Origin of the sequence: Helicobacter pylori (assembly GCF_014498195.1) — a bacterium.
GTDB classification, from domain to species: domain Bacteria; phylum Campylobacterota; class Campylobacteria; order Campylobacterales; family Helicobacteraceae; genus Helicobacter; species Helicobacter pylori_DO.
On record NZ_JACTGH010000013.1, the window covers coordinates 1 to 41,628 of the forward strand.

The window sequence follows — 41,628 nt, forward strand, 5'->3', positions numbered from 1 at the left end:
AACTTTGATTTTTAATAGAATGCACTAAAAAGCGAATGGATCTAGGTGAAACGATATTCAAATACCTAACAGATATGCACTTACATCTCCGCCCTAAAGGACGGAGTTTTTCGTGCTAGTGGGATAACACAAGCCTTGACCAATCATTCCTTCCACAACTAACATGTCATTGATAGGTAATTCCTATTTTTCTTTTATTTTGATTTTGTTCTTATTTTTACTAATAAAAGAAATTAAAAACTTTCCTTAAACTAAACCTAGCCACAACTAACCTTATGGCTCTTTCAGTCAGTTTGTCTCTTTTAATCAAAAGTTCTTTTTTTTGATTTTTCTTTTTTTCCTTTAGCAAGTTCCTAGTTGTCTAATTTAATCAAGTTTTTTAAAAAAAAGAAATCTCCCTCATGACATGATATTTACTAATAACATGTTTACTCAATAGGTTAGGAAAGAAAGGTAAACCTTTCTTTCCCTTAATATTTTTATAACTATACGGAACTTAAGTTCCGCTTTCATATCTAATACCCATAAACACGCACTTCTTAACCTTAAAAAGCGCTTAAATCTTACTTTCAAAAACTATTTAATCGTTGATAAATTCAATTTTTGTATTTAGTGAGTAATGCAAATAACTATGTATTTGATTATTTACTTTTAAGGGGGCGAAATTTTGCTTTTATGCCTTAGTTAAAAGCGGAACTTTTTAGAGATTTAGATTTAAAGGCGGAATTTCAAATCTCTAAGGAGCAATGCGGAATTGTTAAAAATACCGCTTTTAAAACCAAGCAAATTAAAAGACATAAAACTCTCATTCTTTAAGATTTATTTTTGAATTTTAAATAAGGGAGCAATATGCTAAATAACAAACTCACCAAATCTCAAAGAGAACTTTTTGATAATCTCAAAGCCTTTTTATACACTAAGGTTAAAAATTTCACACCTATTCAAGATGTGAATGATATGGCTTTGATATTAGATACGCAAAACAAAGTTTTAAAATGCCATAATGTTGAGCAATTAAAACAACTCTATCATATTCTTTATAATCAAGGCATTAAACACACTATAATGATGCAAGGCTTGTTTTTATTCTTTAACTATTTTAAAGATAATCTCAAATTAAGAAGTTTTAGAATGCTTAGCGAAGAGCAAGTCATTAACTTTCTTTTTGAACTCGCTCAAAATAGAAAACCAAGCTCTATGGCTAAGTATGTGATGTATTTAAGGCAATTCTTTGATTACTTGGATAGAAAAAAGCATTATAACTTTGACTTTGCCCTTAAAAACCTAGCCTTTGCTAAGACCAAAGAAAGCTTACCCAGACATTTAAACTACAAGGATTTAAAGAGTTTTTTAAAAACACTTTTAGAATATAAGCCAGCTACAAGCTTTGAAAAACGCAATAAGTGTATTCTACTTATTGTAATACTTGGGGGACTTAGAAAATGCGAAGTGTTAAACATAGAGTTAAAACACATTCAAGTAGAAGAACAAAACTACTCTATTTTAATTCAAGGTAAAGGTAGGAAAGAAAGAAAAGCTTATATCAAAAAGAGTTTGTTAGAACCAAGCTTGAATGCTTGGCTTAGTGATGATTACAGACTAAAATATTTCAATGGAGCATATCTCTTTAAAAAGGATAAGCAAAAATCACAAAATTCTTTAACGCTTTATAATTTTATCCCCTTAATCTTTAAATTAGCCCAAATCAAACATTACAAACAATATGGCACAGGCTTACATCTATTTAGGCATAGTTTTGCTACGCTTATCTATCAAGAGACCCAAGACTTAGTTTTAACTTCAAGAGCTTTAGGGCATAGCTCATTACTCTCTACTAAGATTTATATTCATACCACACAAGAGCATAACAAGAAAGTGGCTCTTGTGTTTGATAGTTTGATAGAGAACAAGAAGTAAGGTGGTTAAAATTGATTAGGTAGTTTAGTGTAATTAGTTTAAATAATCTTATTAAGATAAATAATCTAGCATTAGATAATTTTAATTAACTATTTAATGTTTTATTGCTAATTAAAAATGATTAGTTTTATAAGGGTTGTTAAAATCATTGAGATTTTATAGAGTTAGCTTAAATTACAAAATATTATAAAAACAATGTAATTATAGATTATTGTTACTCATTAAGAATATATTTGATTAACAATACAAATAACTAAATTCTATTCAATACTGATAAAATGACTAAACACTATCAAATACTTGTTTAATGATATTATTTATCGCCTACGCTTAGGTGTAACGGTGTATTCGTTAGTATTTTCTAAGTAGTCATTATTACCTAAATCATCGGTGTTGTCATTTTCTTGCTTATTCTTATTTAACACCATTTGCCCTTGTATGCGAGTGAGTTCAAATTCTTGGGATATTTTAGCGAGTTGATACAAGTTCTCTATATTGTGCGTGTCCAACGCTTTGATGTAAGCCTCTTTTTGCTCTTTGGTAATCACAAAAGGCACTAAATTTTGCTCTAAAACGCTATAAAGGATTAGCACTCTACCTACTCTGCCATTGCCATCGCTAAAAGGGTGTATTCTTTCAAATAGAATATGCTGTTCTAAAATGGCTTTTAGTTTTTCTTCTTTATCTTGTAAGGTATTCATTTTATAATTGAGATTGTCGCACCACTCTTTCATAGCCATAGGCACTTGAAATGATGGGGTCGTTTCAAAACTAGCCCCTAAAATCATGTTATCAGTGGTTTTAAAAGTCCCCTTGTTAGGGAGTAAAAAATTCATTAAAATTCCATGCAATTCTCTCACAAAAAAGCTATCAATCTTTTGTTCTTTCTTTAAATTTTCTAATAAAAAGGGGAGCATATTTTGATAGTTTTTCACTTCAAAGAATGCCCTTTGGGGCATTTCTCTAGGAATGTATTCAGTGGTTAAAATACTTATGGTTTCAGCAAGACTTAAAGGGTTGTTTTCAATAGCGGTGCTATGATGCGCCATTCTAATGGTTAAATCCATAGCGTAATCATTAAATTCTAGTAGTTCTTTGTAATTCATAGGTTCTCTTTGATGTTTGATTTGTTCTAGTTTAGCAAATTTTGTGTTGGTTTTGGTTTGACTTATAGCGATCGTTTGGCTATAATACGCCTACATTCAATGGGCTTCGGTTAGCCCACTTCTTTATAAGTTACTCAACTCTTCTAAATCTTTATTCCCAATGCTTTTGATTAAATCATCTAAAAATAGAGTGATTTTACTAGACTCAACGCTTATATTCATGGGTTTTTTAGGTTTATTATCATCTCTTAAACCATTAAAATAAGTCGTAATGCGTGGGCGGTTGTTTGGCTTGATTTTTAGTAGGTTTTCCCAATGATACGCACGATTTCTAATTGTCCATAGCAAATTTAGAGCAATATGAGCCTTAATATAATCATAAAGACTTTGTTTTCTGTCATTAACAAGCAAAGTGTTTTTGTTATCTTGGTAGTATTTTTTAAAATTAAAATGCCTTAGATTTAAAACCGAGCTTTCTAATTTATAAAAAAAGATAAGCTTAATCACTGCTCCCAAAGACGTTTTAGACAAGATTAAAGAATGCGAGATTTCTTTTTTCTTGTCTTTTAATTCTTCTATTAAGGGGATTAAAGAATTTTCATCAAACACCCATTCACTCCCCTTATTTTGAGTGAGACAGTAATCTAGTGCGTTGCGTAAGTAAATCTCTAAATTAGAGATTTTAGGCGTGATTGAACTAATTAGTTTTAGGTTTTCTTTATATTGCTCTAGGTTGTCATAAGTGTCTAATCTATCTTTGGATAGAATGAGCGTAATATCGTTTTTAAAATCTTGTAAATCTTGCATAGTGTCTCTTAAATGGTTTGTTAAATCGATTATAACACAAATAAAATTAGCTATAAGACATTGTTATTACTTGTTAAGAACATATTTAATCAGTAATTCAAATAATCAAAACTAACTAAATACTTATAAAATAACTAAAACTATCAAATACCTACTTAATAATATTGTTTATCGCCTACGCTTAGGCGCATGGGCATATTCATTAGCATTGTCTAAGTCATCGGTATTGTCATCATAGGAATTTGAGTGAGCTTGTTTGTGTTGTAAAGATAGCTCAATAGCTCTAGCGTGTGCTACATCTATAATCTTTGATTTTCTTTCATCAAGCATTGTATGTAAAAATTCTTTGTGTATTTCGCTCATAAAGGGCGTATTATCAATAATTGAATGGATTTTATCCATATCTATGCGTGGGTATATCCTAAGTAGCGCATCAAGGCAATCTTTATTATTTGTTTGAGTTAAGAAATCATAGTAGTTGATTTTTTTATCATTATCATCTTTTAAGATAGATTGGGGGAAATTATAAATTCTTGCATTTAGCTCATCAATATTATTTAAAACTTTTTGACATACTTCATCATCAGCTTGTGGGTATAGACAAGAGCCACAATCAAAAATGGGAGCTATTTTATATTCTTTTGAATTTGAGGCTCTTAAAAAACCCCAATTACCATTATGCCTATCAAAATTACCTAGCAAGGTATCTGCTATAAACATATCCCAAAAGAAACGCTTTAAAACTTGTGGTTCAATAAAATGCTGGTTATCTATGGCATAAAGGACATCATTCAAATTAGTGTCTTTGCCTGATTTTTCTAATTCAATCATGGTGTTTTTTAGGCTTAGAAAATCTACAAGCTCGTATTGATGAGTGGTAAAATCTTTACAAGCAACTACGATTTTATTTTTATAAGTGCCTAGCAATGTTTCTTGAACCTTTAAGCCTAAGCTATTAACTATATGGCATGCCACATATTCACTAAAGCAACCATTGGTATAGGACATTTCTTTATGTGTAGAAGGCTTAGGGGGAAATTTGACCATGTAGAGTTCATTGTTATAAACTAGGCTAATCTTATTTCCATTTGCTCCCCCAAAACCTTTTTTAGGATTAATCTCACAAGAGGTAAAATCAATGGTTGGCATGGTTATCCTTTTGCTACTCTTAAATGGATTGTTAAGCCAATTATAACACAAATAAAATTATCTATAAGACATCGTTATTACTTGTTAAGAACATATTTAATCAGTAATTTAAATAATCAAAACTAACTCAATACTTATAAAATAACTAAATACTTGATTGTTATTGATATATTTTTAAAACTTTATATTATAATGATTAAAATTGTAATTTTAGGTTAAAAGGAATAAAAAATGATTGTTTTAAAAAGATTAGATAAAATTTTAAGGACAGGGTTATTAGCTGGAGCGTTGGTGGTGTGCTCCCCGCTTAATGTAATGGCGAAACCTTTATTTACAGATGCTAACTTAATTGACTATCTCAGCAAATCTAAAAGCAATATTAAGAAAGAATACGCCATTGATTGTAATTCTCAAATTGATGGTTCTAAATATTTGAATGATGGTTGGAATTTATCAAAAAATCTTCCACAAGAATGGAAAACCGCTTTTCTTTCTTGTGTTAATAAAAAACAGCTATCTAAAAAAGAACAAGAATTACAGAAAATAGTAGATGAAAGAAATGAGCAAATTAAAAAAGATGAAGAGTGGCTAGTTGCTTGTAGAAACTATGTTAGAGAAAGCCGTAAAAAAGCGGAAAGTAACTTTCTTAAAAAAAATCGTTGTAGCAAAAGTGAAGATGGTAAAATATCGTGTTATAGCAATGCTTTTTATAGTGCCTATGGAGACACAAAACCCAAATGGTGGACTTATAGTGGCTCACACTTTGAAGAAAAATTTGAAAACGAACAAAATCAAGCTGACCATGAATGCCTTTCAAAAGCTACAAGTCTAGCCATAATGCACCCAAAATTAGAAATAAAAAGAGCTGTTAGACAGCCTTGATTTTCAATCGGGAGCAATTTCTGGAAAGCCAAATTGGTTTGTTTTTACCTTACCTAAGATTTGCTCCCTTGTTTGGTATTGGGTTGATTTTGTGCCCTTTAAATTTGTGTTAAACCCATAGTCTGTTTTGTATATGTCTGCTATAATCTCACTTTGCATTGCCATAGTTTGATTTAAAAAGAGCATTTGATTGGTGATCTCTTTTAAATACTTTATCGTGAGTAACCTAATCCTTTGATTAAAATTCGCATAGGCTTGGCTCTGAGCATCTTTATTAGGAGCGTTAGATAAATCAAGTGTGAGAGTTTGGATTTCTTGCTCTAGCTCGTTGTCTAGGCGAGTTTTTTCTAGGGCTAATGGCGTGCAAGTGCCATTTTCTTTGTTTTCTTTGCAATAATGTATCCCTTGTTTATTATGGTTGGCTGTGGGGTCTGTTACGCCTAATTGTTGTTGAATATCAGCTAGTCTGTGTTTTAGATAATCTGCTTTTGCATTAATTTCTTTTTGTTTTTTAATCCTTTCTGTTAATTTCATCGCATCTTGTTGAAATATTTTCATTTTATATGCTTGATAGTTACCATTGAGAATATTCAAACTAGCTTCTGCTGATAGTTGGTTATACCTTGCTTGATTTTCATCTTTGATTAGCTCTTCGCATAAAATCAATCCCATATCTCTACCGCTTAATTGCCCAGTAAGAGACTGTAAGTTTTCATAGCCATTATTACTTAGAGCTTGGATTAAATTTTGCATATCTTTCACTTGTGCGGTTTGCTTGCCTGTTTTTGTAATAGCATTGTTAAGATTGCTTAAATTGACAATCTTATTGTTAGTCAATTTGTTAAAATCAAAAAAAGGGCATTGTTGCGATAAATACTTGTTTCTTAGCAAATTTTGTGTGTTCCAATTTTCTATGCTTTGCTTTAAATTCTCATAGTTATATTTAATACTCTCTATTTGATACTGAGCGTTTTGTATCACTTGCATAGGGTTTGCTAAAGTGATAGCACTGCTACTAATCAAAGAGTTAGTCGTATTTATCATGTTATTGACTTTTTGCAACTGATTGATTTGAGCTTGAGCTTTAGAGATAATCTCTTCATATTTTTTAATGCTATCTACCATTTTACCTATCACAGTGGCTTGACCAGCATGAAGCTCTGGGTCATTGACAATCAAAGGAGTTTCCCCCTCTGCAAACACGCTATTGCAATATAAAAGCACACTAAAACCTATATTAAAAACTAATTTTTTCATTATAAAACCTTTCATTTGTTGTTTCTATCATTATCAAGTCCAAAGCCACTTTTCACACTCGCTACAAAGTGTCTCACACCAGCTTTTGCTCCTTTTGCATTTGCCATAGTGGTAATCCCTCCGCTTAGTCCAGCCCCAAACATCGCTCTTGCTCCAGCTTGAAGTCCTGCTAATCCGCCCCCAGCACTCTGATAAGCTTGTTTAGCTTGATTAGCTACCATAACCATAGAGCCTCCTACGACTGCTCCGCCTATTGTCATACCAATTTTTTGCATCATTTCTGTTACTGCCCCAACGCCTCCACTTGTGCCAAAGATATTGTTGATAAAATCAGGCACTCGTTTGATTAGAAAGAAACAAATTACAGAGCCTAAAATTAAGATAATAAAAAATCCTAATACGCTAGTATAAGCTTCCATAGCATTTTGAAAATTATTGATTGCTTGATTTGAACCATTTTCTATCATTTGGTCAACTATGTGTCCTTTGTTATAGAACCCATTGATTATTTCTGCTTGGGTAGGAATTTTTAAAGTAATACTTTCTATCATTGAAAAATTTAAAAAAGATACTACCATAATGCAAGGCTGATAAAAAGTAAGGGAAATGAGTTTTTTAAGGTAGCTAAAGAGCATACCCTTAGTCTGTGGGAATAGTGCTAATGGTAAAACTGCAAAGCCCAATGATAGCCATGTAAGAGTTTCAACAAGAGTGATTAGAACAATGATTAAAATTAGTCCAATTAAAAGAATTTGAGCTAGGACTAACAAAAGAAAAATGATTAACATAGGAAACATAGTAAAAAATGTCTTCCAGCCTAAATCACTAAATACTTCTCTGTATAATTGTGTTATGGAATAGTAGGACTTATCTATCAATGAGCCTAAGGTTAAATCATTTTTTCCTGTCAATGTTTGCAATGAGGTCATGCTGTTTGTGATAATCTCAGTAAGCTTATTAGAAGGGTAGAAAATGGTGTCTTTAAGCATATTCATGTAAGTTATTGGATTATCCATTGCCCAATTTAAAACTCCCATAAACACTATGAATACAACCACGCCCATAGCGGTTTTAAACTGAAATATATCGCCCTCTTTCACTCGCTTATAAGCCCATATCATAAATAAAATTACCAAAACAGCATTAATTATCATTTGAGCTTTTAAAACTTCTGCTGTTTGAGTTGCTATGTTGTAAAATATTTTTTTTGTTGGGTCGCTAAATAGCGATAAAATCGTTTCATAAATACTTAGACTATTACCCTGCATTATCTCCCCCTCCCTTTAACATAACTCTGTGTCTGTAAATTTTCTTTAATATTTTCTAAAATGTCCTTAAATTCTTTACTAAAAGGTTTAAGGCTATCAATTTGTTCTAATTTATCCATAATACTTTCCTTTTCTTGTATAGGTGTGTCGTTGTTATTTAATTTCTCTAAAGAACTTTCTAAAAACTCCGCCATAATGTCAATGCTAATCGCCTTATTTTCTATAATGTGAGCTAGTTTCAAATCATTGTTACAATCCTTTGAAAAAGGCGTATAGATAGTGGGGAATTGCTGTAAGAGAGCATATAAAATACCCTCGCATTTTTCTCTATAACCTTTGCCTTTAACATCATTATCAAAGGCTAACACCACATTAAAGCTCTCTTGTGGTTGATTGACAGGTTGTGGCTTTCTAAACTCTCTAGTTTTTTTCACTCTTTTATTATAAATGGGAGTGTTCTTTTCTCTTTGATAGTTTTTAATAATGTCAGTGTAGGTCTCTACGACCACACTCTTAAAATCATCATTAGCCTTGCCTTGTCTCACTAGCTCTTGCCATTGTTCTTCTTGTCTTAGATAATTGTTATACGCTCCTTGTTGTCTGTTTTTTAATTGCTTAAAAAAGCTTTGAAAAAAGAGTTCTAATTTTTGTGCGTTAAATTGCCCTGCAGTGCTAATTAAAACGCTTTCTTTGGGGTCTAAATCTTGTAATTCTAAATAAGCGAGACTATCAAAGATATTTTCAGTAATAATGACATTTTTAACTAAGTTTAAGTCATTAGGGTATAAGACTTCTATGCCTTTATTTCCTTGTGCGATAGATTTTAAAGGTTTGTCTCTTATGTTGTCCTCTTTATCTGTAGTTAAGGGCATATTTAAGCGTTTGTTAATGCCATATTGATAAATGGGTATGACATTAAGTCTTTTATCTTCAAAAGCTAAGTAAGTCGCTAAGATTAGATTGTTAAAGCTATCGGTCTTTAAATGCTCTTTGTAAGGTTCTAATAGCCTTACATCAATCTCACGCTTTTTAATGAGTGTAGCGTTTTCTAAATCATAGGGTTTAAGGTTGTTAAACTCCTCTCTTATTTTTTGAACTTCTTCGTTATTCTCTTGTGTGTTATTCCTTGCTTTGAGATTGTCTTGCTTGTTAAGATAATCTTCTAACTTTCCAGCGATTAAATCTTCTACACTAATGTTTCTATCATTACAAAAAGTGATGATATTACCGACTTTATCTGTGTGGGTTTCTTTGTAGGTGTAACTAATGGAGCCATCTTTATTTTGATTTTTAAAGATAACTAAACTTCCCTCTTCATTTTCATGTTTTAAGCAAGGGTTATTCTTGCTTGTCTTGTTTTTATTATAAGTGTAGCCATTGTCTAGCAAAATCTCATGTAAGGGCAAGGCAGTGAGATTAGGAATGTAAGCCACAATGATTTCCTAGCGCCTTCTGCTCTTAGCTGGCGTATTTTGTGTATAGCCATAGTCTATGGTTGGAACTTCTTTGTTTTGGTTCTCTATGGTGTTTTGGGTATTTTGTTGATTTTGCTTGGCTCGCTCTTTTTCTAAATAAGCTTGATAATGGGCTTTGGCTTTAGCTTGCATTTGTTTGCCATATTCAATCCAAGGCTCATCATTCCCCTTACTTGGTGTTTTTTCTTGGTTCTCTTGTCGTTCCTTTAATCCCGCATGATTTTTAGGGTCATAATCTAGCCATGGTTCATCAGGGTGTGAGACTTTCTTAGGTTCTTCTTTAGCGTGTGGCTCTTTTTGATCTTGAATAGTGCTATTTTGCTGTGTAACTTGGCTTTCTTTTGTGTTTTCTTGTTGTGTAGCTGTGTTATTAGTTTGTGGCTTAATACTCTCATTAGCTTGAGTAGTATCTTGTGTGTTTGCTTGAGACACGCTTTCATAAGCTTGTGAGCTAGTAGTCTCTTGTGCTTGTGAGTTTTTTGTTTCTTGTTGAGCGTTTTCATTAGCATTATTTTGCTCTTTAATAGCATTCACTATCACACTTTGAGTGGTGCTATCTAAATTTTTGAGCGCTTTTTCTTGTTGCTTGTCTAAGTGTTTTTGCATCACTTCATACACTCTGTTATCCATAGGTTCTAAGCTGTCTTTACTTTTTTGCATATAATCTTTTAACACTTCGTGGTGTTCTTTTTCTAATTCGTGTCCCAAGATTGATTTAACGCTTAATTGTAAGCCCTTATCTTGCATATGTTTATTGCCATGTGCTTGTTCTAAGCAATCTTTAATCAAATTGATATGCTCTTTAGTGAGCTTGGTGGGTTCTTTTTGGCTCACCACTAATAAGACTTTCAATTCATCTTCATTCATGTGGTTTTTAGCGTAATTCAAAAAGCTCTCTTTAAAATCAAGCTTAGTCTTAATACGCTTTTGTTTAATATCAAGCTCGGTTTGTTTGAAAAAGCTATGTAAATTAGCGTATTTGTCTTTAAAGTCTATGTCATTACCAATCTTAGGTTTTTCTTGCTCTTTTTCTGTATTTTGTTCTTGTGTGTTAGTTTCTTTTTCATTAAGCTTGTTGTTTTCTTCTAAGGCAAGAGAGGTAATTTTGCTGGTAGTATTCTCACCTGTAGGTCTTAGCAATTCAATGGTCTCATTAGCTCTTAGAGAGTTGGCAACTTCGTTTGTTTCATCTCTTATGGTCTGTAAGCTCTCTAAAAGCTCTAAATTTTCATCATCTAAGCCTTGCTTGGTATTGTCATCCCTTAATGTTTCTAATTCTAAGTCTTGATTGTTTAAAAGCCTTTCTTCTTTATCTTCAACTTGCTCTTGTGCGACTTGTTGCTCATAGAGAGTATCAGGGTTTTGGCTTTCATCATATTGTTCTAATGCTTTATTTTCGCCCTCTATGGCGTATTTTTCTAGCTCTTGTTTGGCTAACTCATTTTTATTTTCTTGTATCTCAGTAATGGCTTGGGCTAAACTTTCTACAAACTCATTTGGATTATCATTAGAGTTGTTTTGTCCTTGTGAGATTTCATTTTGCAAGACATTCATAAAATCGCTCACATTTTCGTTGTCTTTTGAATTAGAGATTTCATTTTTCATGCTCTCAATCACTTCTAGCATAGAAGACATGTCATCTTGTAAGCCCTCTTGGCTTAAAGATTTGATTTCTTGTTCTAAAATGCCTAAGAAGTTAGAGGGGTCATTTTGAGAGCTTTTAACTTCATCTAAAAAACTCTCTAAAAAAGCGTCCTTACCATCATCACTCCACGCTTTCCAAGCTTTAAGAAATCCATTGATAAAATCTTGCATTATCTGCCCCTACCCTTAGATTGAGTGGGTGCTGCTTCATCATTAGCAAAATAGTTGTCATGCTTTTGTTGCTCTGCTCCCTTATTAAGAGTTTGTTGTAACATAGCTAACATTTGCGGATTATTCTGAGCCATTTCAAGCATTTTGTTAAACTGCTCCATATTCATTTCATTGTTATTTGGTTCTTTGGCGTTGTTTTCTTTGACATTATTTTCTGTGCTAGGAGCGATTTCAACCTTAGGTTCTTGTTGGTAGCTTTGAGAAATGTTGTATTGCTTTCTTTTTTCAGAATGGGTTGCGCCATATTGCTCCACATAATCTAGCACTTTCTTATATTCTTTTTCATTTAAATGCTTGGATAAATCATAAATCACTAAGTTTTGATTATCCATAGAGAAAGTATGGCTAATGTATTGCGTCCTTAAAGTTTTAGGGTCTAATTCTTTAAGCTTAGTTTTGTCTAGCGTTTGAAAAATATTGACATTGTAGAGATTTTTAATTTCTAAAGTCGGCTCTATATCTATTTTTTCTTTTTTAAACTCATAAAAGGGTGTAACGCCATCTTGCATATACTTGATGTTGCCAAGTTTGTCTCTTTGGGGGACTTTTTCATATTCATAGATAATTTCGCCCTTAGCATTACGCCTAGCATTGCCCTCTTTGTCTTTAAGGGGGATTAAATTGCCTTCTTTGTCTCTTGCTTTAACATAGCGCATTTCATAATCTCTAATATAAGCGATACTTGCCTTATCATAAATGCCCTCCTTATTATTTTTGCTCTTAGTGTTGTTTTTAATAAACTCCACTTCTTTAGGGTTTGCCCCAAGTTTTAAGGCATCATCTAAATTTACCCACACATTACTCTCATAGCCATTTTCATGTTGCTTGGCATCTAAAATAAGAGCGTTTAAGCCATTATAAGCATTACCCACATTGCCATTATAAGCTCTATTATTGGCTTTAAACTCTAGTCCTGCATTAAGACTTTGTGCAATTTCACTCGCTAAAAATTGAGCAAAAATTTCTTTTTGCTCTTTAATATCCATTTCATTCCACGCTTTCATTTTGAATCTTCCTCTCTACTATTATTGGTATTTTCTGATGAATTTTCTAGTTCCATTTTCACTTCTTGTTCGCTTTTAGGTTCTACTCCCATTTGCATAAACTCTAACATTTGCTCCTCACTCATAGGGTAATTTCCCTCTGTAAGTTCTAAAAAATCTTGTGCCATTTTGTCTGTCCTTGTTGTTAAAAAATCTTTTTAGAATGCCATTAAGATTGCAAAAAAATCAAGGTCTTGACTTATTTACTATTTCAAAATGTGTGCGTACACATATGCCACTTTTTAAGCTAAAATTAAGCAAAAAACCCAAATGTGTACGCACACATTTTTAAGGCTCAAACTCTACAACCCCCTAAAATGCGTAACTTAATCTAAAAGTAAATGAAAAGTAAATAAGCCTAAAAATTTAATGAAAAAAAGTTAAAATTTAAGCTAATCTTAAGCTAAAATGATAGTTTTTTACTATTTTAAAAAGTTTTTTAAGAAATTTTCTAACCACATCTATAAATTTCACATAAAAATCTTAGACAACCTAGATGCTCATTTGTATTTTACTGATTTTGCAATTTTTATTAGTCTATATTATTTTTTAATCATTTAGTTATTTAAATAAGTAAGATAAATAACTAATAACTTATAGATACAAAATAGTTGATTAAAAACATATAAAATTATGATATACTAATAAAATAATTAAATTAGTGAGCAAAAACAATGGAAAAAAATCCTAGTAATTTTTAAACATTGTAATGTAGAGCTAACCAAAGAACATTTTAAAAGCATAGAAGTAAGAGAAAAAGACAATAAGAAGTCTCTCTACATCGTTATTAAATACGATGAAAAGATTAGAAAAAATTTATGCAAAATGATAGAAAATAGAAGAGAGATAGAAAGAACCCTAAAAGAACTCATAGTCTTTGATGAGCTACAATTAAGGGTTATGGATAGTTTCTACAAGAGAGTATTTTATACTCTACAAAGAATTGTTTTACTCACAGCTTTTCCTTTCGCAATATTAGTGGGAGCTATTCTTGACTTCTGTATTGATATTTGTAAAAAAATCAAAACTAAAAATACAAAGATAAAATAAGGAGCAACTAAACATGTCAAGCATTTATAGCACTTTTTTAAGAGAGCAACTCTACAATACTATTAAGAGAGTATTTGCCAAGCACCACATTAACCCTAACTTTGCATTTAGCGATATTTTAGGCTATAAGTCAAAAAATAATCGCCTAGAAATCACCTTAAAACGCAAACACAGCCACACTTTAGAATGGTTTTATCAAATCCATAATGAGAGCGTTTTAGAAGACTTGAAAGAAGAATTAAATGACATAATGCCTAGTTATGTTTTTACTAAGCCTATTAAAATCACTCGCTTTTATTCTAAAAAGCCCTTATTTTCTCGCATTATCTCTAATGTAAGATTTATTTGGCGGTATAGAAGGTGCAAGTAAATAAAAAAGGGGTGCTAGTTATCACATAACAACACCAAACTAAAAAACCTACTTAAAATGCTTTAAATTTAATTAATAACTTAATTTCTTAATAGTTTTAATGATATGAGCTAAATAAGTATAAATTCTTTTAATATCATAATATTAAATTAAAGATTAAATACTAATCAAATAGAAATAATTTTATTATCCCTTACTAAATTTAATTAATAACTACATCTACTATAGAAAATCTTAATAATTAAAATCTTTAAAGTTAATTCAAAATCTATATAATTGTGATATACTTTTAAAACAACTAAAATAAGGAAAATAACATGACCATTTGCATTGCTAATGAAAAGGGTGGCAGTGGTAAAAGCACGCTTTGTTTAAACTTAGCCGTGCAATTACTCAAAGACAATAAAGAAGTGGTTGTTTTAGATACAGATAGCCAAAAGTCTATGGAAACTTTTGCTACAATTCGTGCTGAAAAAGAACGCCCCACTTTTAGCTTATTTAATCGTAGTAGTGGCTTTAGCGATACTTTAAAGCAAATGGTATCTAAGTATGAAAATATCCTTATTGATACTAAGGGGGAATACAGCAAAGAAACCCAAAAAGCTATGCTTTTAAGTGATATTGTGCTAGTGCCAACAACTCCTAGCCAATTAGACACTGAAGTCTTAGCTAATATGCTAGAAAGAATTGAGCAACTCCAAGAGCTTAATGAAAATCTAAGAGCCTTAATTGTCATTAATAGAATGCCTACTATTCCTACCCTTAAAGAAAGACAAGCCTTAATAGAGTTTATTAAAGAAAATAACCCTAGCGATAGGATTACACTTTTAGAAAGCTCTTTGAGTGAGCGCATTGTTTATAAGTGCAGTGTAAGCGAAGGCTTAGGGGTCATAGAATACAGCGATAAAAAGGCTATCAATGAGTGGGTTAATTTTTATAACGAATTAAAAAGCCATTTAGAAAAAGAGAAAATACATGCGGTTTAGAAGAGTTAAAAAGCACAAAAATAAACACAATAAGGAGCATACAAGTATGGATTTACAACAAATTGATGAGCTAGAAAAGAAGTTTGAAGAACAAGAAGAACAAGCCCAAGATACCCCCCTAAAACAAGAGCCTAGCACAAAGGAAGTAAAAATCCCTAAAAAAAGGGGGCGTAAAAAAAGCTTGTTAGATGAATATAAGAAAAAGAGCTTTAACATTGCCTTTAGTCCTTGTGTGATAAAAGAACTTGATGAATTTTTGCTAGAATTTGGCTCATTTAAAGAGACACGAAGCACTTTTATTGAAGAAGCGCTTATTAGGCATTTAAAACACAGAAAAAACACCCAAGAGCAAAAGCTTTTAAAGCAACTAGAAAGATTACAAAACAAAGAAAAGGGCAATAATGAAAACAATAAGCTTGAATAAATTTTTTACTAGCAAAGTCATTTACAAAGACACACCTCTAAAACTCCAAGACAAACTAGAACAAGAAATCAGCCAAGCTAGTTTAGTAGAGAAGTTAATCTTAGCTAATATCTTAGCCAATATGGTGTTTGCTAAGATAAGCAATGAGAATGCCCCTAAAATTCTTATTTCACGCTTGATGTGTAAGTTTAGTCCTATTGATTATGAAAGCACTATTCCTAGTGATTTTAAACCTATTGATGAAGAAGAATATGAAGACGACTTAGAATGGCTAAACGAAGAAAAAGAAGATAGACTCTTTGATTACTATCTATTTCTAAATGGTGTTAAAGAAAGTGATGTAGAAGAAGTGTTTAATGAAAGTGTAGAAATCTATGATGAGTGCTTAATAGAAATCGCTCAAAATGTCCTTAAAGATAAATTTTCTTATGACATTGACTTATTGCAAGTTTTAGTAAAAGGTTATGCTAAAGAGATTAGAGAATTTTTGAGTTATAAACCTACAAAAGAAATCAAAGATTTTAAAGACAAAGACACCGCACTTTATATCAGCTTAGGAAAAGACTATGACAAAGAAAAAGAGCCATTTTCTAAAAAATTGCAACAATGTTTTAAAGAGATTTTAGAGAGCAAGGGTATTTAAGTAGTTTTAAATAGAATTAAATTAACAAGACAAAACAACTAAAAACTATCAAATACCCACTCAATAAGGTTACTTATCGCCTACGCTTAGGTGTGTAGGTGTTTTCATTAGAATTGTCTAGGCTATTATCATTATTGCTATAGCCTTGTTGCTCTTGCAAGGCATTAAGGGAATGAGATTGTTTTTCAAGTTTTTTATGTATTAGTTGAGCCATTACCCCTAATTCTAGGGCTGTTTCTTCTAAGTCCATAATTTGATTTAATAAAGCATCTAGTTTTACATCTACTAAATAATCGCTCACTAATTTATCAGGGTCTTTGCTAAAATCTTTTAAGCGACTTGCTAAATCTAAGTTAAAATGTTCTTCATAATGCTTGGCTAAAAAATGCAAATCAAATAAATCTCTAGCTTTAGTTCTTGTATGCTCCCCATCAAAGCAAGCACAGAGTTTGTTATCAATAATACGCTCTATTTTAGCAATTCGCATTCCCTCAATCACATTGACTTCGCTCTCTTTTGGTGCGTCTCTATAAGATATTTCTAATTTTAAAGTTTGTTCTTCTTTATTGTCTTTGGTAGCATAACGCACCATATAACGCCCCACACTATCAGTGTCTTTTTTAATATGAATATCATTTAAGATAATGCCATTAGGAATAGCGCTCTTTACTCTGCCTAAGAGATTGATTTTTTTATGACAATCAAAGTCTAAATCTTCTGAAAAACGATTTAAGCCATAGCCTAGATACAAAGCTGTTCCGCCTTTTAATACCATAGGGGTGTCGGCTAGATTTTTAACAATGGCTCTCATCAGTTTTTCATGATTAAGAGCTTGTTCGCTTAAACTCACTCTATAATGGGGTTTCTTGCTATCCATTTATCCAAATTCTCTCTTTCTTGCTTGTTTAATTTGGGTTTCATCACTTCTATAAGAGCATAGACACTCTCTTTATCTTCAATACTAGGAAACCATTCATCTAGCATAACAACCCCTAGCTTTCCAGTTTGCAATACAGAAACATAGAGACAATCTACACAAGCTCTTGGATGCTCTGCAATATAAGTGGGAGTATGTTTAGGGTAATAGCCCATTTTATTGAGCCTTGCTGTGCCATCTATAATACCTAGATTGCCTAGTAGTTTATTAGTATTATGAGCTTGTTTTTCACCATAGATATAAACCCCTATATCATCAAACGCATTCTCCATTAAAGCATAGCTACTATGCCAATCTCCTGTGCCTTGTGGGCTATGGATATTTAAAGCCACAATAGAGCTAACATAGACTTCTTTTGAAGTGGGTGGAATATAAAGCATGCTAAACTCCCTCATTAGTTTTAATTAGGTTCTAGTTTAGCAAAATTTCACTTACTACTTCTTATGATACTCATTGATAAAATCCCCACACACTTTCATACTATATTTAAATCCTTTGGGGAGCTTGACATTATGCTTTTTAGCTAATATCTCAGCAAAGCTAATTTGTTTAGGCGTAGCGGGTCTATTTTCATCATTATTAGAGCTACTAGCCTTTTTGTTGTTTTTCTTAAAGAACTCATGCTCTTTAATATATCTATCCAAAAACGCTTTAGCTACCCTGTTGTCTTCTTTGTAGTTTTTAAACTCTTCGCTTAGTTCTAATTGTAAATCTCTTAAAATATTTTCTATATAAGTGATTTGCCCCTCACTACTAGGCTTTATCTCATCATCATTTCTTTCTAGCTTTTCAATCTTAGGGCATTTAGAATTTAAATTGCTGATAAAATCCACATAAGAGCTTTTATTTTCTACAATCTCATCTAGCACTTCTTCCATTTGTTTAGTATAGGTCAAATCAATAATGAATTGATAAGCATTTTCAAACACTTCTACCACTCTTTTACCCTTATGTGTAGGCGTAATAATGTGTTTTTTATCTTGGCTAATGCTGATATATTCTCTTTTTACAAGCGTAGGCAAATAGCTCGCATAAGTGCTAGGTCTGCCTATGCCTTTATTTTCTAAAAGCTTTACAAAGCCTGCCTCTTTATAAGGGCTTGGGGCATTTCTTTTAATGGTAGCTAAAACTAAGTCATTTAGACTTAACACATCATCAATTTTTAGATTAAATTGTGCGTTTTGGTCTTTTTCTTTATCATCTTTGCCATCATTACTTTCATCGCTCTCTAATTCTTTTTTAGAAAACATTGCTAAAAACCCAGCGCTTTTTAAACTCTTAACGCTACACTTAAAATACTCATTTTTGATTTTAAAGGACAAGTCTTGTTTGTCATAAATAGCATTCTTGCCTTGACTTTCAATAGTTCTTTCAAAAATAAGTTGATAGAGTTTTAAAGCGTCTTGATTAGTAATGCCAGCATTATAGACCACACTTTCTAAGTTTTCATAAGTATGGGGGTGTGTGATGCGAATTGCTTCATGGGCTTCTGCTTGGCTTTGCTTGCCAGCCTTGTATTCTCTTTTTAAATACAAGTCCTTATAAATAGGTGCATAAAAGCTCTCTGTCTCATCTAAAAACTCCACGCTCAAACTTTCCGCATCTGTCCTAATGTAAGTAATCAGTCCAGCCTCAAAGAGATTTTGAGCTAGTGATTGCACTTCGCTAATACTTAAACCAAGCATAGAACTTGCTTTTTCTAAAAGCGTAGAAGTGATAAAGGGCTTTTTAGGTTTAGTCTCTACAACAGAGTTTTTTAAATCCTTTAAAAGACAAGCTTTATTATCCTTTAAGCTCTCAAAGAGTTTTAAAGCCTCTTCTTTATCATTGAATTTAATCTCTTCGCCCTTTTCATCACAATGCTTGATAGTTACTTCTCTGTTAGCACTATCGTTAATCTTAGCTTGAATTTGATAGCTTACTTTCTCATTTTCAGGTAAAGCCTTAAATTTTTCAATCTCTCTGTCTCTATCTACAATAAGTTTTAAACAAGGGGTTTGCACTCGCCCAGCACTACTACCTTTCATTTGTCCTAAAGCCTTACCTAAATAAGGGGATAGCGTAAAACCTAAGAGCATATCTGCAACTCGTCTTGCTAAAGCGCTTTGATACATTTGCTTATTGGTGTTTTCAAATAAAAGGGCGTTTTGTAAGCCCTTGTTAATCCCACTTGGTGTGATTTCAAAAAACTCCGCCCTATAAATAGAACTAGCTACATTTTTGATTTTTTGATAAAACATATAGCCTATAGCATAGCCCTCTCTATCAGGGTCAGTGGCGATATAAACCTTTTTGTTTTTACACGCCTCTATCATCTCAAAAATATGTTTTTTCTTTTCTTGGTCATAATCAAAAGTCGGCTTAAAGCCATTACTTTCATCATAGCTTTTAAGTTGCATAAAATGCCCTATGGTAGCAAAGACCTTAGCTCCTGTGATTCTCTAATCTTAGCCACTTTATTAGGGCTTTCAATAATGATGACGCTATCTTTCATTTTTTACTCCTTAATTTGATTGTTTCTATAGCTCTTTGTAAGATGTGGTAATTCCCCCTTAATATCCATAACGATAGGTCTATTCACTACTTCAAGAATACTAGGAATTTTAATATTACAATTACAGCGTTGTAATTTCTCTTTTAATCTCTTATTCTCATCTTTTAATTTAAGATATTGCCTTAATCCATATCCATACCAAAGAATTAGCCCTATTAGTGCTAAAAACCCCATTAAAACATCGTAATTCATTATTTAACTCCTTTCTTTTGTAGATTTTGTTTCTGTAAGAGTTCTTTTAGCATTAAATCACGCCACTTAATGCCATTTAAAAAGCTGAAGAGCTTGTTAGATTTTTTGCTGGACTGGTTTTTCATCTTCTACCCCTTGATTTAATGATTTCTACTTCTTTGTTTTCGTAGTAATCAATATTGTTAGTGGTTATAAGCTCACTAGAAGAAATATTTTCAGTGCCTTTTTCTATTTTTTTCTCAATCACTTGCTCTATATGTTGTCTTACTTCATCATCGCTCTTTATATCCCTCTTAATCTCTTGCTCTTTATTGCTGTTTTTAATTTCAGTCATTTCTTTACTCTCATTCTCTAAACTCGCTCTTTTTTCAGCGTTCATTTTCTCTAAGACTTCTTGAGATTTAGGGTTGAACACAGGCTTATAATCTCTGTCTTTGCTCATTTTAGCTAAATCATCTATTAGAGTTTTATGATCCCCTTTTAAAGCTTGCAAGTATTCTAGTCGTGGGTAAGGAGGTTTTTGTTCCACTAATCTTGTGTATTTAGCGATATTTTCTTGAGTGGTTTTAATGGAGTTTTCTAATTCCTTGATTTTTTCAGGGAGTTTAGTGATAGCGTTATCCAATCTTTTTAAAAACCCATCAAATTTAATCTCGCCGCAGAAATTATAAGAGCTAAACAGTTGGCTAGTATCGTTTTTATAAACCATATTGCTAGGGCTATAGGCAATATTTGGATTGTCTTTAGGGTTTAAACTAAACTCCACTTGATACTTAGTTTTATAAGCATTCACCACAAAGCCCTTGTATTCTAAAAGCTTATAATCTTCTTCTTCATTCAAAAACAAGGTGTTCAAGTTGCTTGCAAATTGCTTTTTAATAGCGTCCAGTTTTTCTTTGTTTTGTTCGGCTATTTGCTTGTTTTGTTCTTTGAGTTTTTTGTGCGTTAATTCTTCACTCATAGAGGCGTTTTCTTTTAAAGGCTCTACTTCTTTAACTTTGATAAGCTCATAATCCTTACTCTCTTCATTTTTCAAATCATAGAGCTTGATCTCTGTATGAGTGGGGATCATTACAGAGCTTTGAAGCATTTCTAAATCTTTCAATTCCTGTTTAAGGTAACCCAATTTAGAAGAGTTGTTTTTCAAATTCTCTTCATTGAAGTAATTTTCTTTATTGAAAGCTTTGTATTTTGATTCTTCGTTTTTGATTTCAGCTCTCAATTTGACTTCTTCAATAATTAAGGGATTACCTGTTGCTTCTGCTTTCATCTCACTCGCATTAGAACTCCCCATATTAAAGTCTTCTAATTCATTCAAGCCTAATTTGTGCGCGTTTCTAAATTGCTCTATGCCTTTAGATTTAGTTTCTATGATTTGCCACATACGGCTATCATAAGTTTTTTCAGTGGCGTAGCGATAGATTTTCATTCTAAAATTTTCAGGATCGTTTTGGTGTAAAATATTGCCTTGCCTTATCCCACGCCCTTCCATTTGCAACAATTCATCAGGCCTCCATGGGCAATCTAATTCATGCATAGCGACTAATCTTTCTTGCACATTAGTGCCTACGCCCATTTTAGCAGGACTGCCTAATAAAACCCTGACTTCGCCACGATTGAGCTTTTTAAACAAATCCTGCTTTTGTTCTTCGGTTTTAGCGTCATGGATGAAAGCGATTTCATTTTGTGGGATACCCATTTGGACTAAATGCCTTAAAACATCGCTATAAACATCAAACTTACAGCCTTTAGCCAGCTCTTCATCTAAATTGACGCTTTTAGCCTCTTTCTCTTTGAGTTCGTTCTCTAATTCTTTCTTGCTAGGAGCGATAAGATTGCCATTTTCATCATAACTAGACAAGCTCTCTAAAAGTTCTTGAGCTTCATCTAGGGGATTTTTATTTTCTGTCTCATGAGCGTTATCTAGCGCTTCTAAACTCACTTTTTGGCTATGGGTTTTGGGTGTGGATAGACCTATGAAACCAAGTTGTGTGCCTTTAGTGGCATTAGTTTCTAAATAATTCTCATAGATATTTTTTGCCATAGCATAGCTTTTAGAAAATTCTTTTTCTACTTTAGCGTTAGGGTCAATCAAGCGGTAATCCAAAGCCACTTTTCTAGCGTCTGTGGTGCAAGAAAGGATATTGTCTTGCCCTTTTTTGCTTTTCTTACCCTCGCATTTTTGCATCCTATCAATGATAGAGCCTTCATTATATTTGCCATTTTCATCAGCCACGCCAATAAATTGAGCCACTTCTTCGCTTCTTTTCACCACCACATTGATAGGTTTATCCCCATACACTTTAGGCACAAAGTGGGGGTTATGTTTTAAAATATCATCATTGGAGACAATATCCGCAAAAGCTCTATACATGGTGCTTAAGCCTTGCACATCGCTAAATTTAGAAAAGCGATTAACCATTTTATAACTTTGAGCGGAAGTGTCTAATTCAAAATCATTCACCACTTCCCCATAAGTCTTAGCCCAATCATCAAAGAATTCTAACCCTCTTTCTTTCAACACATCAGGGGTCAGGTAGCGTTGCAAGTGATACATTTCACTCAAGGAATTAGCTATAGGCGTGCCGGTTAAAAACATGATTTTCTTATTGTTTTGATGCAAGTAGCGCGTTTTAATCAACAAATCTCTGGCGCGATTAGAGCCTTGCTGGTTACCAAGCCCTGCAATTTTTTCCATAGAAGTTTCAAAGGCTAGATTTTTGAATAAATGGGCTTCATCCACGATCAAATTGTCAATCCCCATTTGACTAATATCAATATGAGAGCCTTGTTTTTCTAAAATCGCATCGTATTGAGCGCGGATTTTATCCAGCTTGTTTTTAAAGGCTCTTTCATTGGGTTTTTTAGTTTCTCTAGGGTTATTTTTATAAGCCAGTTCTTGCCTTTCAAAGTTTTTTTCGGCATTCACTAGCTCTTCTTCTTTCAATTCTTCTATGATTCCTCTAGGGTTAGACAATAATTCCAAATGGGTGTGCGCGATAATCACAGCGTCATAATTGTTGTTAGCGATTTGATTGAATAAAAGTTCTCTTTCTTTTTCAGTGATGTCCTTGCTATCAACAACTAACACATTAGCGTTAGGGTAAGCCTTATAAAATTCATCGCCCCATTGCTTGGTTAAATGGTTAGGCACGGCAATGAGCGTTTTATTCACTAATCCCATGCGTTTTTGTTCCATGCAACTAGCTATAGCGCACAAAGTCTTGCCTGCTCCAACCTGATGGTCTAAACACACCGCCCTGTCTTGGATGGTTCTAAAAATAGCGTTCTTTTGGTGGGGGCGCAAGCTGATATGGTGGTTAAAGCCCTCTAGTTCTAATTGCGAGCCATCATAGGTTTTTAAAACAGAATTGTTGAAAGTGTCATTATAGATTTGCTCTAAATGGGTTCTTCTTGTATAATCCTTATAAATCCAGTCTTTAAAAGCTTCTTTCAATTCTTCTGCTTTTTGTCTAGCGAGATTGCTTTGCTCTTCATCAGTGATAAAGATTTCTTTTTTAGGGTCATTAGGATCAACTTGGGCGTATTTAACGCTCAAATCCTTGTTGTTTAAGACTTTATTTAAAAGGCTTTCAAAAGGCACTTTATAAGAATGCGCTTTGTCTTTATGCCTGATACCATAAAGCTCGTTCAATTCATTGTTTCTAACAAAAACTTCATAAGCACCGCTTAGGTGTTCTACTTTGATGTCTTCTTTGAGATTGCCTAGTTGGTAATCTGTCATTTTATCGCCGTATTGCTTTTCATAATGGTTAGCGCTCAATTCTATTAAAAACTCTTCTAAATACTGAGTGGGTATCCAAGGGCTGTTGATATTAGCCATGATTTCAGTGGCTTTCAAATCTTTAGGGATAATCAGCCCTAGATCTTTCACATTAGCCTCTAATCCCTCCACGCCTTGATTGATGGCTTCTTTAACTTCTTTGAGTTTTCTTTTTACATTGCCACTCAAATAATCGTTCGCTAAAACATAGTCGCCATTATCCTTATGGTCTTTATAAATAAGTTTTTGCTCTAAAAGTTCTTTAATCGTGGTTTCTAAGCTTTGGGTTGCGAAATGATTCCTAATGAAATGCAAATCCAAACCCCCTTTTTGATTGATGCTTGCAATTAATGCCTCTTTAGCGTTAGTGATAATAAGTTCTTTTTTAGGGTTTAAGGTCCTTTCAAAAAAGATTTGAGCTTTTTTAGCTTGAGCTTGCCTTGGCTCTATGTTTTGCATTTTGGCGCTTCTAGGGGTGATTTCTTTTTCAAAGTCTTTTTCTAATCCTAAGACTTTAGCGCCATACAAATCTTGTTTGATGTCCTTACGATTTTTATTCTCATTGAGATAGCCAAATTTCTTGACAAATTCATCATAAACAAGATTGAGCCTAATTCTTTTACTTTCTATCTCCAAATCAGAGCTTAAGGGGTTTAATTCCGCGCTCGTTAAATCATTCAAAGCGTCTTTAATTTTAAAATAGGCTTTTAGTCGTGAATCTTGGACTTTAGAGTTGATTTTAGTGGGTTTTAAAAAGATGCCCATTTCATTATTTCGTTCTAGTTGGAAATAAAGATTATCCCACTTGACTAATTCCCCCCTTTCTAAATTTTTGATAAGCTTTTGAACTTCTTGATAGCGTTCGTTATTTGTATCAATGATGAGAGCGTCTGTTTTAAGGGTAGTCTTATGGTATTGATAGACATCTTTAGGCAATTTTTTTATCGCTTGATTAAGAGCTTGGGATAAATCTAAGCTTTTATCCTCTAAAGCTTGCAACTCGTATTTGTAAATTTGTTCGCCATTTATTTCAAAGCTATAGCGGGTTTTTTCCAAACTCAAATGCCCCAGAATGTTTTCAGGGTGGTGGATAAAGTATTCATTTAAAGTTTGTTCGTTGAGATTGATATCATTCTCGCCAACTTTATCAATGAAGCCTTTGATGATCTTATAGTCTTGTTCTCTGTAGCCAAAGTTAGCGGTGTCTATTTTTTCATACCAGCGTTGCAATTTTTCTTGTTTGAAACCAAAATGGCTTGCAATCGCATTGACAATCTTAAGTTGATCGCTAGGAGTAAAACTATCAAAGCGGTTGTTTTGCAAGGCAAAAAGGGTGTCATTATCCAAGCTATCAATGATCTTGTCATAATAAGGCATAGCTTTAGTGAAGCTTTGATTGGCTGCTTCATCAACGCCTTTTTTAAAAAACACAATGTCGCTAGTTACTTCAGCGCCTGTTGCTTTAAACACGCTATTAGGCAATCTTATCGCTCCTAAAAAGGTGGCGCTTTGCGCGATGTGTTCCCTCATTTTAGGGTTTTTACTATCCATAAACCAAGAACTCACCACAAACGCTCCTATGCCATCATCTTTCAATTCTTTGATAGCTTTCCCTAAAAAGTAATTATGAACGCTCTCGTTACTCAATTCTTTGTCATTGGAGCTATAGATTTTATGACTGCCATAAGGAGGATTGCCCACAAACGCATCGTATTCTTGATAGAATGGGTGGTTTTCTAAAGCGGTGTTTTGGATGATTTGATTAGGGTAAAGGAATTTAGAAATATTAGCGCTAATAGGATCTAATTCTGTTCCCATAAAGCGGTAATTCTTATCGCTTGGTGCATGAGCGATGAATTTGCCTGTGCCTAAACTGGGTTCAAAGATTTCTTTTTGATGGTTGTCGTTATTAAACCCTAATTGATCTAATCCTTGATAAATGCTATCAATAACTAATTTAGGAGTGTAGTAAGCGTCTCTTGCGCTCGAATAAGCTCTTCTGAATTCATCTTTAGTGAGTAAGGCGTTTAATTCTTCAAATTCTTTAGGGTGTTGATCTTTTTTAAAGTAGCTTTCTAACCCACCCCATCCGCTAAATTGCGCTAGGATTTCTTGCTCTTTTAAAGTGGCGTAATAATCGCCTTTTAAGATCTCTTGTTTGGCTTGCAATTCTTTTAAAAGCTCAATGGCTTTTATGTTAGCCTTATAGCGGGTTTTAGCTCCCTTAATTAAAACTTCTTCGCTCGGTTTAAAATCTATTTTAGAATTAAAGGGGATGGCTGGTGCGGTTGGTGTTTCTTGTTTTATCGTGGTTTGCGCGTTTTCTTGTGTGTCTTGCTCTTGCGCGGTTTGTTCTTGAGCGTTATTTAACTCTACGCTATTGTCTGTTATTCCACTCTCTTGTGTGGGATTTAATCCTACACTATTAGAAATAGCGTTGCTATCAATGGCTTGACTATCCAGCGCATTGAATGCGTTTAGCGTTTCATTCGCTGTTTCAATGGATTTTTTAATGCGATTTTCTAAAATCTCTAATACTTTTTTAGGGCTGATTTTTAATTGGAATTTGTCATGAAAGATTTTAGTCGTAGGGTCTTTAAGGAGCTGCATCCCTACAATGCTATCTTTTAAAGGCTCGTTGTTTTGAATGGCTTCTAAGAGCCTAGATCTAAAGTCAGGCTCACTCGCTATGGTGTTGTTTCTAATAGCGTTAAGCAGGCTTTCTAAATGGTCTAAATTTGATAAAAGTCCTCTCTTTTGATCCCTGTCTTCTTCAAGGTTTCCAAGTCCATTTGGTGCGCTGAGTCCTGCATGATGTAATCGGCTTTGAGCAAGTGGTAATACTGATTGACTTGAGCTTCCTTGAGCAATTCCATATCGCTCACTCCTTGCGCTCTCTTGATTTGCGCTTCCATTCTGTCTAGGGCTTTTGTCTCCATTTTCGTTTGCTCTATCACTGCTGCTATCAAGCTCATTATCGCTCCTTTGTCTTTGGTTTTCATGGTCTGTGGGAAATAATGAGCCCATCTGTCCATGATCAAAAAGGCGTAAGCGTCCAGTCTGTCCTGGCTGTTCTCTAGAGAGAGAAAGCCCCAAATCTCTGGAGCTATTTTGTTGATGAGATGGGGATTGCGGTGTGGGTGATACTCCTCTCTCATCGCTGGGATAATCCCTCTTTTCTTCGCTTCTTGCTCCATTTTCCATTCGGCTTGCTTGACTTGATGCTCCATTGCTATCTGCTCTTGCTGATACTCCATCTCCTCTAGATACATGTTCATGTAGTCTATCTCTCTCTCTATGGGATTTTTCTGAAACTGCCTGTTGGTCGCTAGATCTATAAACTCCTCTTGTTCCTCCCTGCTCTCTAGACTCAATAAATAAACTAGAGTCTTGGTGTAAAAGTTCTTCATCACTCGATCGCTCCACTCCCTCTTGCCATCCTCCATGTTCGCTTCTGCGGTGAATTTCTTGCGGAATTCCTGCTCTAGTTCTATTCGGCTCATCTGCGCGATTTGTTCTTTCTTTTCCATTTTGTTCTCCTAAATTCTGTTGCTCTAATTCTAAATCAGCAATGCTTAAATTTAGATTATTATTATCATTATTTTGAATAATATTGTTACCAATAGAAGTATTAGCCTCTATTGTATTTTTAATAGTGTTATTGTTATTCAATTTGGTATTTTCATTGTTTATTGATTCAAAAGGCAGTTTGTTATAGAGCTTAAAATACTCAGCGCTAGAAATACTAGGGATTATTTCTCTTACCAATTCACCATCTTTTGTTCTTTCTACTTCGTGGTAAATATCCTTAAGATAGTCGTATTCTTTAGCGATTTCATTGCCATTTTCTAAGGTTTTCTTATGCGTTTCATGGTGGTGGGTCAATTGGATTTCTAAACCTTGCTCTTTCAATTCTTCTAAGCTGTTTGTGTAGGTTAAAATGTCAATTTCTTTTGAAAAAAATTCTTTATTTCTTATGGCATCAATCAGATCGTATCTTTTAGTTATGCGCCTTTCAAACCCTTCCTCATTCGCTTCATAAACACGAGAACTTTCTTTTATCTCACCATTAGCAAAGAAACTGACATCTTCTCTACTATTATCCTTATGCACTCGTCTTTCAAAGCTTAAATACCTTGCCCATTCAATAGGATTTCTAGAAATCATTCTTGCTGTATTGATTTGAGTTTTTACGACATAAGGGAGTGATTCTTGTGTTTCATTGACCTTGTCTGATTCTTCAGCAAGATTGTTTGTTGCAATATCGCCATTATCTAAGATGCTAAATAAATTCGGTTCTTCTCTTAAAGCTTGAAGTTTCTTTTTGCTTGGTTTATATGCCATTTGTTGCTCCTTTTAAAATTTAACTTTGGGTGTCTTGTAGAACTTCTTGTTCGCTTTGTTCATCGCCTTGTTGCATTTTCTTAAATAAGGCTCTTTTTTCTTCCATGCTGATTTCACTCAGTGGCTTTTTTAAAATCTCATCAATTTCATTGTGATCTTCTTGCTGCTCTGTGTTTTCATTCTTGTTTTTTCTTGTGAAGTAGTGGGGGTTTTCATTATCTTTCTCGCTTTCTGTTAGATTTGAATTTTCACTCTCTTTTTGTGGTGTAGTGGGGTTATTCTCGTTGTTCTTGCCCTCACTATCCTTGTTTTCTGTGTTTTCCCCCTTATTGCTTGGCTCTAAGTTAGCTTTGTTTTGATTAGGGGTTGTTGCAATTTCTGTAGTGGATTGCATAGACTCTTTAAATCTTTTTCTTTCTACTTCTAAATCAATAGGCAAGTTAGCTCTTTTTAAAAGCTCTTTATCTCTAAACCAATAATTAGCTTTAAGTTTTAAAGGGGTCGCTTTAGCTCCTGTAACAATGACAATAACTTCATCTGATTCTATATTCATAATGTCTTGGGCTGTGAGTAAGTTTCTACCCTCATGGCTATAAGAAGAACTACCTCCAAAGACTAGCTGACCCTTTTCAGTAGAATAATTTTTAGATTGTCTAGTGAATTCGCCCACTTCCTTAGAAACAATCTCAGCATCTTCAGCGCTATTCATCTTAAAAACAATGTTATAATGCACCACGCCTTTTAAGATTTTCAAATCATCATCGCTATAATTTTTTCTAATCATCGCATAATCTTGCGTGATGAATAAGGGAACGACATTATAAGAGCGACAAAGTGCAGGCATTTCTAACAAGAAAGGCAACTTACCAAATCTAACAAATTCATCTAAAATCATATAAATGCGTTCTTCTTTTTTAGAACTTTCATTAGTTAGTAAGTTTTTAGCAATACTTTCTAAAATCACTCTAACTAAGGGGGCAAGCGTGTTGATGTCTTTTTGAGCAATCACAATATAAAGACTGATATTGTCTGTTCTTAATTCTTCATAATCAAAGCTCATTTTAGAAGTAGCAATTCTTACTTGATTGCTTTTAAAAACAGACACAAAGCGATTGAAAGTAGAAATAATACTTGCAAATTCTTCTTCAGCACTATTAGCCCACGCTCTTGCATCATTTCTTACAATTTCATCTAACGCCCCTTCACTTCTAGGGGCTGGTTCAGGCTCATTTGGGTCAAAATTTCTAAGGTCTTTGGGGTCAGCGTATTTTTGCTCTGAAACTTGCAAATACCACAATTTTCTCGCATTCACATTAGGAATTAAAATAGGCTCATTAGTTTGTGGGTCTAGGATAATTTCGCCTGTCTTTTTGTCGTGATGATAGAGCTGTTTGTAATAGCGACTTCTTTTATCAATTAAATTGATATAGTCTCTATTTGGGCCCATAGCTATATCAAAAAAGTTTGTTTCATCTTTGGAACAAACATCATACAAGGCATAAAAGCTAAACAAATCTTTCGCTTTAGATACCCAATGGTCTTCGCCCTTTTCTTCGCTAATAAAGACATTATTAGCATTCTCTTGCACAAGTCTTAGGCGTTGGTCAAAGTTCATGGGTTTTACAATCCTTTTATCAAAAGGATTGAAATAACAAGTATTATCATCACCATAGGGATTAAAGATTAAAATCCTATTGTTTAAGAATTTTTGTCTATATCCAGCAGTCTTATCTCTTAGTTCGCCTTTAATATCAGTGATAATACAGCTATTAGGCAAAGTTAATAAATTGGGTAAAGCCACGCATGCGGTTTTACCAGCTCCAGGGGGTGCAACAATCATGGCTCCTAAGGGCTTGTCATAACACACATCTCTAAGTTTTGGAAAACCAAATTTACCTAGAATAAAGCCCTTGTCAAATTGCACCCCTAATCTATGCACTACCTTACAAAAGCCCTCTTTACTAAAGACTTTAAAGCACTCTATGTCTTTAACATTAGCCCATCTCGCATAGCCATGCGAAGTTTCTTTAGTCTTTTGAATACTCATATAAATCGTAGCTACTAAGGGCATTAAAGACATTATCATAGTGATATAGACTTCAAATTTTAAATCTAAGATACTCGCCCCCTTATAAAGTCCTATAAACACGCTTTGAGAAAAGAAATAAGCCTGTCTAAACGACTTTAGGGCATCAAAAACATAATAATTTGCAAAGATAAAAAATAAGGGGATAAGTAAAATGCTAAAAAGCACGCAAAAAGCTTTCACAAATTGCATTTTCATTCATTATCCTTTTTTGGCTCAGTAGTAGATTGTTTTTCATTAAGAGCATTGAGAATTTTTGAGATGGTGTTAAGCTCTGTTTCGCTTTTTTGCTCTTTATAGATTTGAAGCAACAATTCCAAAGAGATTTTTTTGCAATCTTCTATGTTTTTATTGAGCGTATCCATAGTCTTAAAAAGCTCTTCTAAGAATGCTAAATTCTGCAAATAAAAGGGCTTGTTATACTTAATGGCAATGTTGGTGTTCTTGGCTATTTGGTTAATGTTATTACCATTAGCCATAAGTTCTTTATAGACATGTTGGTTAAGACTGATGACTTTAAACAAGCTTTCATAAAAATCCCTTGCTCTTAGTGTTTCTTTGCTAGGGTCTAGGGCTAATAAAAGGCTTTCTATACACTCAGTAACGCTAATTTTTTTGACTTTTAAATAATTTTCTAAAATGTCCTTACATTCATTTGAAATAAAGCAATTGATACGCTTACCCAATTTTCGCTTGTTTTGATACTTTTTCATAAGCTACTTTCTAATTCTTTGGTGGGTAAGATTTCTTGAATATATCTAGTGTTAGTGGCTTTATCAAGCACAATTTGAACGACAATATCTACACTGCTTTCAAAGAATTTTCTTGCTACACTGACATCTAAACCACTTTTATTCATCTGTAGATTTAAAGCAATCGCCTCTATGACCCCATGTACACTATCTGCATGTAAAGTAGAAACCATTCCTTTATGTCCTGTGTTGCCAAACCTTAAAAAAAGCAAGGCATTTCGTGTGTCAATCTCACCTACCATAAGTCTATCAGGACTCATTCTCATTGCCATATTCAAGGCGTTTTCATAGGTAAATTTAGAGCTTTCAGTTTTATCCACTAACAAGGATTTATGATTTTCAAACGCTCTTAAATCTAATTCTTCGCTATCTTCTACACTCACTATTCGTGTGTGTTTAGGGATAAATTCAATCAGAGCGTTTAAAAAACTTGTTTTTCCACTGCCTGTTCCTCCACTAATGAGTAAGTTTTTACCCTCAATCATCAGCTTTTGTAAATACTCATAGTCGTATTGACACACACTAGAAAGCTTGAAAGCTTTTAAATCAAACTTTTTCTCGCTAGGCACTCTAATATTCAAACTCAATTCATTATCCGCACTAATAGCAAAGTGGTTCATGCTCACTCTGTATCTAGAAGTAGGAATGGAAGTATTAAGGGTGGGGTAATTAGCATTAAAGAACAAATCTCTAAAACTCGCTAATTGTTCCCCAAAACCAAGCATAAAGGCTTTATCTAAATTTTCATCAAAGACTTTTTCTCTAGTTCCATCAAGCTTATAGAGCCAAATTTCTTTTTCTTTATTCATAATCAGCTCTGTAATACCGCTATCTAAATAAGGCAAGAGCCTTAAAATAGCGTTTCTTAAAGCCCTATAATCTTTGAGTTTGTTTAAGTCCATCAAATTACTTTCTTTTTAATTCTTCAATCTTTTTACTAAGCGTTTCAATCTTGTTATCCAAGTGCTTAATGCGTCTTTCAAACTCTCTTTGCAAGCTTTCACGCTTATTGATAGCCTTGTCTAATTCATCAGTGCGTCGAACAATTAAATTGGCGTTGTTTTTTAATTCCTTAGCTTTTTGAATATTATTCAATGGCATTTTTTCTACTTCCTTTGGTTCTTGATTTTGCTTATTTGAGATAGGTTCTAACTCGTCTTTTTGTGTGATTTCATCTAACATCATTGGCTCCTTAAGAATTAAAATAAATAGGTGTAGTTAAACGCTATGTAGCTAGAATTAGTCGCTTTGGTAACAAAATTAGAAAATAAGACTTCGCCCTTAAAATTCCCGTTTTGAGCGACAATTTTGCTAGGAGTTAGGGATTGATAATTGATTGCCCCTCCAAAGCGATAATTCACTTCAAATTGATGATGATTTAAGTAATAATGAAGTCCAATGGTAGGATAAAAACCATGATTAAAAATATCTTTAGGCTTATTGGTGATAAACTCACTACGCATGGTTTTTATGGGGTCTATTTTTGCAAAATAATATTGCATACGCCAGCCAAAGCCCACACTTAATCCTAGTGTGTGGCGGTTCTTTTTAATGACATTTAAAAAATCAAACAAATACTTTATATCTAGTCCAAAGTTTAAGGGCGTGTAATTAGTGCTAACCTTAGAATTGTAAATGTCTATATTGGTGCTTACAGCACTAGGTGTGCCTCCATATAAATGCGTTGAAAACTTAATCCCATGTCTTTTTGTAGCTCCAAAGTAATGCTGATAACCCATTAAAACGCCCATATTAAAATTAGCATTACTAGAAGTGTGGCTATAAGTGATTAAATCATCTGTAGCATTAGAGATAAGGCTTAAACTTTGTTTTAAACTTGTGCCTGTAATGGCAATCTCTGAGCCTAAGAAAAAGCCATTTTTAGTTTGCATAGCTTTGAAATGTTTTTGAGATTTCTTTTTTTCTTTAAATTCTCTTTTAACCTGACTTTGCAACAATTCAGCACTCTTTTGTTCTAGCTTTTGTTCTATCTTTTGTTCTAGCTTTTGTTCTTGTGAAATGTCTTCTTCTTTCTCACTAGGCATAATGGCTAAAAAATCGCTATTATCCACAAAGCTTTCATTCGCATTCAAGCAACTAAGACTAGCTAAAAACAAGAATTTCTTTAAATGTAAATCCATTACTTTCCTTTCTTATTGGTTAGGGACAATCCAATTATTGTGTGAGGCACAAGAATAATTAGCATTAGGCGTTTGTGCCCATGAGCAATACCTGCCTTTATTGCTAGATTTCCAAGGACTGCCAGAGCTAAAGCTATAAGACATACACAAATTACCATTCCCATTAGGGCGGTAATAAGTGGTTTTCCAATTGGTAAAATCTTGCGTGTTAATGATTTGCTTAACGCCATTATTGAGATTAAGCTTTTGGCTTAAAGTAGTGAGTTCAAAATTTTTACGATATTCATCGCTCAAATTAAGACTATTGATATAGACAGTTAAAGGAATGCGTTTGAGCGTTTTTTGAGCTTGTGAGGCATAGTAATACTTATAGGTGTCATACACAGCATCACTATCGCCCTCATTTCTAGGGCGGATATATTCAATCGTAGTGCCTTGATTGATAGTCTGATATCGTGTAACCCACTTAGCTAGGGTGCGTAAATTACCTTGAGAATAACCTGTATAGCTGTGTGTTTTAGTCCAAGACCCCCATCCATCATTACAATAAGAAGTGGTTATCCATTGACTGCTATTTAAAGACATTTCTTGAATTTCAAAAGTGGTATATTGTGGCAAATCATAATTTGAGCCACTAATAGTGTCTAAATCGCCTACATCTTCGCCTTTAACGCTACTTTCTACATTGATTTTGGTATAAGGTTGGATAATTTTAGGCACTTTACCCATATCAGAAGTGTAATCACAGCCTGTTACATTGTAGTATTGGTTAGACACCGTATCAAAGATACGAATTTGAGTGGGGCGATAAGCCTCTAATTTAGCGTTATCAAACTGCCATTTACCGCACGCATAAGTTTGGTAGCTAAATTTTAAAGGACTAACCACATCATGACTGATAAAGACTTTTTCTTTAGTAATGGGGTTAATATAGTATTGATTAACCACTCTTTGAACAGTGCGAGTGCTTGGGTCATTATCGTATTTAACTAATTGTTCTTGCACATTTGCAAAATCAGTGCAAGGTTTAGCTACATGGATTAAGTTATCCATCCCACGAAATAAAATTTCTGTTTGAAAAAAACTTGCCATGCCACTTCCATAGCCTTTATTAGTGGTGGTATCTAGCTTGCATTTATTGGCATCTTCATACATAGGAAATTCAAATTGCTCCCCATATAAATCCACACAACCGCCAATATTCACGCTTTTATTTTCTCTGTTAATAAAGTAAAATTGCGTTTGTTTAATGGCTTTCATGTTTTCAAAGTCATAGCTGTATTGACAGACATTGTCGTTTCTAAAGGCTTGCATTTTAAAGCAAGAGCCATTTCTATCCACAATGTCTATATTCATCGTATTGCCATTTCTAATAGGAGCGGTGCAAAATTCATTGGTATAATGGCTATCTGCACTAGCAGTGCCTCCATTAGCACTATTACTCCCATTAGCTCCGCTTGTGCCATCAATTCCATTAGTGCCATTAATTCCATTAGCACCACTACCATTTTGAAGTCCGGGGGAATAAGGGAAAGGAATAAAGCCCCCTCCCATGCCTCCTATACCTCCGCCTCCACTCATAAAGGGGGTATAGCCACTATTAGAACTCCCACTAGAGCCATTTCCACTCCCAGCAATTGGGGGGAATGGGTTAGAGCCTACGCCTTGATAACCACTTGTGCCATTAGCTCCATTTGCTCCACTACTTCCATTTTCCCCTTTAGCCCCATTATTACCAGAAGTGCCATTTACTCCATTTGCACTTGTGCCATTAGAGCCAGCGTTATTGCTTGTGCCTCCATAACCACTTGCATATCCCATGCCACTTGCCCCACTCCCACTAAAACCTTTGCCATTTTTACTAGAAGTATAAGTGTTTTTATTTATACCTATGGCACTAGACATCTCGCTATCATTCTCGCCACCTAAGACAATCCTTGTGCCTTTTTTAAGAACCAGTTTGCTTTTAATTTCTTTAATGGCGTTTGGGGGGCTTTGTAAGGTCTTATAATCATTGCCCTTTTTAATATGAGTTACCATAATAGAGAGATTAGCCCTATTCTTAGAAACCTTGTAATGACCCATAGCAAGAGTGTTTTCTTGCACCTTATTACCCACAACTACCAAAGCTTTAAATTCGCTATTTTTTCTTAAATTCCAATCTTGCATAGTCTGAATGACAAGAGCATGGCTATTTGAAGGTGCTAAACATAAACTCATTAAAATTTTAAAAACATTAGATTTCTTCTTCATTGTTAATTTCCTCTTTTGTTTTGATTAGGGGTTTTTTCTCTTTAAAAAACTCCGCTAGAACCTCCCCATCTTTTGGTTTAGGGATAAAAATGTCTAAATTAGGGCTAATAAACACTCTGCTCCCCTCTCTAATGATGATAATGGGGTTTTGCGCTCCATATTGTTTTAGCATTTGATTGATGATTTGGTTAATCCCCATGCCTGTGTTTCTAGTAAGTTGCATAAGCAAATAATCCCCAAAAAAAGGGTTGCCATCACCCTTTCTATTTTGCCTATTAGCTAAGGCTGAAGTAATTCCTATTAAAAGCCCATTAGAAAGCGTGTTGGTGAGTAAGGGGATACCATAGCGTTGAAAATTTCGGCTAATGTATTTGCCTACTAAGCCATTATAGCCTTTCACATCAGCCCCTCTTGCATTAGTGAGCATGATATTTATGCCTTGAGGGGTGATAATTCTAGTCCAAGCAATGTTTAAGCGGTATTGTCCGATTTGATTATCGTTGTTGTAATAGCCTATAACCTTAGAGCCTTTAGGGATTAGCACCGCTCTACCCATAGAGGCAAAAATATCGCTCTCTACTTGGGCAGTTACTTTTCCAGCGATTTGAGAACTAATAGGCGTGATTAAAAAGGCTGGTATCATTCTATCAGCGGTTATGGTTCTTAAAAGCTTATGCTCATTAGTGCCGATGTCTTTATATTTTAAATTAGTAAAACTATCCACGCCGTATTCCGTCTCAGGCTTAGTGGCTGGTTTAGTTGGTTCTAAAGGTTTAAGGCGTGTGTTTAAAAATTCTAATTGCTCTTTAGTATGCTTTGGTTTAGGCTTTATTTTAGAGGGGCTTTGTAAAACTTGTTGTAAATGCGTGATAGTATTATTTTGCTGATTAAGATTGTTGTTAAGATGACTATAATCTTTAATGTTAGGATTAGCTGAAACACTAGGATTGGGGCTAGTTTGTGTTGTAGGCTCTTGGGTAGTTACTTCTGGTGTTTCTTTGGCTTTTTCTTTTGGCTCTTCTTTGACTTCTTCAAAGAAATAATCACTTAAAGGGAATTTACTCTCACTTACTTGAAAGATTTCTTCTTTATTGTTATTGTTTGAGCCTTTATTAGCAAGCAATCCTAATGCCATTAAAACAACAAAGCCCCCAACACCTAAGCCTATCTTTTTAAGCAAGGATTGTTTCATCTTGCCCTCTTTGCTATCTTTTCTATACAAAGATAGGCTTTACCAAGCTTTAAATTCCATTGATTTGAGACATCTTCAGCGATTAGATAATCGCCTACTACTCTGCTATTAACAGGATTATCATAGCCATCTATAACTTTATAAACTACAGGGAATTTACTTCTAGCATTAGAGCGGTTAAATTTAAAATAGGTAAATTGCTCATCATTAAAGATTTGAGTGGGTAAATCATCTTTGTATTTGGATTTGACAACCTTTTTACACATCCATAAGCAATACCATTTGCGTTTTTTCTTGTCTATAATGATATAGCCATATTCCATTTTTTTCTTGTTGATATAGATGTGATTGACATTGTCCCCAATTTTAATGAATTTGCCATCATCTTTGATTTTGGCGGAGTAATCCACATATTTCATTTCATCTTGGCTGTGTCTATGCTCTTTGAAAGTTTTAGTTTGATTGCTAATCACTTTAAAATTTTCTGAAGCCTTTCTAGAATTAGCTAAAGCGTTACTAGGTGGATAGCTAGGGGATTTGAAACGATTTAAAGAAATGGGAGCATTTGCTAACGCTATTTTAGTGGTAGTAGGGTTTTTAGATTTTGTAAGTGGGTTTTGCTCTTTAATATTTGGTGATTTTTTAGTTATCTTTTTAGGGACATTATGGCTTGTTTTAATGTCTTTGTTTTGGGTGCTATGAGTGGGTTTATTTTCTTTGTTGATTTCTTTCTTAGTGGTAGTGAAATTTTTAAAATACTCTTTAGAAGAAATATACACCATTAAGGCTGGGTTTTTAGAGCTCGTATAAGTGGTTGAAAACACATAAAAGCTATACACCTTACCGCTTTTTCCAATGATAGTAAGGTTGCTATCTACTCCAATTTGCAAAGGCTTAATGAGCAAAATATTAGAAATCAAACGCTCTTTATCTTCGCCTAGCATTTTAGTAGAAAAACCTATATCATCGCCTAAGACTACTTGAGCAATGGGTTCATCAAAGATAAAAGTGGTTGTCATGGCGTATCTTAGGCGAATATTGAAAGTATCGCCTATGGTGTAATGGATAAAATGAGCGTTATCTTTGATAGAGCGGTTCTTAGCAAAGAAGTTGTTTTGGATAGCGTTAAAATTAGTCATGGGTTTTAGGGTGCTATCGCTATTTTCATCGCTTTCTTTAGTTTCATCATTTGATACATTAGGTTCTATTTGATTATTAAGGTCTCTATTGTCTTTAAACGCACTAATAGGCACATCATTAGGTTTTGGACTAAGCTTATTATTGACATAATTAGTGGTGTTAGTGATAGTTTGCTTAGTGTTATTAAGAGCGTTATTAGTGAATTGCTTGGCGTTATTTAGCATTGTTTGAGTTTGTGCGTTATTTGGTTGGTTATTTTGTATAGGTGTGGTGGGTTGTGAATAAGGGTTTTGATTTGGCATAGGTGTTTGCATAGAATTAGGCTGTGTGTTGTGGTTAGCGCTAGGTTGTGCTTCTTGGTTAGTTTGGTTATTAAACGGTTGTAAGAAAACATCGCCTTTTGAATAATCCATTGGCTCATTGTAATTTTGAATGTTATTTTCTGCTAATAAGGGAGCTAAGAGTGATATTATAAAACTAATTCCCCCAAATACTCTAGTCATTGTTCTCCCTTATTATTAGGCTCGTTAGCTGGGTTGTTTTGAGGGTTAGTTGGTTCAGGTTTTTTGTATTCAATTTTAGAATGGGGTCTTTCTACTTTTTTATAAGTCTTATCTAGGGCTTTAATGCTTGCGATTTCACTCAAGGAATATTTATCTACGATAAAGCCTGTAGGGTTTTTAGGCATAGAACTATAATCAAATTGAATAAGGGGCTTAAAATGATAGACTAAAGACACTCTGTAGCGTTTTTCAGAGATTAAATAGCCTTTATCAAAGACCTTAGCCACAATATCTGCTACAGCGATATTTTGTTGTTTACCTTGCTTATAGATAGAAATATTGATGATTTTAATTTCTCTATCCATATTGGACTTAGAATAGATACTGCCCTTGCCTGATACTAACTGCTCTAAAGTCTTCCACACTTCATCAGAGCTTTGCTCTCTTATGGTTTCATTCAAGCGGATTTTGTCATCAATATGATTGATAGTTTCTCTACCCATAATGTAAGAGCCGACTAGATTTCTTAAAAACGCCTCGCCATAATCTACTTTAGTGTCTGCTTTTTGCACCACTGCAAAATGTTTATCGCTATTGGCAAAATCCACAAAATAAGGTTCAATCTGTTTTAAAGGCATTAAAAAAGCTAGAGCCACGCTTAAAGAGATAACTCCTATTAAACCTCCTATAGCTAGTCTATACGCCATTTGAGTGTTCTTTCTTTGTATTTCAAATACGCTAGATAAATCTAATTCATCTTTTTTAAAACTCTCTAGCTGAGCGTTTAATTTTGGCATAACATTGTCTTTAAGCTTGTGCGTAACAATGCGTTCTAACTCAGGCAATACCCTTTCTTGAATTTTATTCGCCCATTTTTCAAAAGAGATTTTTTCTAGCTCTTGGTTTTTAGCAATGTTTGTTTGAATGTTTTTAACTAGCTCTTCTTTATTTTCTTTGGCATCTTGATTTAAAAGCGCTTCTTTATGGCAATCTTTTTCTTTATTGTATTTATCTTGCTCTTCTTTTTGTTGGGCTAAAAACATGCTTAATCCCATAAAAAAGCATTTGGCATATTCTTTAATATCTTCTTTAGAAAAAGAGCCTATTTCAAAGGAATTTTCTAATTCTTTTAAATGCTCTCTTATCTCTTGTAAATTAGACATATAAGCCCCCTTGAATTGTGGATGCATTTAATGCACAAGGGGATTTTTTCATCTCTATGAATTTATATGAGCATGCATTTAAAAGCACAGCCACTAATATAAAAGCTAGGTATTGCATCTTTTTCATGTTAGGCAAGCACCTTTTCTAAGTGTTTTTTGTCATCAAAGCTTTCGTATTTGTTATTGACAAAGACTTCTTTCCAAGTAGTAGGGTAATGCTTAATGAGATTTTCAATATGTTCTACCATGCTAGAATTGGAGCTAAAGATTTGTAAGTAATTGCCCAAAGAACTAAGGCTCACATCTATAATATTAGATGAGCCATCATTCATGTTTTTAAGCAAGACTTTGTATTCATTAACGGCGGTGTTTTCTAAAAAATGCTTTTCAGTATCGCTCAGTCTAATGCCAAATTTATCGTTTAAATCTTTGGTATCAATATTTTTTTGGGGATACAAGATCAACTGCCCCATATTTTTAATAAAGCTTTGAGCGTTTCTCACTTCAGTTAGCTGGTTAATGTCTTGTAAGGCTAGAACAATCACTCCATTAGCCTTTCTAGCCTGGGTAATGATTTCATTGATTTTTTTATTCATCATTTCATTTTGTGCGTAAGATTTAAATTCATCAATAAAGCATAAAAAACCACGATTGATTTTCAAGGCTCTATCAATCATCTTATGAAATACATAGTAGGCTAAAAGCCCAGCGTCATCATCATTATGTAAAATGCTATCGGTATTTATGGTGCTAATGCGAGTTTTAAAATCTAGGCTATCCATTCGGCTAGAAAATAAGGAAGATCTTAAATAGTCTTCAAAACTACTATCTAAAATGTTTGTATTAGTTTTAACAATGGTATTGACAAACTCTTTTAAATCAAAAGGAAGGGGTAATTCTTGGTTGCTAAATTTGGCTTGTTTGACTTCATCGTTATAATTTCTATACATAGTATCAATAGCATTTATTAGGGCTGTTTTATCTTCTACTTTATCTTTATGGTCATCATAGCTATCCACTTTTGCCATTTGGGCATAAAAATGCAATAAAAAGGCTCTATTAGTTGCGCTATCTTCTAATGAAAAAGGGTTAATATGAAAGTTTTCGCCTTGATTATAAATCCCATCAAAATACTTGGTAAAAGAATACAAACCATTTAATCTATCAAGAGCTAGAATATCAATGTTAGAGTATTTCAAAGCGCTCATCATTAAAAAGCTAATGAGCGTGGTTTTACCAGCTCCTGTTGCTCCTATAATCATCGTATGCCCTACCACTCGTGCAACATTATGGGCTAACACGCCTTTATGTTTGACTTCTTGGTTGTGGAAGTTAAACAAATAAGGGCTATGGTCTAGGTTCTTAAACACAGATAAAGGCATATCACCCCAAGAATTTGCCCTAAAACCTGTATTATTTTTTTCAAACAAGATTAAAGAGGCTATCACTTGGGAAGTTTGATTTCTCATTCTAGGGTTAATGTTTGCATTATTGGGGAAGAATGAAAAATAAGAGGGTTTTAGCCCTATGGTTTCTGTAACACTGCCTAGTCCAGCGTTATTAAGCAAGGATAAAATCTCTTTTAAAGATTTGTCTAATTTGGCTTTGCTCTTAGCTCTTATAACTAAGTTTAAGGCGCACTCTTGCATACTCAAACGATTGGCTTGCACCAATTCTATATAATCATCAATATCATTTTTAACAATTTTAGAAAGCGTGAGTTTTTTCTTGGTTTTTAGAAAATTCAAGCTTTCAAACTGCCCTAATGAACGGATATGAAAGATTAAATCTAATTCAATTTGCGTGTGTAAAAGGGTAGAAATGGGGAGAGAAGAAATTTCTTCACTCTCATAGTTTTTAATACCCACACACGCACAAAAGGTGCTTTGATTTTGAAATTCAATGACAAAGTAATCTTTTTTAAAATGCACATTACTAGCAATATAGCTATCGCTTAGTCGCTTTAATTTAGGATTAAAGGCGATGTATTTGCCATTGATATACTCCGCATAGAAATTCAACACTTCTTTAGAATTTAAGAGAGTGGGTTTAAACTCTCTTAATGCGTTTTTCACTCTTTCTATGGTTTGAATGAGTAAGGCTCTTTTACTTGTGGCGCTAAAGGTTGTCTTTTTTTTGAACTTGTTTTTCTTGTCTTTTTTAGAGCTTGTGTTTGAATGGGTCTCATTGGAGTTATCTTCATTCTCTTTATCCCACTAGCACGAAAAACTCCGTCCTTTAGGGCGGAGATGTAAGTGCATATCTGTTAGGTATTTGAATATCGTTTCACCTAGATCCATTCGCTTTTTAGTGCATTCTATTAAAAATCAAAGTT

General features: G+C 33.8%; 29 protein-coding genes and 2 pseudogenes. 6 read left to right on the plus strand and 25 right to left on the minus strand.

All coding sequences use genetic code 11. From position 1 onward, the window contains the following. The first annotated feature begins 849 nt into the window (after positions 1-849). Positions 850-1,917 carry a tyrosine-type recombinase/integrase gene (locus H7N67_RS06560; RefSeq protein ID WP_187939440.1) on the plus strand — a complete coding sequence of 356 codons (1,068 nt, stop codon included), beginning with the start codon at positions 850-852 and terminating at the stop codon, positions 1,915-1,917. Positions 1,918-2,234: 317 nt separating this feature from the next. On the opposite strand, the gene H7N67_RS06565 is transcribed toward H7N67_RS06560, so the two are convergent. The 3 genes from H7N67_RS06565 to ctkA form a co-directional block, all read right to left on the minus strand. Beyond that, positions 2,235-3,023: a Fic family protein gene (locus H7N67_RS06565; RefSeq protein ID WP_187939441.1), complete on the minus strand. Its 789-nt coding sequence runs from the start codon at positions 3,021-3,023 to the stop codon at positions 2,235-2,237. 123 nt (positions 3,024-3,146) lie between these two features. Continuing rightward, complete coding sequence (locus tag H7N67_RS06570; RefSeq protein WP_187939442.1) at positions 3,147-3,830, minus strand: CAAX protease; 684 nt, start codon at positions 3,828-3,830, stop codon at positions 3,147-3,149. A gap of 168 nt (positions 3,831-3,998) precedes the next feature. Then, positions 3,999-4,979, minus strand: a complete 981-nt coding sequence (gene ctkA / locus H7N67_RS06575; RefSeq protein WP_001142074.1) for a serine/threonine-protein kinase CtkA — start codon at positions 4,977-4,979, stop codon at positions 3,999-4,001. Between the two features lie 231 nt (positions 4,980-5,210). Here ctkA and H7N67_RS06580 point away from each other — a divergent pair, with 231 nt between their 5' ends. Next, complete coding sequence (locus tag H7N67_RS06580; protein ID WP_187939443.1) at positions 5,211-5,861, plus strand: hypothetical protein; 651 nt, start codon at positions 5,211-5,213, stop codon at positions 5,859-5,861. A 3-nt stretch (positions 5,862-5,864) separates the two neighbouring features. On the opposite strand, the gene H7N67_RS06585 is transcribed toward H7N67_RS06580, so the two are convergent. From H7N67_RS06585 to H7N67_RS06610, 6 genes are read right to left on the minus strand one after another with little or no spacing between them, the layout of a single operon-like run. Then, on the minus strand, positions 5,865-7,118 hold the full coding sequence (locus tag H7N67_RS06585; RefSeq protein WP_187939444.1) for a hypothetical protein: 1,254 nt from the start codon (positions 7,116-7,118) through the stop codon (positions 5,865-5,867). An 11-nt stretch (positions 7,119-7,129) separates the two neighbouring features. Beyond that, complete coding sequence (locus tag H7N67_RS06590) at positions 7,130-8,386, minus strand: type IV secretion system protein (RefSeq protein ID WP_187934727.1); 1,257 nt, start codon at positions 8,384-8,386, stop codon at positions 7,130-7,132. Beyond that, entirely contained in the window at positions 8,386-9,819 is a 1,434-nt protein-coding gene (locus tag H7N67_RS06595) for a hypothetical protein (protein WP_187939445.1), read from the minus strand. The genes H7N67_RS06590 and H7N67_RS06595 overlap by 1 nt, the downstream gene beginning before the upstream one ends. A gap of 9 nt (positions 9,820-9,828) precedes the next feature. Continuing rightward, positions 9,829-11,676, minus strand: coding sequence for a V-type ATP synthase subunit I domain-containing protein (locus H7N67_RS06600; protein WP_187939446.1), 1,848 nt, complete (start codon positions 11,674-11,676; stop codon positions 9,829-9,831). Further along, on the minus strand, positions 11,676-12,740 hold the full coding sequence (locus H7N67_RS06605; protein ID WP_187939447.1) for an ArdC family protein: 1,065 nt from the start codon (positions 12,738-12,740) through the stop codon (positions 11,676-11,678). Before H7N67_RS06605 ends, H7N67_RS06600 begins: the two co-directional genes overlap by 1 nt. After that, on the minus strand, positions 12,737-12,907 hold the full coding sequence (locus tag H7N67_RS06610; RefSeq protein WP_187939448.1) for a hypothetical protein: 171 nt from the start codon (positions 12,905-12,907) through the stop codon (positions 12,737-12,739). Before H7N67_RS06610 ends, H7N67_RS06605 begins: the two co-directional genes overlap by 4 nt. A gap of 935 nt (positions 12,908-13,842) precedes the next feature. Between H7N67_RS06610 and H7N67_RS08000 the strand changes: the two genes are divergently transcribed. The 4 genes from H7N67_RS08000 to H7N67_RS06630 all read left to right on the plus strand — a co-directional run bounded on the left by H7N67_RS08000 (position 13,843) and on the right by H7N67_RS06630 (position 16,252). Then, a complete protein-coding gene (locus tag H7N67_RS08000; protein ID WP_232263031.1) occupies positions 13,843-14,199 on the plus strand; it encodes a hypothetical protein in 357 nt (118 codons plus the stop codon). Between the two features lie 317 nt (positions 14,200-14,516). Next, positions 14,517-15,185: a ParA family protein gene (locus tag H7N67_RS06620; RefSeq protein WP_187939449.1), complete on the plus strand. Its 669-nt coding sequence runs from the start codon at positions 14,517-14,519 to the stop codon at positions 15,183-15,185. A 46-nt stretch (positions 15,186-15,231) separates the two neighbouring features. Next, positions 15,232-15,609, plus strand: a complete 378-nt coding sequence (locus H7N67_RS06625; protein WP_187939450.1) for a hypothetical protein — start codon at positions 15,232-15,234, stop codon at positions 15,607-15,609. Beyond that, positions 15,587-16,252, plus strand: coding sequence for a hypothetical protein (locus tag H7N67_RS06630; RefSeq protein ID WP_187939451.1), 666 nt, complete (start codon positions 15,587-15,589; stop codon positions 16,250-16,252). Before H7N67_RS06625 ends, H7N67_RS06630 begins: the two co-directional genes overlap by 23 nt. Positions 16,253-16,325: 73 nt before the next feature. Here the strand turns inward: H7N67_RS06630 and H7N67_RS06635 are convergent, their stop codons facing one another. The 16 genes and pseudogenes from H7N67_RS06635 to H7N67_RS06705 form a co-directional block, all read right to left on the minus strand. Then, a complete protein-coding gene (locus tag H7N67_RS06635) occupies positions 16,326-17,129 on the minus strand; it encodes a nucleotidyl transferase AbiEii/AbiGii toxin family protein (protein WP_000377503.1) in 804 nt (267 codons plus the stop codon). Then, positions 17,099-17,569 carry a hypothetical protein gene (locus tag H7N67_RS06640; RefSeq protein WP_000965788.1) on the minus strand — a complete coding sequence of 157 codons (471 nt, stop codon included), beginning with the start codon at positions 17,567-17,569 and terminating at the stop codon, positions 17,099-17,101. Before H7N67_RS06640 ends, H7N67_RS06635 begins: the two co-directional genes overlap by 31 nt. A gap of 54 nt (positions 17,570-17,623) precedes the next feature. Further along, positions 17,624-19,683 (minus strand): annotated as a pseudogene (locus H7N67_RS06645) (type IA DNA topoisomerase). A 3-nt stretch (positions 19,684-19,686) separates the two neighbouring features. Continuing rightward, entirely contained in the window at positions 19,687-19,935 is a 249-nt protein-coding gene (locus H7N67_RS06650) for a hypothetical protein (RefSeq protein ID WP_187939452.1), read from the minus strand. A 121-nt stretch (positions 19,936-20,056) separates the two neighbouring features. Beyond that, positions 20,057-28,063, minus strand: coding sequence for an SNF2-related protein (locus tag H7N67_RS06655; protein ID WP_187939453.1), 8,007 nt, complete (start codon positions 28,061-28,063; stop codon positions 20,057-20,059). 19 nt (positions 28,064-28,082) lie between these two features. Further along, positions 28,083-30,347, minus strand: coding sequence for a type IV secretory system conjugative DNA transfer family protein (locus tag H7N67_RS06660; RefSeq protein ID WP_187939454.1), 2,265 nt, complete (start codon positions 30,345-30,347; stop codon positions 28,083-28,085). Next, a complete protein-coding gene (locus tag H7N67_RS06665) occupies positions 30,344-30,862 on the minus strand; it encodes a replication regulatory RepB family protein (protein ID WP_187939455.1) in 519 nt (172 codons plus the stop codon). The genes H7N67_RS06660 and H7N67_RS06665 overlap by 4 nt, the downstream gene beginning before the upstream one ends. Continuing rightward, positions 30,859-31,803, minus strand: coding sequence for a CpaF/VirB11 family protein (locus H7N67_RS06670; protein ID WP_187939456.1), 945 nt, complete (start codon positions 31,801-31,803; stop codon positions 30,859-30,861). Before H7N67_RS06670 ends, H7N67_RS06665 begins: the two co-directional genes overlap by 4 nt. 4 nt (positions 31,804-31,807) lie before the next feature. Continuing rightward, positions 31,808-32,083: a hypothetical protein gene (locus H7N67_RS06675; RefSeq protein WP_187911001.1), complete on the minus strand. Its 276-nt coding sequence runs from the start codon at positions 32,081-32,083 to the stop codon at positions 31,808-31,810. Between the two features lie 17 nt (positions 32,084-32,100). Continuing rightward, positions 32,101-33,042 carry a hypothetical protein gene (locus H7N67_RS06680; protein WP_187939457.1) on the minus strand — a complete coding sequence of 314 codons (942 nt, stop codon included), beginning with the start codon at positions 33,040-33,042 and terminating at the stop codon, positions 32,101-32,103. A gap of 12 nt (positions 33,043-33,054) precedes the next feature. Further along, on the minus strand, positions 33,055-35,295 hold the full coding sequence (locus H7N67_RS06685) for a collagen-like protein (protein ID WP_187939458.1): 2,241 nt from the start codon (positions 35,293-35,295) through the stop codon (positions 33,055-33,057). Beyond that, the gene (locus tag H7N67_RS06690; RefSeq protein ID WP_187939459.1) at positions 35,279-36,487 is read right to left on the minus strand and encodes a DNA type IV secretion system protein ComB10; all 1,209 of its coding nucleotides are present in this window, start codon (positions 36,485-36,487) and stop codon (positions 35,279-35,281) included. The genes H7N67_RS06685 and H7N67_RS06690 overlap by 17 nt, the downstream gene beginning before the upstream one ends. After that, on the minus strand, positions 36,484-38,130 hold the full coding sequence (locus tag H7N67_RS06695; RefSeq protein ID WP_187939460.1) for a TrbG/VirB9 family P-type conjugative transfer protein: 1,647 nt from the start codon (positions 38,128-38,130) through the stop codon (positions 36,484-36,486). Before H7N67_RS06695 ends, H7N67_RS06690 begins: the two co-directional genes overlap by 4 nt. Beyond that, positions 38,127-39,293: a VirB8/TrbF family protein gene (locus H7N67_RS06700; protein ID WP_187939461.1), complete on the minus strand. Its 1,167-nt coding sequence runs from the start codon at positions 39,291-39,293 to the stop codon at positions 38,127-38,129. The genes H7N67_RS06695 and H7N67_RS06700 overlap by 4 nt, the downstream gene beginning before the upstream one ends. Beyond that, positions 39,286-39,420, minus strand: coding sequence for a type IV secretion system protein VirB7 (locus H7N67_RS08005; RefSeq protein WP_232263032.1), 135 nt, complete (start codon positions 39,418-39,420; stop codon positions 39,286-39,288). Before H7N67_RS08005 ends, H7N67_RS06700 begins: the two co-directional genes overlap by 8 nt. Position 39,421: 1 nt before the next feature. Beyond that, a pseudogene (locus tag H7N67_RS06705) lies at positions 39,422-41,503 on the minus strand (VirB4 family type IV secretion/conjugal transfer ATPase); the annotation flags it as partial. Between the last annotated feature and the right edge of the window lie 125 nt (positions 41,504-41,628).

Bases quoted from the DNA above. Each gene is read 5' to 3' on its own strand.
- H7N67_RS06695 (WP_187939460.1), bottom strand. From the start codon at position 38,130: ATGACTAGAGTATTTGGGGGAATTAGTTTTATAATATCACTCTTAGCT.
- H7N67_RS08005 (WP_232263032.1), bottom strand. From the start codon at position 39,420: ATGAAAAAGATGCAATACCTAGCTTTTATATTAGTGGCTGTGCTTTTA.
- H7N67_RS06675 (WP_187911001.1), bottom strand. From the start codon at position 32,083: ATGTTAGATGAAATCACACAAAAAGACGAGTTAGAACCTATCTCAAAT.
- H7N67_RS06680 (WP_187939457.1), bottom strand. From the start codon at position 33,042: ATGGATTTACATTTAAAGAAATTCTTGTTTTTAGCTAGTCTTAGTTGC.
- H7N67_RS06670 (WP_187939456.1), bottom strand. From the start codon at position 31,803: ATGGACTTAAACAAACTCAAAGATTATAGGGCTTTAAGAAACGCTATT.
- H7N67_RS06635 (WP_000377503.1), bottom strand. From the start codon at position 17,129: ATGGATAGCAAGAAACCCCATTATAGAGTGAGTTTAAGCGAACAAGCT.
- H7N67_RS08000 (WP_232263031.1), top strand. From the start codon at position 13,843: ATGTCAAGCATTTATAGCACTTTTTTAAGAGAGCAACTCTACAATACT.
- H7N67_RS06665 (WP_187939455.1), bottom strand. From the start codon at position 30,862: ATGAAAAAGTATCAAAACAAGCGAAAATTGGGTAAGCGTATCAATTGC.
- H7N67_RS06610 (WP_187939448.1), bottom strand. From the start codon at position 12,907: ATGGCACAAGATTTTTTAGAACTTACAGAGGGAAATTACCCTATGAGT.
- H7N67_RS06620 (WP_187939449.1), top strand. From the start codon at position 14,517: ATGACCATTTGCATTGCTAATGAAAAGGGTGGCAGTGGTAAAAGCACG.
- ctkA (WP_001142074.1), bottom strand. From the start codon at position 4,979: ATGCCAACCATTGATTTTACCTCTTGTGAGATTAATCCTAAAAAAGGT.
- H7N67_RS06570 (WP_187939442.1), bottom strand. From the start codon at position 3,830: ATGCAAGATTTACAAGATTTTAAAAACGATATTACGCTCATTCTATCC.
- H7N67_RS06655 (WP_187939453.1), bottom strand. From the start codon at position 28,063: ATGGCATATAAACCAAGCAAAAAGAAACTTCAAGCTTTAAGAGAAGAA.
- H7N67_RS06590 (WP_187934727.1), bottom strand. From the start codon at position 8,386: ATGCAGGGTAATAGTCTAAGTATTTATGAAACGATTTTATCGCTATTT.
- H7N67_RS06600 (WP_187939446.1), bottom strand. From the start codon at position 11,676: ATGCAAGATTTTATCAATGGATTTCTTAAAGCTTGGAAAGCGTGGAGT.
- H7N67_RS06685 (WP_187939458.1), bottom strand. From the start codon at position 35,295: ATGAAGAAGAAATCTAATGTTTTTAAAATTTTAATGAGTTTATGTTTA.
- H7N67_RS06605 (WP_187939447.1), bottom strand. From the start codon at position 12,740: ATGAAAGCGTGGAATGAAATGGATATTAAAGAGCAAAAAGAAATTTTT.
- H7N67_RS06625 (WP_187939450.1), top strand. From the start codon at position 15,232: ATGGATTTACAACAAATTGATGAGCTAGAAAAGAAGTTTGAAGAACAA.
- H7N67_RS06630 (WP_187939451.1), top strand. From the start codon at position 15,587: ATGAAAACAATAAGCTTGAATAAATTTTTTACTAGCAAAGTCATTTAC.
- H7N67_RS06560 (WP_187939440.1), top strand. From the start codon at position 850: ATGCTAAATAACAAACTCACCAAATCTCAAAGAGAACTTTTTGATAAT.
- H7N67_RS06585 (WP_187939444.1), bottom strand. From the start codon at position 7,118: ATGAAAAAATTAGTTTTTAATATAGGTTTTAGTGTGCTTTTATATTGC.
- H7N67_RS06650 (WP_187939452.1), bottom strand. From the start codon at position 19,935: ATGAATTACGATGTTTTAATGGGGTTTTTAGCACTAATAGGGCTAATT.
- H7N67_RS06640 (WP_000965788.1), bottom strand. From the start codon at position 17,569: ATGCTTTATATTCCACCCACTTCAAAAGAAGTCTATGTTAGCTCTATT.
- H7N67_RS06565 (WP_187939441.1), bottom strand. From the start codon at position 3,023: ATGAATTACAAAGAACTACTAGAATTTAATGATTACGCTATGGATTTA.
- H7N67_RS06660 (WP_187939454.1), bottom strand. From the start codon at position 30,347: ATGAAAATGCAATTTGTGAAAGCTTTTTGCGTGCTTTTTAGCATTTTA.
- H7N67_RS06580 (WP_187939443.1), top strand. From the start codon at position 5,211: ATGATTGTTTTAAAAAGATTAGATAAAATTTTAAGGACAGGGTTATTA.
- H7N67_RS06700 (WP_187939461.1), bottom strand. From the start codon at position 39,293: ATGTCTAATTTACAAGAGATAAGAGAGCATTTAAAAGAATTAGAAAAT.
- H7N67_RS06690 (WP_187939459.1), bottom strand. From the start codon at position 36,487: ATGAAACAATCCTTGCTTAAAAAGATAGGCTTAGGTGTTGGGGGCTTT.